This is a genomic window from candidate division KSB1 bacterium, assembly GCA_022566355.1.
In the GTDB taxonomy this organism is placed as follows: domain Bacteria; phylum Zhuqueibacterota; class JdFR-76; order JdFR-76; family DREG01; genus JADFJB01.
Genome location: JADFJB010000018.1, coordinates 1 through 46,418, shown reverse-complemented (window position 1 = coordinate 46,418; position 46,418 = coordinate 1). Strand labels below are relative to the sequence as shown.

Genomic DNA, 46,418 nt, shown 5'->3' with positions numbered 1-46,418 from the left:
CTGCATTCCCAGCAGCCAAGGATTGGCAGAGAAAATAAACTTCTCCCTAGTGATGGGAAGGACGAAGATTACTTTGGCACATCGGTTGCAATTAGTGGAGCTTATGCCATCATTGGCGCACCCCAAGCCATGGGGGTAGGGGCGGCATATATATACAAGCTTGACGGCAGCGATTGGGTCGAAACACAAAAGCTGGTGCCAAGCAATCCCGTTCCTTTTGGAGATTTTGGTTTTTCGGTAGATATTGAAGGAAGCGTAGCTGTTGTCGGGACTTTATCTGGATCGGCCTCCATCTTCGAATTCGATGGCTTTGAATGGACGGAACGACAAAAGCTGCTATCATCGTCTTTCCCTGATGCTGGTGGTTTTGGCAGATCTGTCTCTTTGAGCGGTCGCCATCTGATGATCGGAGCCCCGCACGCTGACGGATCCCAGGGTAGTGCTTACATCTTTGAATACGATGGCAGCGAGTGGATTGACCCACAAATCCTGCTGCCAGAAAATCCCCCTCTGCTGCCACAAGGTGCACTTCTACTTTTCGGTTTGGAAGTATCAATCGACGGCAATTTGGCCATTGTAGGAACACCTGAAGGGGTGGCGTACGCCTTCTCATTTGACGGAAGCAAGTGGGACCAACAAATATTAAAACCCTCTGATAACCCTACAAAACCCAATAGCAGTTTTGGTAGACCGGTATCTATCAGTGGAAACCGGGCGTTCATTGGGAGACAGGAGGATGACATAAACGGGGAGCTCTCCGGCTCCGTTTACTATTTTGAGTATGACGGCGACGAGTGGCATCAAAAACAAAAACTGCTGGCTGAGGATGGTGGGAATTTCGACTCATTTGGTAGAAGCTTACAAATCAATGAGGATTTTCTGGTTGTCGGGGCTCCCGGGAACCTTGTCAATCGGGGAGCGGCCTACATCTTCGAATTCGATGGGGCGGGCTGGTCTCAGAGGTATAAACTAGTCAAGGGAGACCAGGAAGGAATTGATCCCGACCCCGACCCCGACGACGAAATCCAAGGCAGGTTTGGGAATTCAGTGGCTATTGATAAGAGCATCGCCTTAATTGGCTCTTTTGAGGATGAGGAGAATGGCATTCAGTCAGGTTCAGCTTATTTGTACGAGTTTATTGCACAGCCAGGCCAGCTCACAGCCGGGGATGGCGAGTCGGGCAACCTGGTGAGAATTTCCTGGAACAACCGCTCCAATAACGTAGAAGGATTTAAGATATATCGCGATGGCATAGAGATCGGCAGCACGGTCCTCGCGGCTTCCGTCTTTATTGATTTTGGTGCCATTGCTGGGAAGATCTATGCCTATGAAGTATCGGTTTACAATAATTTCTGGGGGGAATCGCCACGAACCATGGCCAACTTTGGCTGGAGGCGTGCAAATGGTCGGATTAGTGGCAAGGTGCAAACGGATCGGGGCTTAGAAATTGCAGAGGTCGAGGTTTCCGTTGCTCCTACTTCGAGTTCTCTGACCACTGCGCTGGACTTTGACGGCAAGGATGATTATGTACAAATTCCACACATCCCGAAAACCAATGAAACGACCATCTCCGCATGGGTTAAAACTTCTTCAGACAGTGATCAGCAAATCCTGGCATGGGGTCATACCGATAGCAACCACACCATAGAGTTTAAGGTGTCGGATGGGAAGCTAGTGTATGCGGAATGGGATGGCAGCTCTCGGAGCCGGTTGCAGAGTGAATCGACCGTGAACAGCAATGATTGGCGACATGTGGCTGTCGTCGTTTACGGCGATAGCGCCCAATTTTTCATCGACGGGATTGCTAAAGAGCAGGCTTCCGATGTTAGGCGTATTACGACAACCAATACCCTTGCCATCGGGGCATATAAGCAGTTTGGAAAAGTGAAGCAGCCGTTTGATGGCGAGATCGACGAAGTGCGTCTCTGGAATATTGCGCGTACTGGCCCGGCTATCAAAACGGATATGTATCGCTTGCTGCAAGGCAATGAGCCGGGATTAGTGGGGTACTGGACCTTTGATGATTCCACCAGGTCCGGTGAGACCCTGGCCGCGGATTATACCCACGGAGGTGGTCATCATGGCAAGATTATCGGGGCCGTCTGGAGCAGCGACACGCCCGATGTCAAGCATCGTGCCGTCACCGATGTCAACGGAGACTATGATATTCGAAATATGTATTATGATGAAGGGCGGGAATTCAGGGTGACGCCAGACAAGGAAAGGCACGGTTTCGATCCGGAATTTACAGACCTGTACTTAGAAACCGCTGGCGGGCGGACCGTCAGTTTTACCGATACCACCACGTTTTCAGTGAAGGGCCAGATACAATTTGCCGGCACCTTGTGTGGGGTCGAGGGCGTGGAGATCTTTCTAAACGGGGAGGCTACCGAGGTTCTTACCGATGCCGAGGGGAAATTTGCACTCGCCATAGAGGAACCCGATCAAGAGTATACCATCACTCCAACATTTGGCGATTCGGGCTATGCTCACTTGTTTCAGCCGCACGATATCAGCCTAACCATTACAGAAGATGTAGATGGCCTGCAATTCTGGGATACCGAAAGCCGCAAACTGTTCGGCAAAGTGAGAGGCGGATGTATCGCAGGACTGGGAACCGCACAAATCCGAATCACAAGCTCTGCCAACCCGGCTTGTCTTGACACCACGATTGTAACCGATTTCAACGGCAATTTTCGTCCCTTATTCCCGGCGCAAGAATATTCGGTTGAGCTAATCCAAATCGACAATGCGGATTCCAGCGCGATTCTGGAATATTTCTCTCCTGTAACGGTCGATTTAAGCCGGGAGGACCAGCGTCAGAATTTCATCTATCATCCTCCGCCGATCATCCAACTTTCCATATTCCCTGAAGAAACAACCTGCGATAGCATACCCATCATGCGGCAGTTTAAAGACTATTTGCTTTTGATCGAAGTATTGGAGGAATACGAAGGTCAAGTCTGCCTTGTAGCTAACGGAACCGTCTCTATCTTCGACGATATCGGTGGTAACCCGGCACAGCCGGTAACGCTGGAACTGAAGAACGGCCGAGCCGAATATACCCTAACCGCTGGCGAACCGAATATCCTGGGCGGCGGCCCGCATCCGTATCAGAAATTGCTGCAGGTGACCGCGGACGTGGATAGTCAGACGGCCTCCCTGGATCAATGGGTACTGGTCACGGGCCACCGACCGCGGACGCCTACTTTTGCGAGCACCACGCCGGAACTGCCTTTGATGATTTTGCGACATCCGCCAGGGGACCAGAGTTACAGCTTCCAGTCTAAGGGCAGCACGATTATCAATCGTTATTCCTTCGCGTTCGAAGAAACTGCCGGCGGTGGAGTATTTGCCGATGTAAGATTGGGGTCCGTAGGTTCCACTCCTAGCACGCCGGCGGGCCTTCCGGTTGCGAACTTTGGCGGATACGTAATTCTGACCGGCAGTGTATCTGCAGGTGGTGGCTTTGGTGGGTCCCGTGTGTTCACCACAACATTAACTACCACCGAAGAATTCCGAACCTCAAAGGGCGATGTCTTTATCGGCGCCTCGATGAACCAATTGTTCTCCCTGACCGATGTGATCGATTATGACAGATCCTCCTGTCAGGTGGTTCGGGACACCTCCCTGGCATTGGAGGTGGTAGGGTTTGAAACGACCTACATCTACACCGAGGATCATATCAGAAACACCGTCATTCCCCAATTACAACTACTGACCATTCTGCAACCAGACTCGGTTGCGTCTAATTTAAAAATTAATGCTGCTATTGCGGTTTGGCAGCAGGCCCTTGCGATGAATGACAAACTTAAGGACGATGCAAAGTTTGAGCGCAACCTCTCTTTTGGCGGCGACACCCAGACCACCTACACCTCTACAATGGCCAAGGACTCGGCTCACACCTTCGAATTTACTACATTCATTGAGGAGGAGGCAGCTGCTGGCCTTGGGGTTGTGATTACCGGCGTTCCATTGGAGATAGGTGTCAAAACGAAATTTCAAATTACCACAAGAATAACGATTCATGATATCACGAATTCCCAGGAAACTACCCTGGGGTTCAGCTTGGGAGACGACGATATCGGAGACTTTTTCAGCGTCGATATAAAAAAGGACGTCAATGGCTATGGTACGCCGGTGTTCGAACTGGTTGCTGGTACCAGCAGTTGCCCGTGGGAGCCCGGCACGCAGCCACGGGACGGCGTGCAATTAGCCATTGACACGTTTATTCAGCAAGACGTTCCGCCCGATGAGCCGGCGACGTTTATTCTATCTTTAGGCAATACCAGCGAAAGCGGCGAAGCCCGGGCATATGATCTGCGGGTCATTCAGCTCAGCAATCCCGATGGTGCCATTATAAGGGTCGGGGGCGTGCCGATGGGTAATGCACTCTCCTATTTCATTCCGGCCGGAGATTCGGCCTACACTGCAACCTTGACCGTGGAACGGGGACCGCTCGCCTTCGACTATGAGAATCTGCAATTGATGTTAGCCCCACCGTGTGAATACGACGAATGGCTGGCCAGAGGAGAGCTGACCATTGCTGATACCGTCACTTTTTCCGCACATTTTAGCAGTTCCTTGAGTAATTTGAATCTCCTTTACCCAAATAGCGGTTGGAGCGTGGGCAGCAGCGACCAGGAATCCGTGCCCATCATTATCAATGATTATGATCCCTATAATGAATACCTTGAAAACATTAAACTTCAATACCGGCAGCCGTTACAAGCGTGGCTAACGGTTTTTGAAATCCCTTATCGTGAACTGCCTGCGGATTATATTGTCGCAGATTGGGATGTTTCTGACCTGCCCGATGGTAAATATGAATTACGCGCGGTTAGCGACGGCGGTAACGAAGGCGTGACTTACAGCAGTACAATTCATGGCCGCATCGATCGCAGGACGCTATTGGTTCTTGGCACTCCGGAACCCTCCGATGGCGTGCTCAACGTCGGCGAAAATCCATCCATCAGACTCAGCGGCGCCCTGGACTGTGCTTCCATCGATGCCGAACGCCAGGTTTCGTTGAGGTTTGCCGATGATGACGCAAGAATCGATGTCACACTGAACTGCAACGGCGAAACGCTCCATATCAGCCCGAGCTTGCCATTTTCGCAACTGGCAAACCGGACATTAATTGCTAAAGTATCGGACATCCGAGCCGTGAATGGTAAGATACTGCGCAAAGCGGTCAGTTGGTCTTTTCGGGTAGATCCAAGCCAGGTTTACTGGACCAGCGCGATGGTTTCTTCCACAGTCTATAAAAACCGTTCCGAATCGATCACCAGCAAGCTGAATAATACCAGCACGGATACCCTGTCATTTAACATCAGCCGTTTCCCTGCCTGGCTCACTCCCAGCCCGCTTAGCGGTGAGATTGCACCAGAGAGCGAAATAGAAATAACCTTCACAATCGATAGACAGCTAGATACCGGACTCCATCAGGATACGGTATTTGTAGAAACCTCTCACGGCCAGCAGCTATTAGAGGTTTCTATCGACGTTCTGCATGAAGCGCCCGCATGGCAGATCAATCCAAGTGTGTATACCTATAGCATGAATGTCACCGCCCAGCTAATACTAGAGACTAGCCTTTCGGACGACGTTTTTGACCTGTTGAGTGTTTATGTAGACAACGAAATCCGCGGTGTTACCCATGTGGAATATGTTCCCGCCATCGGTAGATTTGTTGCCCTTATAACTGTTTACAGCAACGTGCCCAGTGGCGAACCTCTTACTTTCCGTTTGTGGGATGCTTCAACCGGCAAGGAATATGCATACTTCAGGCCAGACTATTTTTTTAGCAGCAATGCCTCCTATGGTAGCCTCACCAATCCGATTCTTATTGAACCTGATGCATCTTTCCAAACATTTTCTATGAATTCAGGTTGGACCTGGTTTTCCAACAATGTCGAGACAATAGAAACATCTCTTGATGAGGCATTGATGAGTCTATCACCCAGGAACGGCGATCTCATTAAGAGCCAGATCGGCTTCAGTCAGTATCTTGAGGGCACCGGCTGGATAGGTAATCTCGAAAGCATTGAAACTGGCAAAAGCTACCACATTAACTTGAGCAGCCCTGACCAACTTCGCTTAGTTGGGGAACCGGTGGACCTATTCAACACGTCCATCCCGGTCGATAGCGGTTGGAATTGGATTGGCTACATGCATGACGAGTTATTAGATGTCAATGATGCACTGTCCTCGTTGAAACCTGCCACCGGCGATCGCATCAAAAGCCAAACCCAATTTGCCGATTATGATGTCTTTAACAGAGCCTGGCTCGGCGATTTGAAGGTTATGACTCCCGGCCAGGGGTATCTGCTAAAAATTAGCAAGCCGGGCGATTTACTCTATCCTGATTTGAGTAAAGAAGTTGTCGACAACCAGAGCACAATTGCGTTTGCAGGTAAACCTGAATGGTCCTTAGACGTGAAGGCTTATGAATACAATATGACCATGACCGGTCTGCTTGAATTCAATGGACAGACATTGAGCAGCAGCGATGACATCATCGGGGCTTTTGTGGGTGAGACCTGCCGAGGCCTGGCCCAGCCCATATATGTCCCCGAACTGGAAGGACATTTCGTGTTTCTGACGATCTATTCAGACACGGCCGAAGGCGATTCCGTTCGTTTTCAGGTGTACGACTCTAAGGCAGATGACACCCGAAAAGTCGAAAACACCGTGCTGTTTAAGAGCGATGACATTGGGGGGCAATTGCTCGAGCCATACGTTTATACGGCATTGGCCAATGGCGACGAGCTGGTACCCTATGAATTTTATCTGAACCAGAACTACCCCAATCCATTTAATCCGGAGACAACAATTGAATATGGAATTCCAACAGACCAACACGTAGAACTGGTCATCTACAACATTCTGGGCCAGAAAGTAACTGTTCTGGTTGATGAGAAACAGTCGGCAGGGCGGTATAAAGTCTCATTCAATGAAACCAGGTTTGGCCTCGCAAGCGGCGTATACTTCTACCTGGTTAAGGCAGGAAAGTTTGCCAAGGCCCACAAACTGCTGCTGTTGAAATGAAATCGTTTGGTTGTCTGATGCTCTAGCTAAGCGAATATTTGGAAGGATGGCTGCGTTCGCGTTTGAGCATTAAGCATGCTGCTTCCTGCATCCAGGACGAAAAAAATCTGAAATATTTTACGTGAGGATAATTTCCTATGAAATATTTTACCTTGGTAGGATTAATTGTTCTGTTTATTTCAATGTGGGCAATCAATTCCAATGCGCACGCACAAATTAAATGGGAAGCAACATTTGACACAACTGCACTGCCATTGGATTGGCTGGTGATTGATAAAGATGGCAGCGGCACAGGGATAGAATACACCCAGGCAGAAACCACCCCAAGTGGAGTGATGATAAAACCTCAGGCAGGCCAAAGTTTTTGGTCAAGCAATGTTCAAAATGCCAATTTGGCGGGTGTCATCGATGAATGGCTGATCAGCCCGCAAATATCAGTCATCTTCGAGGGAGACAGCTTGTATTTTTGGGCGGGGGCCGTGGGTGGACCCTTTGATGATTCCCTGCTGGTGTTGGTCTCCACAACCGATAATCAACTTTCCAGTTTTTCCGATACCCTTGGTTATTTCAAGGTCGACGGCCCGGTAGGCTCCTGGCATAAGTATGGTTTTGATCTTTCGGCATTTGACAACTTGGACATCTATTTTGCGATTAACTACCATATTCAAGATGGCGGTCCGGGAGGACAGCATTCCGATTTCGTCTGGATTGACCATTTCATTATCACGGGAGATCCAGCAACGATTAATAATCGGCCAACGAAGTTTCCTCTGTTAGCTCCGGAGAACGGGGCGGTGTTGAGTTCAAACTCAATCCGGTTCAAGTGGAACGCTTCCACTGACAGTGATTCAATGGACACGCTGCGGTATGAATTAAAGATTCTGGACAAATTTCCAAACATAGTCCTTTCAGGTATATTGGACACCGTGTTGGTTTTCTACTGGCCCAACGATTTGCTTACAGATGAGACGTATCGTTGGACCGTCAATGTCACCGACGGAAAATCTAATGTCGCGAGCCCGGACACGTTTTTATTTAAGACACCAACTACCGTAGGAGTAAATGATCATTTGGATCAGATTCCCCAACATCTGGTATTGGAGCAAAACTACCCCAACCCGTTTAATGCGGAGACTACAATTAAGTTTGCACTTTCTCAACAATCCAAGGTTACACTAAAGCTCTTCGATATCTTAGGGAGAGAGGTCGCGCCATTAGTTGATGAAGAGCTGCATGCTGGTGAACATAACGTGGTTTTTGATGCGCAGCATCTAACAAGTGGTATCTATTTTTACCACATACGCGCAGGTGAGTTTTCCAGAATACGGAAGCTAGCAATATTGAAGTAGGAAGTACATCTACTGCATGGATGCGTGAAACTGGGTAAACAGCCAACTGTTGTTAGCCTCTATTGTTAAATAATCTTTTTAATCAATTCTTGGTGTGCCCACCTATTCCCCAACAAACCTCTTGAAACAAAAATCCTAAATACCTACTTTCTAACCATTAGCCCGTCAATCACAACCTCGTCAACCGAAAGGACCTATCATGAAAAAGCTAATCTTACTATTTTGCGGTTTGTTCCTAATCTCCACCTCACACGCCCAGATCAGCGCCAAGCTCATGCGCTATATGGATGTATCGGATACCCAGATCACCTTTGTGTATGGCGGCGATATCTGGGTCATGCCGAAAAGCGGCGGGACGGCGATCCAGGTTACCCATTCGCCGGGTGAGGAATCCTGGCCGCGCTTTTCACCGGATGGCAAATCCATCGCCTATAACGCCAGCTACAACGGCAACGTGGATATTTATGTCATGCCAACCCTGGGCGGTGTGCCAACCCGGCTGACCTACCAATCCCACAGCGACCGCATGGTCGACTGGCATCCCGATGGCAAGCGCATTTTATTTGCCTCAAACCGGGAAAGCGGCCAGCAGCGTTTCCGGCAGTTTTATTTGGTCAGTAAGGATGGTGGAAATCCAGAAAAGCTAAAGGTGCCGTACGGAGAATTGGCAAGCTATTCACCCGACGGCAATTTCCTCGCCTACATCACCAAGATTACCGAGAACTATCCCTTCAAACGCTATCGCGGCGGTCTGGCCTCGGATATCATCATTTATGATTTGCGCAACAATAGCGCCGAAAACATTACCAACAATCATGCAAACGACGGCAAGCCCGCCTGGGCCGGCGACAAAGTCTACTTCTTATCGGATCAGGCAAAGAACATGCGTCTCAACATCTGGGTCTATGATACCCAAACAAAAACCACTTCCCAAGTTACTCAATTCAACGATTTCGATATTTCCTTTTTGTCAGCCGGACCGAATGATCTGGTCTTCGAGGCCGGTGGCTTGTTATACCTGATGGATCTGAACAGCCAACAGTATAAGCCGGTGTCGGTGAATGTGGTAAGCGACCTGTCGGCAGAAATGGCTCGATCTAAAGATGTCAGCAAAAGCATCAGAAATATGACAGCCGGTCCCGAGGGCAAGCGCATCGTCTTCGAAGCCCGCGGCGAATTGTTTAATGTGCCGGCGTTGGATGGCTATGTCATCAATATGACCCAATCCAGCGGCGCATTCGATCACGATCCGGCCTGGTCGCCGGATGGTAAGCAGATTGCCTATTGGAGCGACCGTTCCGGCGAATATGAGATTTACCTGCAAGCCAGCGATGGCACTTCAGAACCGAAAAAATTGACCAACCGAAAGATGGGTTTTGGCTATGCCCTGTTTTGGTCGCCTAATAGCAAGAAGCTGGCTTTCATCGATGAGACCAATAATATCTCTGTGGTAGATGCGGAAAGCGGAAAAGTAACGACCGCAGGCAATACCCATTGGAATGTTGGGCATGGCGGACGTTTTCGTTACCCGATTTCCTGGTCGCCGGATTCAAAATGGATAGCATTTAACCAGGGCATGGAAAACGCCAATAATGCCATCTTCCTGTACGATGTTGAGAATGGCACATCTCACCAGGCAACCAGCAGTTTTTATGAAGATTCATACCCGGTTTTCAGCGCCGACGGCAAATACCTATTTTACCTGACCAATCGCAGCCTGTCAGCGAACTACTCCGATATGGACGGTACCTGGATATATCCTAACTCTACCCAGATTGCTTCTCTTAGCCTGACCAAGGATACGCCATCGCTCCTGAAACCGAAAAATGATGAATTCAAAAAAGAGGAAAAGAAAGAAAAGGAAGATGATGACGAGAAGGATGAAAAGGGAGATAAGGAAGAAAAGAAATCAGAAGAAGAGACACCCGAGGTCATCATTGATTTTGATAACCTGGAAGCCCGGCTCGTACTCCTGCCGCCAAAAGCTGGAAATATTGCCGCACTGATGCCCTTCAAGGATAAGTTGGTATACTTAAGGCGTCCCAATACCGGTTCGGAAGAGAGCTCGTCATCCTTGATCTTTTACGACTTCGAGAAAAGAGAAGAAGAGACGATCCTTTCTGACGTAAACAGCGCTAAAGTAACAGCGGATGGCAAATCTCTGATAGTCAGCAGCAAAGAGAAATACGGCATCATCAAGCCGGAGGCGAAACAAAAGATCGAGAAACCCATCCCCACCGACGGCCTGGTGATGGAACTGGTGCCGCGGGAGGAGTGGCAGCAAATATTCACGGATACCTGGCGCCGGCACCGGGATTTTTTCTATGATCCCAATATGCACCAGGTCGATTGGAAAAAATTACGGCAGCGTTACGGCGCCTTGATCGAAGATGCCCGCACACGATGGGATGTGAGGTTTATCCAGTCCAATTTGGCTGCGGAACTCAGCGCCGGCCATACCTACACCCGGGGCGGAGATGTTGAAAGCGTCTCCCAACTGGTTACCGGATTCCTGGGCATCGATTGGGAAATGAATAACGACATGTACCGCATCAAACGCATCGTAACGCCGGCAGTGTGGGATACGGAGGTGCGGTCGCCATTCGATATGCCAGGTGTGGATGTGCAGATCGGCGATTATATCCTGTCGGTAAATGGCGTGGCGCTGGATCTTAAAAAAGATCCTTATGCCGCCTTCGAAGGGCTGTCGGGGAAAACGGTTTACCTGGCCGTCAGCCGGACCGGTATAAAAGAGGAAAGTAAAAACCATGTGATCAAATGCCTGACCCAGAGGGAGGAGATGAACCTGAGATATTTGGAATGGATCGAAAACAACCGCAAAATGGTCGATAAACTTTCGGATGGTCAGCTCGGCTATGTCTATATGTCCAATACCGGCAGCCGCGGCCAGCTGGAGCTGGTGCGAATGTATTATGGACAATTAGATAAAAAAGGATTCATCATCGACGAGCGTTTTAACGGCGGCGGGCAGCTAGCCGATCGTTTCCTGGAATTGATGCAGCGCCCGGTTGTTTACAACTTACACTGGCGCCATGGCAGAGATCACACCTGGCCGATAAAGACCAATACCGGACCCATTGGCATGCTGATCAATGGTTGGGCTGGTTCCGGCGGCGATGGCTTGCCCTGGGCGTTTCAGGAGCTGAAAGCAGGTCCTATCGTCGGCGAGCGGACATTGGGCATCCTGGTCGGGCCAGCCACAGGCCACCGCTTGATCGATGGCGGCAGCATCACCGTTCCCGGCGCCAGGCTCTACGATAATGACGGGCACTGGTTCTGGGAAGGAGAGGGTGTGACCCCGGACTTCAAAGTGTGGGACGATCCCAATATCCTGGTGCAAGGTAAAGATCCCCAGATCGAAAAAGTGGTTGAGGAAGTTTTGAAACTGTTGAAAACCAATCCACCTATGATGACACCGGCTCCACCGCTGGAAGATCGTACGGCTAAGGGCTTGAGTGCGAAGAAGTGAATAAATTTCAACGCAGAGATCGCTGAGAAGTGCAGAGATTATGTAATTAAAAATAAAGCCACGGATTTTCACTGATTGACGCGGATAAAATTCGTTAAAAAAATTAAAAATCATTAATAGCAATTTGATATTTGTAGAAATCTTCTAAATCGAAAAAGTGAAATTTATAAACTCCATTTATTAAATCCGTGTTTTATCCGGGCAAATCCGTGGCTATATTATTGTTTTATTTAAAAGACTGTGCGGATTGTTAATCTGTATGAATTATCTTGTCATAACCAAAACTTTGCCAAAAAAACACTATGTTGCCAGCTTGAGTAAGGATTTATAATGACCGGAGCTATTAAAATACTCCCGGCAACAATTTCCATGCTCTTTATTCTATGCACTCCTGCCTTCGCTCAAAAAATGAAAATTATTGAAATTCTCGATTCAAATTTATTTAAGTTAGAAAATGAGCAGATAATAAAATTGGCGAATGTGGAATCACCATCAATAAATGAGCCAGACTCATTATTCAATTATTTGGCAAGACATATCAAGCTTTACGCTGTAATAAAGCTCCTCAACCAGGATTTTATTATTGAGCCTTCGCCAGAAAGTAATAGAGATGCAAAGATCGTTTCAGTACATTTAATTCAAAAATACCCATTTCAAAAAAAATTGTAACCGAAATTTATCTCAAAAAAGGATTTGGGAAATATGTACAAATTGACACCTTATACAAAAGTAAATATATAAAAGCATCACGAATCGCGATTAAGAATAAAAAAGGAATTTGGGATCCGGCAGGTTTTCGAAAAAGAAATAAAAAAAATTTCATAGGTATCGCCGCTATAGGAGTTGGCTATTTTGATAAGGATGACAATGAAACGGTTTCTGACTATAAAGAAGCGCGCTTCTTGTGCTTAAATCTGAAAATTATTTGATGTCTGGTATCTATCTTAAGAGTGGGCTATTAAGCCATAGAGAAGAAGGGTTAAAGTTTTGCGAAGGAGCAATCGCTAATCAATATAAATCAGTAGCAGATATATTTTATTTTTCATTAGGGGGTGATAGGAATTGGAAATATTTTGGATTTAGAATTGGAATCAGTTATGTAAAAAGAGAAAAAGGATATTGTGATGAAGCCCCGTTATCTTTTGTTATCCCAATGGTGGTCATACGATTTGGAGTCATCGGGAAGTTATTTGCATCAATTTCTGCATTGGACGATATCGTCTTTTTACCCATAGCAGTCGGGTTGAATTACCATTTTTCTAATCACAAAACTAGAATTTGGGCCGGTGGTGCAGGTTATAACAAAAACTGGAAATATGGTATTAAAGCTTCTTATAAAATGCGAAAAACCTTATTCATTACTGAAACCATTTATAGACCATCAAAACAAAGCTTTGGACTTAGAATAGGAATTGGAAGAGTTTTTTAATGGCAAATGCCTGGTACAAAGTGGTTAACAATAAAATGGCATGATTCATAATATGATTACATTTGGCTCAACACCTCCGATTTCCTGCATATATATCCAAGTAACTTATTTTACTATACATCTTAGGGACTTGAATATGTGAAAGCATATTGCGAAGAATGATAGTATCAATGTCTTTCGACTCTTTAAGGAGGCTGGTTTTTGGTCACACTGGCTTGTAAAGGCAGGAGAATCGGTTGAACTCACTAATGTAGATCCTTCTTCCGCAAGGGCATGTGGTAGGTTCCTTTGGGCAAAATTAAACGGTAAAGGAATAAATGTATATTTTTTTTGAAATCCCATAAAATTTTTGCTCTACTCAAATTTCCTTTACATATTATATCAAATTCAAATTTCTTTCATAAAGAAAAAGAAAGGAGGGAAAAAATAATGGTAATCACTTCTCTATTTTTTGCAACAAACAGGAAACATAGGGGGAATAACCAATGGTCACCTTCCGGTTACGGTAAAAACTTTAGTAAAGATGGAATGCAGAATTTACGGTTCGGTGAACTTAAATTGCAAGTAAACGAACGGGTAGTACAAAATTTTCTGACAATAGAAGCTGACGGAAGGCAAGGTGACGGTGAACAGTTAGCCAAGTATTTGACAGGGTTAGTAAAGAAAGCCAAAATCACAGCGTATAAAGAAGAAACCGCTGATGCAGATGAGGAAATTCCTTCTGAAAATAATCCTTCTACAAAACTTTTTAAAACTTTGAAAAAGCTTATGGAAAATGCTGCTGATGTAGTGGTGTATATTCACGGATATAATGTGTCATGGGAAGAAGCAGTTGGTGCGGCCATGGCATTACAATACATGTTTAATAAAAACCGAGATAGTCACCAAAAAGATGTAGTTGTTGTTCTCTTTAGTTGGCCGTCCGATGGAAGCTTATTGCCCTTTGCCGCTTATAAATCAGATCGATCTGATGCGGAAGGATCAGGGCATGCGGTAGGTAGAGCAATATTAAAACTTCGTGATTTTTTAGTGAAACTTCGACAAAATTCGCTTAAACAAGATGAGAAATTATGTAATCAAGAAATCCATTTACTTTGTCACTCTATGGGCAATTATGTACTGCAGAATGCACTTGGTAAAATGATTGAACATGCAGAAGGGCCATCCTTGCCGAGAATATTTGACCATTTATTCTTATGTTCTGCGGATGTTAATGATGATGTGTTGGAAACGGACCAACCCATGAGTAGATTGCATGAGCTTGGCAGAAACATAACAATTTACTTCAACAAGGGTGACATAGCATTAAGAATTTCAGATTCTACCAAGGGCAACCCTGAACGGTTAGGTCATTCCGGAAATGCACACCCTTACTTAGTGCATAACAAAGTTCATCAGGCTGACTGTAGTCAGATTGTGGGTGGCCTGGTAGAGCATAGTTATTATTTATGGGCAACAGTAAATGAAGATATTCGGTTAAGTATTGAAGGAATAGAATTCGACGACAACAATTTGCGTAGGCGTCAACGAAGAGGACATTCCAATGAATGGGTTCTGAAGTAGTTTTCTTTTATAGCTAATGTGAGTTTCGACATATTTGAATTCACGGTTCGAGTTCAGTTCCTATGGCTTAAATTCAGCAGCCTGAGCGGAGTCGAAGGCTAATAATGGTGCACTTTTCTCTAAGATAATTATGTCAACTCACGTTTAGTTAGCATCCCACTCAACTCCTAAAACGAATCTTTAACAAAAGCTAATTCGAATTTATTATTGAAATATAAGATATCCACTTATCTTTCTCATATACCTGCGCGTTTTGCCAACTCAGGTAATTTTTTCCTTTTAAATTTGAAATGCATTAATATGACTTCCTAAAATTCACTAAAAAATCGAATTACACTAAAACCCATCCATAAACATAAAAAAAGTGCGATGCTAATTTTGGTCATAAAAGGCTTTATTTTTATTCGAATCTCTCTTCTTGTTACAACTTCAAAAAGATATTTCAGAAACAAAATCACCAACCCCAAATAAAGTATGGGGCCCATTAAATGAAATCCAAAGGATTCCAATAGATTCAAATGAGACATGGCATAAAAGGAACGGCTTAATCCGCAACTGGGGCAGCTATAGCCTGTGTTCTCGCGGAAGATACAAGTTACCAGGCTAAATTTTTCCGGATTCAAAAACAGGGATGCTAGCAATATAAAAAGCAAAGCAGATGCAACAAGTGACTTAGCTAATATTCTATTTGCAGGAAATTGCGTTTCAGAATATATCTTGATCATGATTTATTCTTTGGTGATCCTGTCCATCCAATCCAAAAATAGGTTGCCTTGTCTCTTCTTTTTTACTCAGCCGCTCAACTAGCCTTAGAATCATCAGCTTGTGGGAATATAACAAATTCAGGGCCGAACTGCTCCAGGAACTCCACACTGAATGACCTGAAGGTATACAAAATGGGCAATAAAATAACAGAACTGACATATGGGATAATCAACAGCAAAAAGCCAAGGCAGCAGGTAACTATACCGGCAATAATAACACAGGCTACAACACCCATGTACAATACAAAAATGAACAATCCGTAAAGAATGAATGACAGCCAGTGATGTGTTAAAATTGAAAGAAACTGATTCCATGCCTGGGTTGTAGTTGTATTGTTCTTATACATGATTGGGACAACAAAGTCATTCAGGAATAACGAGATATATGCAGTAACCACAAACAACGCCAGCGCCAGCAATGCCATTCCTATTATGCGCAAAAGATGTTCGTCTACAAAGAAACCATCGTAATAAATATCAACTACAATATGGTAGCATTGAACCATGACCAGGCTGAAGACAACCACGCATATGAGGCCATATAAGATACGCCATACAAACAGGGGTTCCCTTCCATTCTGTATTGATGCCACGGTTTTGCAACTACAGCGCTGTTATGTACCACATTTTCCAGAAACATAAACTTACCCCTGGAACTCAGCCAGGTTAAGAGGATAATAATTGCCAACACAGCAACAAGACTGAAAATGATTAGTGTGAACCAGCCGGGATTGTCTGTCAACCATTCCCTGACAACATCCGGAAAGCTGACGAAATCGTCCATGTTTGTGTGCCACTTTCCTTCATTATCAGAACCGCCAGGAGGCCAATCCATCAATTGTGCCAGAAAAGCAGTAAATCCCACCACAAACCATTTACCAATATCGAATGGCTTAAAAAGGGCAGTGGTCATTCGGTTCCAAGCCCGAGTTAACGGATCAAAATAACCTACGTTCATAATCCCTCCCGAGATTTAAGAAAGACGGTTTTAGGTCTTGATACCAAGCTATAAGAATAAAATTCAAAGCAAAGGCACAAAGGCACAAAGGCACTTACAGTAGCAATATTGTTAAAGTCAAAAAAAATCATCCCCTTAATGTTTTAAAGATAATTTAGAGACCTGTGAGGTGCCTATTCAAGAATAGGACTTATTCCAACGTATTTATATTTCAGGTGATATTTTTAAAAATAACCTATCATTGGTAGGAGCCATTTTCATAAGCTTAAGCATGCCGAGCATTGCTTCCTTTGGCTCAGTTTGCGCAAGTTGGCGCCGCAGCATGTTCAGCCATTTCATTTCATGCGCATCGTAAAGCAGCTCTTCTTTGCGAGTGCTGCTGGCCATCAGGTTAATAGCTGGAAAAATTCTAAATTCTGAGAGTGAGCGATCCAGGACAATCTCACTATTGCCAGTACCTTTAAACTCTTCGAAGATAAAATCATCCATGCGAGAACCGGTTTGGATCATCGCAGTTGCGATTACTGTTACTGAACCGCCATTTTCAATATTGCGTGCCACCCCAAAAAATTTCCTGGGAATCACAAGGGCATTAGCATCCAATCCGCCGGTTAATGTACGCTTTGTGCCTGGGGTGTGCAGGTTAAAGGCACGGCTCATCCGGGTAAGGCTGTCGATCAGGACCACAATATCACGGCCACATTCTAATTCGCAACGAATGTGAGACAGTGTCAGCTCTGCGAGATTAACATGTGCTTCAACATCTTGATCGTTAGAACTAGCCAGCACCTGAGCTGGAACATTGCGGCGAAAATGGGTAACTTCCTCCGGTCGTTCATCGATAAGCAAAACAATAATTCGGGTATCCGGTTCGCCGGAGTAAATTGCATTGGCTATTTCTTCCAGAAGCTGGGTTTTACCGGTTTTGGGAGGCGCTACGATCATGCCGCGAGTTCCCTTGCCGATGGGAGCGATTAATTCTATAATACGCATCGAGGTGTTGCCACCATCTCCGAGCCGAATTCGCTCTGTTGGGCTGATAGCGATCAGCTCTTTAAACTGTGGCCGGGCCTTGAACTGCTTTGGCGTTAAACCGCAAATTGTATCAACGGTTTCCAGGTGCCAACCCTTCTCATTACTGCTTGCGGTTCCGCTAACTTCTGCACCATCTACTAGCCCATATTCTTTGATCAGCTGAGCTGACACCTTAGCATCATTAGGATCGGGATCAAATGACCGTTTGGGATCACGTAAAAAGCCAATACCCCGTTGATATTTCATAACACCCTTAGTTGGTTCTGACATTTTGAATTCTTTCTGGTTGAGTTTATTCTACGCCCCAAAACCGGGGCAAAACACTTACAAATAACCGTATGCTTTTTAATTTAGATTAATGTTATAATAGATGCCTATTCTTTTTGGCCCATTCATCAGAAAAGTTTAATTTTGCTTGCATTTTACCAAAACCCGTGAATAGTTGATCCATTAAACAAACCGAAGAACATTGAAGAGTACCTATTAAATTAAAATCAAAAAAACGAAAAAGGTAAATAAAGCATCATCACAAATAGGCATACTTTTTTAACAGATAATGTGTTTGATTTTGAAAAAATTTCGGAAAGTAATTTTAGTTGACTAATGTATGGGATTTTATCACTATTAAATCTTTACATTAATTTTTGTGACAATTTCTATCCTATTAGGGTTGTATATTTGTAGCAATTTCATTTTTCTATATTGCTAAAGTCCTGTAAGGAAGAGATATTTCCTATTTCGTCCTTTCGGGAATTTCCTGTCTTTGTGCAAAATCGCTTTTATAAACTTATTTTTTCTTCTCAAAAAATTTTTAATCCAATTAAGCTGATCAAAAGCCAACAGAACTCAATCGGGAGATTGAATTTAAATAAGAGGGAAATATGGATAAGAATGGCACCCAATCCATTCAGAATAGAATAGAAAATTGTTCGCTGCTTATTTTTTTTGTTTGCAACAAATAATATATCGATATAATTAGGGCATCGCCAATAAATCCTACAATGTCAAAGAAATTGATAATTTTATTTTCCTATAGTTCTGGACACCTTTCTTTATTTAGCCTGCATTATTCATAAATTCTGCCTCCAAGACTCTAAGACACTAAGATTATATAACTTAGAAGAACTACGATTAAAAGCTGAGCTTCTTTCGATTTATTTTATAAAACTTATTTTCTTCTTTTTTTTCAATACTTTGTGCCTTCGAGCTTTTGTGGCTATGAATTGTTCAGGTTAGTAATCGTGTCCAATTTGTCTCAATATTTTGAAAGGTTAAGAAAGCAATATTCGAATGAACTACAAATAAATGATAAATGCATCAAAATGATTTTAAACGCCGTGACATGAATGTCGTACCTACAGTTTTCCCCTGGTGATGAATCGCAATGCGTCTAACCTGAGCCTGGCCGAAAGTATGGCTTCCCGAAGCGCATCTATTTCTTTTTCACAAATGGAAATCTCTTCTTGCTTGATGTTCTTATTCACCTTTCTTAGTTCCACCAGACGGGCCACTTCTTTCGCGAGTGAAGCGTCCATCAAGTGCAAACCGTCCTTGATAATTCCAGGGACATTTTTTTCCGCCAGCTTTTTACACTGGTTGAGCATTTTTGGAATGAGCTCCTGCCTGACTTCCGGGTTATCCAGTACCCTCATCTCCTTGCTTTTCTGTAGATGTTTTGCTAATACCTCTACCGGATGGGTTTCACGGCAATCCTGAAGTAAATGGTTTACCACTACACGAACCGGGGTAGGTGGTAAAAAGCGATCGACATACAAACTTTTCGGGGCCACACATTCCAGGACAAAAATGGCCTCCAGCAATATTTCCTGGGTTTCCTCATCCGGCCAAACGGCAACCGTACAATTGCCCTTTTCCGAACCTAGTATTAAATCCATGACACCAATAACCATGGGATGGTCCCAGGTTAGGAATTCGATATACTCATGGCTAAGCGCTGTGGTGCGATCAAAGGTTACGGTTAAATCATCATGCTTCAATACCGGTAGGGGAAACTCCGGGTTGGATAACAGGGAAAGTTTTAATTTGTAAGTTCGATCAAAAATTGCATCATGGCGAATTCCATAGAGGGAAAAAACATCCAGCATAAATTTTTCCAGGGCCCTTTTCCGATCGACTGTTTTTATTTCCCGGATCAGATTTTCTGCTATTTTGGGTCGGAAAGAGTTCAGTTCCAAAAGACGGTCTCTTCCCTTTTTCAATTTTTGTGCAATTCCGGATTTTTGTTTTCTTGTTTCTTGTAAAAATTTTTCAAATCGAGAGGATTGCTTATTGACTATTAATTCTTTTAATTCACCACTCACATTTTGAAATATTTGGTACACCCCCGGAACATTTTCTTCGAATGCATTTAATCCTTCATGGTACCAACGCGCCAGGATTTCATACTCACGGCCAGTAAAATATGGAACATAAATAAAAATAGTCTCTTTCTGGCCGATGCGGTCAAGACGGCCAATACGCTGCTCCAAAAGCTCGGGATCTAATGGCAAGTCAAATAAAACAAGGTGATGGGAAAATTGAAAATTTCGTCCCTCGCTGCCAATCTCAGAGCAAACCAGGATTTGTGCGCCATTCTTTTCAGCGAACCAGCTTGCATTACGATCCCTTCGAATGAGGGTCAACTCTTCATGGAATATTGCAATGTTGACATTGACTTGACTTCGCAAAGCCTCTTCAATCGCTTTTACTTTCTCTATCGAGTGACAGATCAGCAATACTTTTTTGTATTTTTGCTTTTTTAAAAATTGAACAAGCCAGTTGATCCTGGGATCATTACTATAATTGTACTTAATTTTTTTTTGATTAAAATCCTGGTCAGCTTCAAATTCGTTCCTTTGATATTCCGGAGATTCGTCATTGGCTTGTAAAGGAATTAATAAAGCTTCACGTTTCGGGAAACCGGTCATGGTCGCTCGTGTGTTGCGATATACTGCACGTCCGGTGCCATGACGATCCAGCAGATCTTCAATTACCTGGTTTCGGAAATCCGCTTTTTTCTGCAAATCAACGGCAAAGGATTCACCAGCTTTAGCGAAATACTGAGGAGAAAGTATTGTCAGCTTTTGATATTCAGATTTATTCAGTTTGCCGGATTCCACAAGTTTATTCGCGATGATGGTAACTTCCTGGTATAAATTTTCTTCCCGCTCAAAAAGATTAAAATCAGGATACCTGGCCGGATCAAGCAAATGAAGGCGGGCAAAATGACTGCGATGACCCAATTGCTCCGGGGTTGCGGTGAGTAGCATCAAACCCTTGGAGACGGCGCTTAACTTTTTGGCCAAATCATACTCCGGGCTTTTTTCCGTAAGATGATGGGCTTCGTCTATGACCAGCATATCCCATCCGGCGGCAATGGCCTGTTTTGTCCGTTTAGGGTGTGTTGTTAAAAAATCGATATTGCAAAGTCCCAATTGATCATCGAGAAAAGGGTTCGTAGCCGGATTTGATGATTCGAATGATTCACAGTATTCTTCATCAAAAATTCGAAAAATAAGATTAAAACGCCGCAAAAGTTCTACAAACCATTGATGAACAAGAGAATGGGGCACCAGGATCAAAACCCGGTTGATCCTGCCATTAATCAGCAAGCGGTGCAGTACCAGACACACTTCGATGGTTTTTCCCAGACCGGTTTCATCAGACAGTAGAACCCGGGGAATGGGCAGGGAGGCAACCTCATGCACAACATACAATTGATGCGGAATCAAGTCGATGCGACCGCCAATGAAACCGCGAATGGCCGATTTACGGGTCTGATATTGATTGATTAACGAGCGGTAGCGCAGATTGAAATCACGGTTTTTATCGATAAAACCGTTCATCAGGCGATCGAGCGGTGTTGTGAAACTTAGAAAATCATTGAGTTCACTTTCCGGCAATTCAACATTCTCACCCTGGTAAATGATGATGCCGTCTTCGTCTGAGGTTGATTTGATCGTAAAACTTTTCCCATCCCTGGATTTGACCGTATCGCCGGCTCTGAACTCTACTCGTTTTAGCGGGGCGGAAGCAATTGCATATTTATACTCACATTCGCTGGCAGGAAAATGAATTTCGACAAATCGATTATCGATCTGTTTAACAATACCGAGTCCCAGCTCCGGCTCCATCTCACTGATCCAGCGCTGGCCAATTTTGAAATTGTTCACAAATAAGGATCTTATATTATGATTCAACCACGCAATTCATACTTATTTATCAAAAAAAATAAGACAGGATCAACAGGATTTACAAGATTTAGCAAAAAATATAGAAATTTATCGTGGATTACAAACGGGAAACAAATGTCTGTCATTCTCAGACTGAAAAAGTGGTCTTAATTCCCCTGGATCTCTTTTTGAATTTCCTGGACTGGCCCAATAATTTATCAGCAAATTCGGATTATTATTTTTTCAAAAAGTTAATTAGGATTTGTACTTTGTACAAGTTCATCTTATCTGAATTAATCGTATATTTTTGCCAACAAGCAAAAATAATCGCTACTATTTTTGCTTATGAGCAAATATTTCTTGTTTAATTAATAATTATTTATTATTATGCTGACGTAAAGTGATAACAAAATTATAGCTCAAGGCATGCTAATAAATAGAACTATCACAAAAAATATTCAACTTGATCTTTCTGAAAAAATGGTTTTCATTGGTGGCGCAAGACAAATAGGTAAAACCACGCTGGCAACGAAATTAATAGCGCCACTTTTCCGTGAATTTTCCTACTATAACTGGGATGCCAGAAATGATCGAAGGAAAATACTTCATTCGGAATTTCCCGGGTCGGCCGAGCTTCTTATATTTGATGAAATCCATAAATATCCAAAATGGAAAAACTGGCTTAAGGGCGAATATGATATTCATAAAGATCGCTACAAGTTTTTAGTCACCGGCAGTGCGCGTCTGAACATTTATCGAAAGGGAGGGGATTCATTACTGGGTAGATACCATTATTATACCCTGCATCCTTTAAGTTTAGCGGAGATATTAAACATAAAAAACGAGTTAAAAACGTTCGAAGAATTACCGATTTCCAGCTCAAATCATGTTAATGATCTTGAATTATTAGAGCGCTTTGGTGGTTTCCCGGAAATTTTTTTAAAACAAAATGATCGGGCTCTGCGCAGATGGCACAATGAAAAAATAGAACGATTATTTCGTGAAGACATTCGGGACCTGGAATCTGTCAGGGATATCGGAAATATGCAATTGTTAAGTGATATTCTGCCTTCTAAGGTAAGTTCCTTACTATCTGTAAACGCGATTCGGGAAGATTTGGAAGTAAGTCATCGGGCAGTTACGAACTGGCTTTCAATTCTTGATCAATTTTACTATCACTTTCGAATCTATCCTTACCATAAAAAAAGTATAAGGTCATTAAAAAAAGACTCCAAGTTGTACATGTTCGACTGGTCTGAAGTTCCGGATGATGCCGCACGATTTGAAAACTTAATCGCTTCACATCTGTTAAAATTCACACAATATTTGAAAGAATATGAAGGGTATGGTGCCGCACTCTATTATCTCAGAAATGTTGATAAAAAAGAAGTCGATTTTATCGTCACTATCGATGATACTCCTTGGTTTTGTGTTGAGGTAAAGTTAAATGATACCAAACCCTCCCCCTCTTTGTTTTATTTTAAGGAAAGATTGAATATCCCGTTTGCTTACCAGGTCATCAAAAAATCCAATATTGATGTTTTTAAACAGGACATCAGAGTTATCTCGGCTGATCGCTTTTTGATAAGCCTCATATAAGTCCGATAAAATATGTGCATGAGAAAGGCAACCCATTATCTTTGTTTCTTTCTATTCCTGGCTAGGTGCCAATCAATGTATTTAACTTTTTTAAAGTTTCTAAAAGTGTATTCTTAGGTAGTTTACCTATAAATGAGAGTTGTCTTACTTTCCAATCCATATTTTTTACTTGATCAGAAAGAATAACGCCTGTGATATCAAAACCTGACGGAATACTTACTTCAAAAGGATAACCTTTAATTTTACTTGTTACCGGACAGAGAATGGCTAATCCAACTTTTTTATTGTAAGGTTTTGGGGAAATGACTACTGCAGGCCGTCTACCAGCTTGTTCATGTCCAGCTTGAGGATTAAAATCAATCCAGACTAAATCGCCTCTATCTGGAATATAATTTATTTCTGTCACCAAATTTCCTTTCCAACAGCATCTCCCGAATCAATTTCTTCATGGATATTTTCATTTGTTATTTCATCTAATAATTGAGCAAGAGAATATTTTTCTTGGGATAATGGTGTTACTATTAGTTTACCATCGGATATTGATAAGTCAACAACCGAACCTTTATCGATATTGGTCTCTTTGGCAAAGGATTTTGGTATTCGAATCGCTAAACTGTTTCCCCATTTTTGAACTTGAATTTGCATAATAACCTCAATTGTTTATACAATGAAGATACAATACTAAAATTTAATTGCAAGATATTTTTCATCTTGGTCAACTATCTCAATTGTATAGAATCGCATTCATACAACCGTAAATATTTGCCTATAAGCAAATATTATCGCTACTATTTTTGCTTATAAGTAAAAATTCATCGAAATGGATTATCATATATACATTGTTCTCACTAATTTTCTTTTGTATATCCATTCCAATTGCCATCGATGGTGAAATTCCATTCTTCCGGTGGCGTTTCTAATTTGAAAAACTCAATGTTTTCTGTTTTAAAGAGTGGTTCAATATTCTTGGGTCTGGGGATATTTCTAAGCATAAACAGGTAGTTGTTTGATTCGCTTCTTTTCGCTTATATGCGCCCAGAATTTTTCTTATTTTTAGTAGCGAAACGGCTTAACTCAGAAAACGATAAGACCCGATTATCTCCAGCTCCACAGCAACAGGCGGCTCCTCGCATCGATCTTTTATGCCTGCCTGAAATTCCTTGAACGCCGCTGTCTGGGCGAGTGGGTTTTGACCATCGGCTGTTTCGATGGAGGCAATGTGTACGAAGCTCACACCATCCTGCAAATGAAAGGATGCGTATCTCAGCCCATCCGGACTATTTTGCTCAAGCTCAACAAATACCCTTTTTATATATTCTGTGTTCTCCTCCGCCTTATCAGCTTTTACTTTGTATCGAACCATTACTTGTTTCATGGTTTGCTTCCTCCACATTTATTGATTAATTAATTTAGATAATTCATAAATTTTCACCGCGAAGACGCAAAGGTCGCTAAGAAATAATTACTGTAATTAAAATTTTTCGGTCTAGTCATGTACCGATAAACTTTATAAATTGTATCTTGCAACTTTGCGATCTTAGCGCCTTTGCGGTTTATAATTATCCAGATAAAATACCTTAGCCCAATCTTGTTCCATTTGGTACTTGCTCCTCCGGAATTGCCAGAACCGGTCTAATGCCATCAGGGTAGCCAATATCAAACAACATGCCTTCCGAAACTTCACCCATCATTTTCCTCGGGACTAGATTCACGATAAACAATGCCTGCTTACCTTCGATCTCGCGCGGATCATCTCTTTCCTGTTTCATACCGGCTAAGATGCTTCTTTTGTGATCGCCAAAATCAACGATGAGCTTTACAAGTTTATCCGAGCCTTTCACATCTTCAACTTCTTCAATGGTTCCAACGCGAACATCCATTTTATTAAGATCGTCAATGGAGATTAACGGCTTTATGGGCGCCACTTCGATTGTTTTCATTATTCATTTCCCTGTTTTTATTGCAACCACATTTGACAGGCTTAACAGGATTTGAGTTCAGTTAGACAATTTGTTGAATTTTCAATCGAGAGATACCCAGTTATTTAGCTGGGATAGGTGGTAAACTTTACATGTTGATTTGATAATTTGGAAATATTGTTTTTATTTACATATAATGTGTCACCGACACAAGCCCTTAATTGTAATTAAGTCTTTTCATTGATACAATTAAAAAGCAGATACGATGACCCTTTATTTTAAATCTATTTCAATTATTGTTACAATACTCACTCTATTCCTTTATCCATTTAAGACTTCCGCCCAGGAATCTTCATTTTTTAAAGCCACAGATCAGTTCCTTAAAAAATATGTGTATAATGGTTTGGTGAATTACCAGGCGATAAAAAAGCAGCCACAAGAAATTCAACAATTAGTCAACAGTCTACAAAATTTCGATCTCGAATCACTTCCCCCTGGAAATACTCAGAAAGCCTTTTGGATTAATGTATATAACCTGCTGGTAATCCAAGGTGTTGTTTCCAATTACCCGATCCATTCACCACAGGATGTAGACGGATTTTTTGATCGCCAAAGATTTCTTGTAGCTGGTGAAAACCTGACTTTGAATGACATCGAGAATAACAAAATTCGAGCCGTTTACCAGGATGCCAGAATACATTTTGTTTTGGTGTGTGCTGCAATCGGATGTCCCTCAATCATAAGTAACGCCTATTTGCCAAATATACTTGATTCCCAATTAGAAGAACGATCGCGGGTAACTCTCAATTCGGACTTGCATGTTCGAGTTGACCACTCTAATGGTTTGGTTAATCTTTCAGAATTATTCAAGTGGTATGAAGAGGATTTTAAAAGTGACGGCAAAAAAACAACCCAATTTATCAACCCGTTTAAAGAGGGGAAAATCCCTGAAAATTATGAGATCAGATATATACCCTATGATTGGCGATTAAACGATTTTATAAATGTGGATTCTGCTACTGCGTCTTCAAAGCAAGATAATCTGCAATCTTTTACACCCTCGACATTATTGCGGCCAGGAAATTTTGAGATCAAAGTTTTTAATAATCTTTACACACAAACCGCATTTTTCAATAACGATGGAGATAAAATTGATGCAGGTTTACGCTCTACTTTTTTTACTGGAATTACCACTTTTTATTATGGTTTGAAACCTAACGTGAACCTTGGTTTTGATATTTTCTTCAAATCCGTAGAAAATGACAAACCAAACAGTTCACCATTCTCTGTGTTTAAATTTAGATCAGGTCCCAATACCAGGACAACCATTGCTTCAATCGCACCCAAAATAAAGATTTCGCCTTTTAAGCAATTTAGAAATCTAGCTATACAGACGACAATTGTAATTCCAATAGCATCTGACCTGGAAGGAAGTAATAATAGCAGTCCTTATGTGGATTATGATGACCTGCAATGGTGGACACAATTGTTTTATGATGTAAACTTAAATGAAAATTTTCTCCTTTATTTTGAAAGCGGGGCTTTTCTGCGATTTGACAAAGACAATATTTCCTTACAATCTCCGGTGAAAGCCTTTCTGAACTACTATCCATCAAGTAAAACAACAATCTATTTTCTTACTGAATATGGGCCTAGTTGGAGTGGTGGTTCAATTTCCAGCTATTATTCTCAAACTGGTATTGGAGCAAAATATCAACTGAGATCAAACTTTGAAGTGGAGGGATTATATACCTTATTTCCGTTCGGAAAAAATGGAGGAGCAGGGCAAACATATAATATTGGTTTTCTATGGATTCGCTGAGAAACCCTGCAATGATTATCGCTGCTAAATCAATTGTGTAAAATCATGCTTAAATATCTTTTGTATTGTTTGATAACCGTAATTCCGGCTTTTGCCCAGGATAACGTTGTTTCTATAGATATTATCGGATTGAAAAAGACGAAGGCATCTTTTGTCCGGTCTTTTATCGATACCCGGGAAGGAACAAAGCTAGATTCAGCCCAGGTTAAACAAGATGCTCAAAACCTCCGGAATCTGCAGTTGTTTTCTGATGTCGACTATCGAATAATCCGGCAAGAAAGTGGTGTCCGACTCCAATTCCACTGTAAGGAGATTACATCTATCATACCCATTAGTAATTTTGGCAGCATCGAAAGCAGCTTCTGGTTTCAACTCGGTGCGGTTGATTACAACTGGCTGGGTCGGGGTAATACCCTGGGAGGTTACTATCGTTATTATGACCGCAACTCTTTTGAAACTTATTTGAAAAGCCCGTACCTGTTCGGTCCAAAATGGGGACTTTCGGCCTACTTCAACCTGCTGGCAACTACAGAACCAGCCTATTTCTCAAGTGGAACAACTTATTATAATACTGATCGCTGGACAGCCATAATTCTTGGCCGCCATTCTTTTTCTCGCAAATTTGTTTTACAAGCAGGGGGTGGTTACCTGGTTGAAAAGTACATCAAAAACACTCAGCGTAATGAGCCAAGTTCACCCGGACCAGTACGAGCAGAATTCAAAAAATATTTAGCGAAGATAGCCTTTTCCATCAATCACATTAATTATTATTATCATTATCTTTCAGGATTCCTCAGCGAGTTCAATGTAGAGACCATCAAAACCCACGGTGAATCCAAGTTATTTTGGAAAGTAGAAAATATTCTACGTTATTACAATCGAGTCGGATCAAAAGGTAATGCCGCAATTCGTCTGAGGACAGGCATAGCAGAAAACACGGAGACCCCTTTTGTACCATTTGTCCTGGACAGTTACCAGACGGTTCGAGGTGCTGGTAACCGAGTAGCTCGCGGCACAGCGGAAATCACTCTCAATTTTGAATACCGCCATACCTTTCTGGAACAAAATTGGGGCGCTGTTCAGGGCGTGGGTTTTTCAGATTTATCAGCCTGGCGCAAGGGAGGTGAGTCTCTATCGAGCTTGTTCAAAAAGAGCAGTACGGTTTCCTTTGTTGGGTTTGGAGCGAGGCTTTACATTAAGAGATTTAATCATTTGATCCTGCGGGCTGATTTTGGCATAAGCGTTACGGAATCTAACCAGAATGGAGTGGTTATTGGGCTGGGACAGTATTTTTAGAAGATAACGATAATGAATAAATCTCTAACCTTTTGTAGGCAGCTCCGCAAAGGTTACTCAGCCAGGGTGGAATTTTCGCTTCTATCCGGATTTATTAAAGCTCTTCGCCCATAAAGCCGCTAATGAGCACAAAATAAAATATCGGCTCTTCGATGAAATATCGATCATTAACTTTAAGGGCAAACAGCATTTTGTAACTTAAACCTAAGTGCTGGCTTGTTCTTTTAATTTCTTTTGTGTATCTGCAAATTGTTTGCCGAGCTTATATACGGTTTTTGTGCCTCCACCTATTATGAGTCCGGTCAGCAACATGTCAACTATCGCTGCATCTGCAACGGCATTTCCGGTCGGGTTTATAAAATCCTTGCCCAAGCCGCTCTCAATCGCTTTCATCTCAAAGCCAAAAGCCAGAAAAATACCAACAGCGGTGGAGATCCAGGGTCGTAACTCGAAACGCTCAAACAGATGGCTACCTTTACCATCCAAACCCTTTCCTAAATATTTCTGATACAATTTCGTATCAAATATTTGCTCCAGCGCCACTGTCAAAACTGCAGCCACAAAAGCCAATATAATTATGATTAACGAACCAAGATTTACTTTTATTATGACTTTTAATTGTGTTAGCGACTAGCCATGTATATTATTAATAAACACAAAGAAAAATAATAATGGTCAATTCGAACACAATACAAAATAGTCTTGGAAAAGTCCTTTTATTCGGTCATGTTTATTTTGGACCAAACCGAATAGGAGCTTTTGGTAAAGGGAGGTGCCATGTTATTCAGTACCCCTTTTTTTATGAGCAAATGTTAGAATACAATCATTGACAATTTGAACTTCAATGGTTATACTGGAAATGATTTAGGTATTGTGCAATCCCAATAAAGATCGATACATTATTTTCCATGCGAAGTAAAATTACAATACGACAGTTAGAGGACCACCGGGAGTTTCTGGCATGTGAGACCCTTGAGAAGGATACATGGGGCCAAAGTTTTGCGGAATGTGTTCCTCCTTCAATTTTAATGGTCAGTCAGAAAATTGGCGGTGTGACTGCCGGTGCATTTAACGAAAAAGGTGAATTGATCGGGTTTGTTTACGGCTTGACCGGACTGATGGATGGAAAACCGGTTCATTGGTCACATATGTTGGCTGTTCAACCGGAATATCGGGATGAAAATTTGGGAGCTCGTCTAAAAAGATACCAGGCAGATACCGTTAAAAAACTCGGTATTGAGACAATGTATTGGACCTTCGACCCGCTTGTTAGTAAAAATGCACATCTAAATTTGAATAAACTAGGAGTGGAAATTGACAAATATGTTCCGGATATGTACATCGATGGCAATGAAAGCGATCTCCATCGTGGAATTGGTATGGACCGGTTTATTGTACGATGGGATCTCAACAAGAGACGGGATACAGAACAATCTTCTAAATCCATTGAACCTGAAGGTAATAAATCCATTGTTGTGAACACAAAAATTAATGAAGAAACAAAACTCATTCTTGTTGAACCCATTTTTGTGGAGGAGGAATTTGTCCGTATCGAAATCCCTTTGGATATCAATGAGATACAAAAACAATCTTTAGAACTGGCCGGACAATGGCGGAGCAATACCAGGCAATCATTTCTCCATTATCTTGATAAAAATTATGAACTTACTGGTTTTTATAGAGATAAAACAGATCGTTGTTATTACATATTAAATAAACTTTATTAAAGGGCGCAAAATGCTGCAAATAAACAAAATTATTTTTCGTGAAATTCAATTGCCTTTGAAAGAGCCGTTTCAGATATCTTCCGGAACGATGTCTATTCGGCGATTTCTTCTTCTTGAATTGATTGATCAAAACGGGATCACGGGCTGGAGTGAATGCGTCGCTGATGAACTACCCAACTACACTCCTGAAACCATCGATACTTGCTGGTTGGCCATCAAAGAATGGATAGCCCCACGTATACTGGGAAAAAACTTCAATCATCCAAACGAAATCCACAAAGTGGTCGATGCGGATATTCGCGGTCATGATATGGCAAAAGCGGGAATCGAGATGGGCGCTTGGGAACTCACTGCGCAAATCCAGGGAGTTCCATTATCCAAATTAATCGGTGGTACACGGGATCGAATTGCCACCGGAATTTCATTGGGAATTCAGGATAGCCCAAAAATATTGGCAGACAAAACACAAAGTTGTTTGGCTGAAGGGTATAATAAAATCAAAATAAAAATTAAACCAGGCAAAGATATTAAGTTTTTATCAGCTGTGCGGGAAGCCCTGGGAATGGCGGCAAAAATTATGGCAGATGCCAACAACGCTTATACACTGGCTGACATAGACATTTTGAAACAACTAGACCAATTCGGTTTAATGATGATCGAGCAACCCCTGGCATGGGATGATATCATTAGACATGCAACATTACAGCAGCAACTCAAAACACCGATTTGCCTGGATGAATCCATCACCAATCTTGAAAAGGCCGAAGACATGGTTGCACTCGGCAGCGGCAAAATCATCAATATCAAACCGGGTAGAGTTGGAGGTTTTACATCCTCTATCGCAATCCATGATTTCTGCCAGGAAAACAATATCCCCGTATGGTGCGGTGGCATGCTCGAAAGTGGAATCGGGCGGGCACATAATGTAGCACTGGCATCTTTACCGAATTTTGTTTTACCTGGGGACGTTTCGCCAAGCAGTCGTTACTGGCAACAAGATATTGTTAAACCGGAATGGACTATGGATGAGAACGGAATGGTAACTGTGCCGCTGGATAAACCTGGCATGGGGGTTGAGGTAAATATGGATCGCGTTGATAACCTGACTGTTCGCAGTGAGACGTTGCATGTGAGCTGAAATTATTGTAATTCGTTTTATAATAGAAAATTTGTCAAATTAGAAATTGATTTTTATTTTGCAAAAATTTATCGCACAAAAACCAATATGGGGGTAAAGAATCAGTCCTATGTCCTTGCTAAAGTCCAAGGCGTATTGGGATGGGATAGCTGAAAAATCTAATCAAGCTGAAAAATACCTTGCTAATAGTATGACATATAAGTAAAATACGTCTTGATCTTAATATATTAGCCAAAATATTGTTATGAAATAAGGATTCTGATAAATGACAAATAACTCCAACCGAATCGAATTTCGTGGCGGACCGATTTTAAGTATTGTCCCTTTAGTTATATTCATCGTTTTTACGGTAACCCTGGTCATTTATGGCTCTCCCGCAGTTGAAGGAATGATCATCGCTTGTATGGTCGGCATTTCTGCCGGGATGTTATTGGCGAAAGATGTGGCCCATTACAGCGAGCGTATTTTTTCGCTTATGGCGAACAGAGTAGCGACAGTTGCCGTTGTGTGCTGGTTGTGGGCTGGCGCATTTTCCGGCATTCTCGCAGATTCCGGGTTGGTCGAAGCGATGGTGTGGATTGGCTGGAAGCTACATTTAACCGGTTCTTTTTTTACACTCGCTGTTTTTATATCTGCTTCTTTGTTTGCTACTTCGGTTGGTACAGGTTTGGGAACGATCGTTGGATTTACCGCCGTCCTGTATCCCGCCGGTATAGTTTTGGGGGGAAATCCTGCTGCATTGATGGGCGCTATCTTTAGTGGCGCTGCGCTGGGGGATAACCTGGCGCCGATCTCAGATACAACCATCATATCTGCAGCCACACAGGAAACTGATGTGGGTGGTGTGGTTCGATCGAGGCTTAAATATGTGTTGATCGCCGCCGGCATTTCATCGCTGCTTTTCCTGGTATTTGGCGGCGGTCAGTCGAATATTGCTGCTGCTGAAGCAGAGAAACTACTTGCGGAAACTGCCGATCCTACCGGTCTGCCCATGTTGATTCCAGCTGTTATTGTTTTTGTTGTTGCGGTCAGTGGTCGTCATTTCTTGGCTGCGTTAACCGCCGGTATTGTAGCAGCAATTGTAGTAGGACCTATTACCGGTGTATTTCCAATCGATCGTGTTTTCCATCTTACCGGTGAGGGCTCGATTGCTGGCACTGCAGTTAGCGGCGCTATGTCTTTGCTACCTACTGCAATTCTGACATTATTATTGGTGACCATTATCGGAATTATGGAAGCGGGTGGTTTTTTAGAAATTCTTTTAAATTGGCTTAAACGAGAGATTGCTAAAACAATACGCGGTACGGAATTAGCCATTGTTGCATTGATTTCTTTTATGAATATTTGTGTTTCGGTTAATACAGTTGCAATGATAACTGCTGGTCCTTTAGCGAACTCCTTAAGAAAATTGCATAACATCCATCCCCATCGTAGCGCAAATCTTTTGGACACCATTTCCTGTTCCTTTCCATATGTGTTGCCTTATTCGGCTACTATCGTTGCTGCTGCAGCAATCCAGCGTGAAATTTCCGACCGGTATGCCTTCGTTGAAGTATTGGATTGGACCCAGGAGGCTATTTTCTTTTTCTATGGTTTGGTTTTATTTCCCTTAATGATTATTGCTGCAATAACTGGATTTGGTAGGAAATCCGGGTAATCATTTGTTGGAATAAAAACTGTTATTCCTTTTTTAATAATTAACTCACCGCTTAATCGAATTATTTGCGGAATATCTTCTATCGAAACTACGCCTCAAACCGACTAGACTTTTTTTTTGAAGAGTATGTGATTCATTCAGTAAAAAGCTATGACACCAATCAATGCCCGATTATTTCGTCCAGCTTATTTCGCTTTGAATCCAGAGAATCAAGAAGATATCCCGAATCCATTACTGAAAGCATTCAAAAAAGTAGATAAGCAAATTGAGAGCGGTGTTAATGGTATAAAATGTCTCTTAATCATACGAAAATGGAATAGAACTTAAAGGATCGAGTAAACGTCTCATTCATATGTATTTTTGATTATTTTTGAATAAAAAAGGATCACTAGTTTTTCAACTTGTATTCTTTAAATTTTATTATTAAATTAAAAAATAAGATACCGATTAAAGAAAAATGAAAGCACAAGGACACAATCTCTCCACAATTACCGAACATGCAAAGAACCTGACTCAAATCCGAAAGGTGGATTTAAAATATGGAGACTGGTTATTTGTAAAAACCAAAAATTCAACTTACTCAATACAGGTGGACGTTGACGGACACTATTTGGTCAGCGGGGGTTGGTTCGATCGCAATGGATTGTCTCCGCTTAGAACTACAATAAACGGATGCACCTGGGGCGGAAGCATCATAAAGCTAGATATCGTAGCAGCGCGCGGATTGTGTCTGGAATTTGGTAATCATGTCGTTACCACCCCGATTAAAAAAGTTTGGATAATTCCCCGAGTGTGCAATAATTAACCAACTTCAATAATACCTAAGGTGGCATTTCACTGCTACCTTTTTTAAAAACCATTAATTTTAATTCTTCTTGCAATTTTCTTGATTTGTCGCTATTTTGCGTCAGTGTCTTTTTCAAAACTGCCCTATTCTGCAATAGAAAAAATCATCTGATAATCATGGTTTTGAATTATCCAGGTTAATAGAATTTTGGGAGTACTGAAAATGTCTAATTTTAATCGAAGGAACTTTTTTCAATTATCAGGCGCCGCTGCTGCCGGTTTAGCAGTTTCGGGATACGAAGCCGTAGCCTCTATTCCTACAAACCAGCCAAAAAATCCAACCGATCCCTGGCTGGAAATCGATTTAAAAAACATGGGCTGGAATTTAAATCAAATCAGGAAGAAGGTAAACAATCGACCAGTGATGGCGGTTATCAAAGCGAATGCCTATGGTCATGGTTTGGTGAAAGTAGGAAAATACCTGGAAAGCCAAAGCGTTGCTTTTTTGGCAGTCGGCAAATTTCAAGAAGCTTTGTCACTGCGAGAGAACGAAGTTAAAACACCTATATTAAATTTTGGTTCTTTTTCAAATCATGAAGCTGAAGAGATGGTTCGAAACAACATTTCACAATCCATTTATACGGATGATTTTAAATTACTTTCCGCGGCTGCTAGAAAGCAGAATAAAACCGCAAAAGTACACATCAAGATGGATACAGGGTTAGGTCGAATCGGCGTTCCGTATTACAAAGCTTTACACTTTATTGAGAAAGTCGCAGTTTCGGATGGCATCAAGATCGAAGGAATTTTTACGCCTCTCACCGAGGATGAAGAATTTGATAAAGCCCAATTACAACGATTTTTGGAAGTGTGCGAATCCGCAAAAAAGAAGGGGATTCCCCTCGGTCTGCGTCACATGGCCAGCAGCGCCGGGGTAATCTCTTCACCCGAAACTTATCTCGATATGGTCCGCCCGGGCATCGCCATCTATGGCCAGTATCCCTCAACACGAGAGTATAAAGCACGTAATATCGACCTTCGCCCTGTTATGACTTTAAAAACCAGGGTCATGTATGTCAAAACACTTCGACCCGGAGATTCCGTTTCATACCATAAAGCCTTTCTTGCAATAGAAGATACACCGGTAGCCACTCTTTCGATTGGTTATTCCGATGGTTATCCAAACCAGGCAGCTGGTAAGGCAGAAGTGTTGCTCCATGGAAAACGTTGGCCATCTGTGGCATTGGTTACTTCAAATCACATGACCATCAACATCTCGGGTTCAAAGGATATTAAAATTGGGGATGAGGTTGTTCTATTTGGCAAACAAGGTGACAATAAAATTGCTGCCGAAGAACTGGCGGCCTGGGCGGGAACCTCTGTTTACAAAATTTTAATTTGGATGAATCCATTATTGCCGAGGGAATTCCTTTAGGTTGCCATTTTGTGACACTGGTAATGCCGAATGATTGTTGTTTAATTGATAACGCGTCCACTAAACAAATGAGATCACTAAACCTTTAAAGGAAGGAGGGCAAAACCATGTTTATGCGTATCCTTCAAGTAAGAGTAAATCTCAGTACTTTGGCTCAGTTTCGTGATTTTTATCATGACACGATTATACCTGAACTACAAAAGCTGCCCGGTTGTCTCTTTGCAGGTCTAAATCAAAGTGGACGAAATCCGGAGGAATTTATTTCATTGACATTTTGGGAATCTCAGAAATATTCTGAAAACTATGAAAAAAGCGGAGTGTATGAAGACCTGGTTGAAATAGTCAGACCCTATTTAGCAGAAGCTGTCGAGTGGAAAATTCATCTGTCCGAAAACCTGGAACTGGAATACAAACCCGTTCCGGAAGAACCCATTGTAAAGCAATTTAATGTGACCACTCAAACAGAAGCGGTTCCCCCGTTGAAAGAGGATAATGCCCGCATGTATGTTCGAATCGTATCGCTACAAATTGAAAGCGGGAAAACTAACGAATTCAAAATCCTGTATAACGAAGAAATTCTCCCTGTTTTAAAATTAACCCATGGATGTCTATATGCCTATTTAACGGAAAACCTTCAGAGTAAGAGAGAATACATATCGGTTACTGTGTGGGATAGTAAGGAAGATGCGGACAGATATGAGCAAAGCGGTCGCTTTCAGGAATTGGTGGATCGTGTTAAACACACGTTTTCCAAATTATATCAATGGAAAATGGTGCTGGAAACAGATTTTAGCAAAAGTGTACAGACCAACGATGATTTGACTGTAAAACATTTTAATATGATTGCAGGAAAAAATTTTATAAAGTGAGAATTAACCTACAGAGGGAGTATGATTTCATATAGAAAAACCTATGGATTTATCAATCATCATTCCTGCATTTAATGAAAACAAAAAAATTACTAACGACATCCAAGCTGTAGAAAAATTCTTGATAGAAAACCGTATTTCCGGAGAAATTATCATCGTGGATGATGGAAGTACTGATGAAACATCCCAAACGGCACGAAAGGTTACTACCTCTGAGGTGGTGGTTACAAAAGTCATTCGCAATGAGAATCATAGGGGTAAAGGCTTTGCAGTGCGAAGTGGTATAGTCTCATCGAGTGGCAATTACGTCATGTTCGCCGATAGTGGTAACTGCATACCTTTTGAGTTTGCATTGACCGGGTTGCAATGGCTCAAAGATGACATTTGTGATATTGCACATGGATCGAGAAAACTTCCTGAAAGCAGGGTTGCAAAACCATGGGTTTGGTACAGGAAAATCTATTCAATTGTTTTTCGAAGGATTTTAATCCTTTTCCTTAAAATTCCCCAATGGTTATCAGATACGCAATGTGGTTTTAAACTGTATCGTGGAGATGTGGCGAGACAGTTGTTTAAAGAATGCAAAAGTAATGGTTTTATGTTTGATGTAGAAATAATTTTACGGGCAATCCAATCAGAATTCCGAATCAAAGAATTTAATGTTCAATGGACCAGCGATGCGGATAGTCGATTGTCTTTACTGAAAAATGCTTTTCCCATTTTGTTAGAGCTACTTTCTATTAAGCGCATGGCAAGCAGGGGGTTTAAGCAGGATGGTGAAGGAAAATCATACTAAAATGATAATTCCAAATAGGCGGCGGAGTTCAACCAGGCGTTGCACATCGACCCTACGCTTAATCGTTAGACACCATTATTGATAAAATTGACATACTACTAGGACGAAATACCACCAACCTATAAAACATACTATCGTTATTATTAACAATACACGTGGCTTCGAAAGGACAAACAAGTTAGTTTGTTTATTTTTGTGTTTTGTTAATAATGTAGCCCGGCGATATATGGATGCGATAAACGCTGCGATTATCAAAGGATGAAGAATAAGCAAATCGATTCTTATTGGAACGGTTGCGAGCACTTCGGGTCGCAAATAATAAGATTCATACCCTATGTATATGGGTAATGATATGAATGGGATAAATAATTCCCATCGGATTTTGCTTTTAAAAATTCGCGAGGGAATTAAGGTTGCAATTTGAAGACCTATGAGCACAAAAAATGTTATTGCAACGACTGATTCCATATTTTATCCTTTATTTTTTTGTCTAACTTATCATTCACTCGCCTTACTTACTCTGTTGATATCTCATCCACAAATCGTTCACTACGTATCCACGCAATTCTATTTGCGGCCGCAATTCCATGGTTGAATCAAAAAGAGGAACGTAAAGGTTACGTTGACCTGGAGGGGGGAGCAGGTAAAGTTTTTCCAGGAGTTTTTCCTCAACAACTGGCGAAGCCAAAATAATGGGAGCAGAAGGGAATTGTTCATCGATTTCATTCCACCAACCCACATTAGATAAAGATCTTAAATACCAGGGTAAAGGCCAATAATCATCATTCGGAGCGATAACCTGAATGGTTGTTTCTAATCCATCAGGGTATAAATTTGCAATTTCAATAACTCTGTCGGAAATTGCCAAAATATCTTTGGTAGGATGAGCATACACGTAAGGATTTGTTGGCTCGGCATAATATTTAAAATTTGCCAGGTAACTTTGCCAGGCTAAGTGAGCACAACAGACAATTAGAATTGAGTAAACAATCCATTTTTGAGTCTTAGTCACTACTTTCAAAATTTCAGCTGTTCCTATTGCCGCTAACAAAATCATACCTTGGTAGAATCCCAATAGATTCCAAGGCGTTTTATAAGGGATAATAGAATAAAAACCTGTTAAGATGATTGTGTAAAAAGCCAGGAAGCGCAACAGGTTATTGTTTGGTATTTTCTTCCCTTTAACAAAAATTGTTATCAATCCCCAAATTGCTAAAATCAAAACGAATGCTTCTGACCATACCGGTCCATTCCCATATTTTGAGAATAGCAGCATTTTGAGATAATAGTACCAGGGATGAAAATGGATGCCGCTTTCTGCCCCGCGAGCAACATAAGATTTATAAGTCAACATTGAATCAAGAATACCAGTCGGATTTGTGAAAAAGGAAGAGTAAAAAAGTCCCGAAGTAAATACAAAAATCAACGATAATGTTAAAACATGCCATGGATGGATTTTTTTTAATGTTTTCAAATTCAATCTATGATCATTTAAAAGCATGAGTAAAATGGCTAACAACATGGCGCCTAATTGAAGTACGAATGTCTCTTTGGTTGCATGCATAAGCCCAAGAAAAACACCCAGAAAAATTGCCCAAATAAGTCTTTTACTTTTCCAATATCGAAATCCACAAGCGATCGCTCCGAAGGTGAAGCAAACCAGCAACATTTCCTGGATGTAATACCGGCTGTAAAAACTCATGGCAGGAGAAATTGCAGAGAAGAGCGCTGCGAACAGGATTACAGGGCGGCTGAATCCATCTAAAAAAAACAGCAGCATAACAATTAGACAGACTCCGAAGAATACTGCTACAATTCGAAGAGTAGTTTCAGAGACATCAGTTAAAGTTTGCTGTGAAAGAAACCAGGCCGGAATTAAGGTGAAATAGTTGAGCGTCGGCCCATGGTATTCTAAAGGATCATAATTATAAACGCCCTTTTCAAGAAGTTCGCCAAATTTGATCGCATGAACCGCTTCGTCGCCATGCATGGGTCGAATGTGTAATTGCGGCAAACGAAAACAAAGTGCAATACCAATTATTATCAGGAAAAGAAGCTTAAAATTTAGGATAGATTTCATTTGGCAGGCATGCCATAAACTTCCACTTCAATGTAGTGATTCATGTCATTTGCATTGCTGCCATTACTATATAACCGGACATATCGTGCCTGGTTGCCTTTCGCATCTACCAACCTGCCTTCGGAAGTTTCGACATAATTTTTATCCTTACCCAGACCCATGCCGGAAGAATTATCATGATCATTGTTGTATAAGGTCGTTACGTTGGCGATAAAATCCGGATCATTGGAAACCTGGACGATGATATCATAATATACCCGAGGCTGTTTGTGGTAATGCCAAAACAAGATCGCATAAATATCATGTACTACTTCAAGATCGATAGTGATGTACTGCAAAAAGGGTCCAAACTCGACAAAGCTCCCATCTGTTGCCTCTCGATCACCATCATTGATCATCTCCGCTTCACCAATAATGGGCTCAGGATCGCTGCTCTGAATAATCTTCCCCATCGCAACATTTTGAGTGCCCTGGGGTGCGTAAAATGGCGGCCTGGGTTTTCCCAATGGCTTTTCAAGGTTTGGCACCCGTAGGTTTTGCGGTGTTCCTATGAACATGGGTCTGGGAAGTTTGATAGCTAATGCGATCAGTTTTGTGCTGTCTTTTGCAGCGTCTTTCTTTTGGATTCCTATTTCTTGTTTTTGGCTATTGGTTTGTGTATAGCCTGGAATGGACAGACTGATAGAAAGAATGAAGATGAGAAACGCCGAATTCATTAGTTTCAGTTTAACTGAGTATATTCTCTTTAAAAAACACATGCCTGACCTCTAATTAAAAATTAACAAATTCTTATTAATTGAAGGTAGATTTTAACAATGTAAAATATAAAAACAGAATGGCAGCGATAACCAGAAATAAAGAACTAACACGATGAACATTAGAAAGAAAATATTGGGCTTCAGTGCCAAAAAATGGCTGCATACTCAAAACGATTGACAAGACAACAGGAAGAGCCAGGACTGCTAAGGCCCAAAACAGAATTTTAAGAAAAATTGTATTATCCTTGCTTTCAACAAACTGGAAAACATGCGCCCATTGAAAAACCAATATTGCTAAACCTATTGCAAAAATCGGGGCAAAACTTAAATGGATTAGAAGCCCCAAACCCGTGAGATGTTGACCTGAAAATATCACCGCATTGGCTCCGGTAATCATTAAAACAATCATACTCAAAATCGTAATTTTGAATATCCATTTTTGTCTAATGCAGAATTGAACCGACATCGTAAATTTGCTCAAGTTTGATTTCTTTCTGACAAAACCAAAATGGAAAAGTAAAATCAACACTGTAAAGGAAAGTCCAACTATCCACAATATCTGTATCATCTGCAATTCACTTTACTTAAAGAAACGATCCAACACTCTAAACCCATAAACGAATAAAACAACAGCAAAAATGACGCAGGTTGCGATCAGGAGTACTTTCAACCATAGCCGGAATTTAAACGAAAAATTAAACAGGCGAATCATTGCAATATCTTTATTTTGAAAATCGGCCATCCTTTTTACAGCAGCGAAATCTGAGGCTGCAACGGCTGCAAAGTAAAATGGTGATTCTGAAGAATGACAATCACCGCAACCTCTTACACCTAAAGATAAACCCGCTGGTCTAACATCATGGGCAAACGGCCAGGAGTACGGTTGCGCAGCTTCGTGTTCTTCTGCAGTTACCGTATCTTCGATCACTTCATATAGAACACCTTCGGTGATATAAACCGCCTTTTCTTCCTCGTTTAAACTGGTTTGAATTCTCTCCAGCGCCTGCTGAATTTGGCTTGTTGTGATTGATTTCCAACCGCCCGGGTATTTCCTGGCTTCGGTATTGGGTACTTTCAAAATTCTTGATACTAACCTTTGTGCCTGGTCAAGTGGTAATGGACTGACCACGCCATCCTTCTTTATGCCCCAAAACGCCGGCCAGAACATCCGGTGCGGCATTATGACGCCGTCATCCTGTTCCACAAATATAGGTTCGACTATTCTTGGCGGATCGTCCAAGCTACGATGATCGTCAGCGAGGCCGAGACTGTGAGCCATAGCGGTTTGAATACGGCCTGCCTGTTCTTTCGGCCAGGAACCGCTATGGCAAGCAGTGCAGGATAATTTCTCGAAGTGGATAGTCGGCATTCCCTTATGTTGGGCAACAGGTGCGCCGAGACGGCCACCAAAAAGTTGAGAGTGTTCCAGCTCCTTATTTCCGATATGACAAGAGCGGCAGGTTAGTGTTTCCAAAACTGGATTACCACTGTGTTTACTTTCGCCTTCGTATCCCCTCGTGACCCTATGGTCTAAACCATGTCGATGACAATCACTGCAATTCATACCGGCACGCAAGTGGATATCATCGTCTCTCTGGAACTGCGTCTGTGATTGTTCATCCGACTGGTTGATAGTGTGGCAGAAATAACATCGCTGGTCAAGCGGATAACGGGTGATATCAAAAAATGCCTGGCTTTCGCCTTCAAATTTTGTGGCATTGTAGCGAGTGGTTGGCGGCTCTGCATCCAGGCTGAATTCCGGAAATTCGGGATCGAAATCTTTGGGCAGGCTTTTGGTGTCGCCCAGGATCGTCGCAAGTCCGGCTGCAGCGGAAGGCGCCCAATTGAAGTTCTCCTTCTCAATTTGTTTGGACCATTCATAGGCATTGTAGCTAGGATCGGCGCTGTGGCAAATCAGGCAGTCGATTTCAAGCTTACCGGTAATATGCCACCGTTGATTATTTCTTATACTTTCGTCTGTGGTTACTGGAATTTTTGGAATTCCACCCGGTAAATGCCTGCCAAATTTTTTAGTGAATTGCCACGCATCGATTCCCACATCCTCTGGTCGATAAGTCCCGGGCCAAATTCGATAGGATAGCGGCAGTTGGGTACGAAGGTTTGCATCCATCCAGATCCAGGGTTCGCCTTTTCGGCCGGGATTCGTTTCCGGGTCGAGCGCATTAAAATGCCAGCCCTTGCTTATTTCATCGATGTTATGGCATTTACCGCATGTGACCGCCGGGGAATACGGCCGCGCATAAAACTGGTCCGTTTGATCGATACGATCACCGAATTTATCGTAAAGTGTGATCTTATGAACATAGAGTGTACGGCTGTCGGTTCGGAGTTCCTGGGAGATGGCAGGGATTGTTTGTACCAATAAAACGAAACAAAGCCATAAATAGATAAGAGCCTTTTTCATAAACCATAATATACAGATCATTTGGAAACTTGGCAATAGCGCTGGTGAGTTAAAGGAATGTTTTAATTATTAACCTATTTACACTTTCTCAGGATCAAACAATTCAAAATGTAAATTCCATTAAAGCTTTAAAGCAAAAAGTCAATATTTGAATATAAATATGTTCATTTAAGGGGTGTACATGTTCTGAGTACCTAATATTTTGGGGGTCGTTTTCTGTGGGGTGTGTGGGATTTACTTTTCAAGTAGTATCAATTTTTTTAACTAACATTTATGCAAGGTGGCGAATAGAATTAGATTTATTTAACAAAGGAGTAGTCTAATTATTTTGCTGGTAGATCGAGAATCTTTTATTTATTGCAAGCAGAAACCGCTCTTTTTAAAAAATCTTGTTACTTTTTCTACGTTAGTTACGGCTTAATAATTTGAAGTGCTGAAATCACAGCGGTCGACAACTTTTATTTAAACAACAGTTGTTATCACAAACCACCACTTTAAATATAACATTTATGATCATTTAGATAAGGAGAAACCTATGAACCGTTTAACATTCATTTGTAAACTGGTAGCCGGTTTTGTTTTTTGCCTGTTCACTGCTAATTTCGCCCAGGAAATAGCACCAGATAATCACTCCAAAATTGGCGGGCTGAAACTGAGTGAACAAAGCTATGGTTACTTCGGTACTTCGCGCCATGTGAATAAAGACTCAAAATTCACCACTTATGTCAATTATGACGCTCGCTTTGCGCTCTGGATTGGCGCGGTTACCCCTTTCGGGAGAAATCCGTGTCACCAGCGGCGACGGCAATGAAATGACCCACCGGCCGGAATGGACCCGGCAACGAAACTCATTTACAATACAAGAGCAAACCTCTTTTCCGGCGGTGAATAAAATAACTTCAACATCCTTCGGAGACGGGACTGCCTTCGATAAACACACACCATTAGGATTTCGGGTGGTGCAAAATGTATACGAATTCAAGAATTCCCGCTTCGGATTGCTGCATTATGAAATCTCCCTGGCGGAAAATGCCGAGCCCCTGGAAGGCGTCTATGTCGGATTTTGGGCGGACATCGATGCGCCGGATTATCCGGACCGCAGCTCACCGGCTAACGACAAGGTCGGCAAAGTTTTCAACGATAAAGCCGCTTTTATTTTTGATGGCGAAACAGAAGCCACAGAGATCCCTTTACTGGGCGCCATGATTTTAGGGATCGAAGCGCCTATGGTTTCTTATTGGAAAGCCGGCGACGATCCCAATGATGACGAGCAGCGTTATGCCTACCTGCAGGGCAACACGCCCGGCACAACCGGAACAGGCGATTACCGCATCCTGTTGAGTTACGGACCGTTCCCGCTTGTTGCCGGCGAAACGATCCAGCTGTCCGTGGTTATTGTGCAGGCGCCGGAACTGGCGGATTTTGAAGACAATCTTTCCGATGCGGCGGAATTCCACGGCGAAGAATTGGGATTCGCAGCGCTTAAAAAACGAGCCGCATCTCTTTTCCCGACCCGAACTTCGGACAACGTTTTACCCCGGGATTTTGCACTTCATGCCAATTTCCCGAATCCGTTTAACCCCAACACGCAAATTCAGTTTGATCTTAAAGAAGCGGTCGATGTCAACCTGGCGATTTATAACGGCAATGGCCAATTGGTGCGAACCCTGGTGAATGGTTTTTTTGCAGCCGGCGCTTATACCACAACATGGGAAGGGCTGGATAACCATGGCCGGCAGCTTCCCAGTGGCGTCTACTTTTATAAAATGTCGGCGGGCGTCTTTCAAGCACAGCGTAAGCTTTTGCTGTTGAAGTAAGAAAAGCAAGTGCGAAAGATGATGAAAACAGAAACACAAATTGACTTCTAATTTCCAAGAGGAGAAACCCATGAAAAGAATTTTAATTGCCTTAAGCCTGATATTAATTATTATTGTACCCATAGAACAAGATGCACAAGAACCCGGCGGCGGCATGACCTACAGCGCTTATTTCGATGTAGAGGATCAAGCAGGCGCTGGTGTAGGCGGCGTGCAGTTGAAACTGGAAGTGACCACCTGGTATGGCGATGAATTGGATCCCGACTATTATTATGACGAAATTACCGGCACAACCGACGCCAATGGTTATGCCTACCTGGAAATTTATATCCCCGCCGAGTTTCTTGAAGGCTTGGATTATATGCATGCAACAGAGATCGATCCGGATTATTCCGTACTCTCCATAGAAAACACTTGGACCCATTCCTGGCAGACCATTTGGCCGGAGTTTGAGGTTCTTTATTATTTGGATGATTTGGATAACGATTTAGTAGATGATGATTTGGAATTGCAACTAGCTGAAAAGTTTAAACCGATATTGCATAAACATTCTTATGATCTTCAAGCTGGCTTACAAAATTTCGATAATCTTTTAGCTGATGGTTCTTTTACATTAAAAGTATATAATGACATTGGCCAGGAACTTCATTCAGAACAGATTATTGGAGGTCAAAACTCTCTACATAAATGGAGTTTATGGCATTGGGATACATATGGTGCTGGCAGCCAATCAAATGAAGTTTATAACCTAGATTTAATAGACAGTAAAAGATACTCTAGCGCACCGACTGGACAAAAACCTGTTTATTATCATGTTTATAAAGATGCAACCTACCACTATGTTCAGTATTGGTACTATATGGGAATGAATGATATTACTGAACAAGCAACTGGTTGGCATGAAAGCGATTGGGAACACGTCTCGATTAGATTAACACAAAATGGAGGTGTTTTCGCAGCGGATAAGGTTAATTTCTATCGCCATGAGGGGGGAAATACTGTATCAGCTTCTTCGTGCTGGTGGAGCGGAAGTAATACCTTAACTTATTCCGGCATACAACAAGGATACGATGAAAACCATACCAATCTTCATATTTGGATCGCAGCTAATGGGCATGCTTCCTATAATCGCTACAGTACACTGTATAAATCAGAATTTTCAATAAATCCACTCGGACCGTTACAAACATATAAAGACCGGCTAGATTATGATCCTTCCGGTTATGATTTATATTTCCCATACGATATTTTGATAAAACTCGGTGAAGTAAGTAAACAAAGTTTGGTTGAATGCCCTGACTCGGGTTATTCTTTAGAATTTCATAGTTATCCTCTGGGTTCCGGTAGCAAGCACTGGCTCGCATATAGAGGTCGAACAGGGTGGTTTAGTCATACCGGATCACCCTTTATGCCAGCGAAAGAATCCGCTAATCCGTCACACGAATGGACATTTTTCACTGATTCACCAAATTTTGGAAACATATTCTTTTTATTTGAGGTGGTTATATTTTGGATACTCGATGACGCAGTCGGTGATTAAATATTCCTTTGATGGAAAGTGTAAGCTGAAATATAAAAATAACTACACTTTTTTCTGGCAATTTTTAAAAAGAAATTAAGGGCCAATTGAGGTAATTTCAGATTAGAATAATAATAATTATTGATCAATACACCTATTTGAAAGACGCGCAGGATTTGAGCATATTGTGAATAACATCATTTTTTTTATTCTAAATTCTTGTTTGGAATCATGACTATAAAATCAAAAGTAATTGACTGTACTAGCCTGAAATACATTTATACAATACTTATTTTTTGTATTATCATAACCTCTAACGTTAATTGTTCATACATCAAATTTATAGATTCTATTGCCACCCCGAAAATTCCAGAATTAACAAAAGGTGATTCTATCACTATTTTATTTGTAGATCAAACTAGATTGGATTGCTTCTTTTTTAGCAGAGATGACAAAGTAATTTTAGTAAGTTATTCAGAAAATAATGTGTCCATTCAAAAATCGGTTAATCTTGAATCAATCTTAAAAATTAAAAAGTTAAAAAAACGTCCTAACATGATTATGACAATTGCAGTGGGCCTAGCTGCCTTATCTCTTTTTGTCTGGGCAGGCTATAATTGGGGTCTTGGCAACCTTTGAGCAAAGTAAAATTCCGAATCTAATCCATAGGTAACATTCTATAATTATTCGTAGTCGAAATACTGGATGACCACCTGGTATGGCGATGAATTGGATCCCGACTATTACTATGACGAAATTACCGGCACAACCGACGCCAATGGTTATGCCTACCTGGAATTTTATATCCCCGCCGAGTTTCTTGAAGGCTTGGAATATATGTATGCAAGAATGATCGACCCAGATTATTCCGTACTCTCCATAGAAAACACTTGGACACATTCCTGGCAGACCATTTGGACGGAGTTTGTGGTTGTAACCGATTTGGACGGAAATGGCGTATATGA

36 protein-coding genes are annotated in these 46,418 nt (G+C 42.0%); 21 read left to right on the top strand and 15 right to left on the bottom strand.

Annotated elements, in window-relative coordinates:
* The 6 genes from IIC38_05335 to IIC38_05310 form a co-directional block, all read left to right on the top strand.
* Positions 1-7,050, top strand: a 7,050-nt coding sequence (locus IIC38_05335) for a T9SS type A sorting domain-containing protein (protein ID MCH8125368.1), incomplete at its 5' end; no start/stop codon positions are given.
* Between the two features lie 137 nt (positions 7,051-7,187).
* Entirely contained in the window at positions 7,188-8,399 is a 1,212-nt protein-coding gene (locus IIC38_05330; GenBank protein ID MCH8125367.1) for a T9SS type A sorting domain-containing protein, read from the top strand.
* Between the two features lie 199 nt (positions 8,400-8,598).
* Positions 8,599-11,889, top strand: a complete 3,291-nt coding sequence (locus IIC38_05325; protein ID MCH8125366.1) for a PD40 domain-containing protein — start codon at positions 8,599-8,601, stop codon at positions 11,887-11,889.
* Positions 11,890-12,219: 330 nt separating this feature from the next.
* Positions 12,220-12,558 (top strand): hypothetical protein, encoded by a 339-nt coding sequence (locus IIC38_05320; protein MCH8125365.1) that lies wholly within the window; start codon positions 12,220-12,222, stop codon positions 12,556-12,558.
* A gap of 259 nt (positions 12,559-12,817) precedes the next feature.
* Positions 12,818-13,318 carry a hypothetical protein gene (locus IIC38_05315; GenBank protein ID MCH8125364.1) on the top strand — a complete coding sequence of 167 codons (501 nt, stop codon included), beginning with the start codon at positions 12,818-12,820 and terminating at the stop codon, positions 13,316-13,318.
* A 429-nt stretch (positions 13,319-13,747) separates the two neighbouring features.
* Positions 13,748-14,881: an alpha/beta hydrolase gene (locus IIC38_05310; GenBank protein MCH8125363.1), complete on the top strand. Its 1,134-nt coding sequence runs from the start codon at positions 13,748-13,750 to the stop codon at positions 14,879-14,881.
* 308 nt (positions 14,882-15,189) lie between these two features.
* Here IIC38_05310 and IIC38_05305 read toward each other — a convergent pair whose 3' ends face one another.
* The 5 genes from IIC38_05305 to rapA form a co-directional block, all read right to left on the bottom strand.
* Positions 15,190-15,606, bottom strand: coding sequence for a DUF2752 domain-containing protein (locus IIC38_05305; GenBank protein ID MCH8125362.1), 417 nt, complete (start codon positions 15,604-15,606; stop codon positions 15,190-15,192).
* Positions 15,607-15,680: 74 nt separating this feature from the next.
* A complete protein-coding gene (locus IIC38_05300) occupies positions 15,681-16,151 on the bottom strand; it encodes a hypothetical protein (protein MCH8125361.1) in 471 nt (156 codons plus the stop codon).
* Positions 16,127-16,603: a hypothetical protein gene (locus IIC38_05295; protein ID MCH8125360.1), complete on the bottom strand. Its 477-nt coding sequence runs from the start codon at positions 16,601-16,603 to the stop codon at positions 16,127-16,129. The genes IIC38_05300 and IIC38_05295 overlap by 25 nt, the downstream gene beginning before the upstream one ends.
* A gap of 204 nt (positions 16,604-16,807) precedes the next feature.
* Positions 16,808-17,908, bottom strand: coding sequence for a transcription termination factor Rho (rho, locus tag IIC38_05290; GenBank protein MCH8125359.1), 1,101 nt, complete (start codon positions 17,906-17,908; stop codon positions 16,808-16,810).
* A 1,085-nt stretch (positions 17,909-18,993) separates the two neighbouring features.
* Entirely contained in the window at positions 18,994-21,810 is a 2,817-nt protein-coding gene (gene rapA, locus IIC38_05285) for an RNA polymerase-associated protein RapA (protein ID MCH8125358.1), read from the bottom strand.
* Between the two features lie 426 nt (positions 21,811-22,236).
* Between rapA and IIC38_05280 the strand changes: the two genes are divergently transcribed.
* Entirely contained in the window at positions 22,237-23,409 is a 1,173-nt protein-coding gene (locus IIC38_05280; GenBank protein MCH8125357.1) for an ATP-binding protein, read from the top strand.
* A gap of 61 nt (positions 23,410-23,470) precedes the next feature.
* Here IIC38_05280 and mazF read toward each other — a convergent pair whose 3' ends face one another.
* The 5 genes from mazF to IIC38_05255 all read right to left on the bottom strand — a co-directional run bounded on the left by mazF (position 23,471) and on the right by IIC38_05255 (position 25,349).
* A complete protein-coding gene (mazF, locus tag IIC38_05275) occupies positions 23,471-23,818 on the bottom strand; it encodes an endoribonuclease MazF (GenBank protein MCH8125356.1) in 348 nt (115 codons plus the stop codon).
* Positions 23,812-24,054 (bottom strand): AbrB/MazE/SpoVT family DNA-binding domain-containing protein, encoded by a 243-nt coding sequence (locus IIC38_05270; protein ID MCH8125355.1) that lies wholly within the window; start codon positions 24,052-24,054, stop codon positions 23,812-23,814. Before IIC38_05270 ends, mazF begins: the two co-directional genes overlap by 7 nt.
* 203 nt (positions 24,055-24,257) lie before the next feature.
* Entirely contained in the window at positions 24,258-24,401 is a 144-nt protein-coding gene (locus IIC38_05265) for a hypothetical protein (protein ID MCH8125354.1), read from the bottom strand.
* Between the two features lie 77 nt (positions 24,402-24,478).
* Positions 24,479-24,784 carry a hypothetical protein gene (locus IIC38_05260; protein ID MCH8125353.1) on the bottom strand — a complete coding sequence of 102 codons (306 nt, stop codon included), beginning with the start codon at positions 24,782-24,784 and terminating at the stop codon, positions 24,479-24,481.
* A 202-nt stretch (positions 24,785-24,986) separates the two neighbouring features.
* Entirely contained in the window at positions 24,987-25,349 is a 363-nt protein-coding gene (locus IIC38_05255; GenBank protein ID MCH8125352.1) for a tRNA-binding protein, read from the bottom strand.
* Between the two features lie 244 nt (positions 25,350-25,593).
* Here IIC38_05255 and IIC38_05250 point away from each other — a divergent pair, with 244 nt between their 5' ends.
* Both IIC38_05250 and IIC38_05245 read left to right on the top strand, forming a co-directional pair.
* A complete protein-coding gene (locus tag IIC38_05250) occupies positions 25,594-27,150 on the top strand; it encodes a DUF547 domain-containing protein (GenBank protein ID MCH8125351.1) in 1,557 nt (518 codons plus the stop codon).
* 45 nt (positions 27,151-27,195) lie between these two features.
* On the top strand, positions 27,196-28,446 hold the full coding sequence (locus tag IIC38_05245) for a hypothetical protein (GenBank protein MCH8125350.1): 1,251 nt from the start codon (positions 27,196-27,198) through the stop codon (positions 28,444-28,446).
* 204 nt (positions 28,447-28,650) lie between these two features.
* On the opposite strand, the gene IIC38_05240 is transcribed toward IIC38_05245, so the two are convergent.
* A complete protein-coding gene (locus IIC38_05240) occupies positions 28,651-29,007 on the bottom strand; it encodes a hypothetical protein (GenBank protein MCH8125349.1) in 357 nt (118 codons plus the stop codon).
* Between the two features lie 347 nt (positions 29,008-29,354).
* On the opposite strand from IIC38_05240, the gene IIC38_05235 reads away from it, so the two are divergent.
* From IIC38_05235 to IIC38_05205, 7 genes are all read left to right on the top strand, one after another.
* Positions 29,355-30,173 (top strand): GNAT family N-acetyltransferase, encoded by an 819-nt coding sequence (locus IIC38_05235; protein ID MCH8125348.1) that lies wholly within the window; start codon positions 29,355-29,357, stop codon positions 30,171-30,173.
* A gap of 10 nt (positions 30,174-30,183) precedes the next feature.
* Positions 30,184-31,311, top strand: a complete 1,128-nt coding sequence (menC, locus tag IIC38_05230) for an o-succinylbenzoate synthase (GenBank protein ID MCH8125347.1) — start codon at positions 30,184-30,186, stop codon at positions 31,309-31,311.
* Between the two features lie 265 nt (positions 31,312-31,576).
* The gene (locus IIC38_05225; GenBank protein ID MCH8125346.1) at positions 31,577-32,968 is read left to right on the top strand and encodes a Na+/H+ antiporter NhaC family protein; all 1,392 of its coding nucleotides are present in this window, start codon (positions 31,577-31,579) and stop codon (positions 32,966-32,968) included.
* A 457-nt stretch (positions 32,969-33,425) separates the two neighbouring features.
* Positions 33,426-33,773: a hypothetical protein gene (locus tag IIC38_05220; protein MCH8125345.1), complete on the top strand. Its 348-nt coding sequence runs from the start codon at positions 33,426-33,428 to the stop codon at positions 33,771-33,773.
* Between the two features lie 204 nt (positions 33,774-33,977).
* Positions 33,978-35,189, top strand: coding sequence for an alanine racemase (alr, locus tag IIC38_05215; GenBank protein MCH8125344.1), 1,212 nt, complete (start codon positions 33,978-33,980; stop codon positions 35,187-35,189).
* 107 nt (positions 35,190-35,296) lie between these two features.
* Entirely contained in the window at positions 35,297-36,058 is a 762-nt protein-coding gene (locus tag IIC38_05210) for an antibiotic biosynthesis monooxygenase (protein MCH8125343.1), read from the top strand.
* Between the two features lie 43 nt (positions 36,059-36,101).
* Positions 36,102-36,854 carry a glycosyltransferase gene (locus IIC38_05205; protein MCH8125342.1) on the top strand — a complete coding sequence of 251 codons (753 nt, stop codon included), beginning with the start codon at positions 36,102-36,104 and terminating at the stop codon, positions 36,852-36,854.
* Between the two features lie 511 nt (positions 36,855-37,365).
* Here IIC38_05205 and IIC38_05200 read toward each other — a convergent pair.
* From IIC38_05200 to IIC38_05185, 4 genes are all read right to left on the bottom strand, one after another.
* Complete coding sequence (locus IIC38_05200) at positions 37,366-38,934, bottom strand: TIGR03663 family protein (GenBank protein MCH8125341.1); 1,569 nt, start codon at positions 38,932-38,934, stop codon at positions 37,366-37,368.
* On the bottom strand, positions 38,931-39,491 hold the full coding sequence (locus IIC38_05195; protein MCH8125340.1) for a hypothetical protein: 561 nt from the start codon (positions 39,489-39,491) through the stop codon (positions 38,931-38,933). The genes IIC38_05200 and IIC38_05195 overlap by 4 nt, the downstream gene beginning before the upstream one ends.
* Positions 39,492-39,726: 235 nt before the next feature.
* Positions 39,727-40,101 carry a hypothetical protein gene (locus IIC38_05190; protein ID MCH8125339.1) on the bottom strand — a complete coding sequence of 125 codons (375 nt, stop codon included), beginning with the start codon at positions 40,099-40,101 and terminating at the stop codon, positions 39,727-39,729.
* A 171-nt stretch (positions 40,102-40,272) separates the two neighbouring features.
* On the bottom strand, positions 40,273-42,075 hold the full coding sequence (locus IIC38_05185; GenBank protein MCH8125338.1) for a hypothetical protein: 1,803 nt from the start codon (positions 42,073-42,075) through the stop codon (positions 40,273-40,275).
* A gap of 577 nt (positions 42,076-42,652) precedes the next feature.
* Here IIC38_05185 and IIC38_05180 point away from each other — a divergent pair.
* The 5 genes from IIC38_05180 to IIC38_05160 form a co-directional block, all read left to right on the top strand.
* Positions 42,653-42,928, top strand: a complete 276-nt coding sequence (locus tag IIC38_05180) for a hypothetical protein (protein ID MCH8125337.1) — start codon at positions 42,653-42,655, stop codon at positions 42,926-42,928.
* A 1-nt stretch (position 42,929) separates the two neighbouring features.
* A complete protein-coding gene (locus IIC38_05175) occupies positions 42,930-43,934 on the top strand; it encodes a T9SS type A sorting domain-containing protein (GenBank protein ID MCH8125336.1) in 1,005 nt (334 codons plus the stop codon).
* A gap of 70 nt (positions 43,935-44,004) precedes the next feature.
* A complete protein-coding gene (locus tag IIC38_05170; protein ID MCH8125335.1) occupies positions 44,005-45,474 on the top strand; it encodes a hypothetical protein in 1,470 nt (489 codons plus the stop codon).
* A gap of 210 nt (positions 45,475-45,684) precedes the next feature.
* Positions 45,685-46,092: a hypothetical protein gene (locus tag IIC38_05165; GenBank protein MCH8125334.1), complete on the top strand. Its 408-nt coding sequence runs from the start codon at positions 45,685-45,687 to the stop codon at positions 46,090-46,092.
* A gap of 66 nt (positions 46,093-46,158) precedes the next feature.
* On the top strand, positions 46,159-46,418 hold a 260-nt coding region (locus IIC38_05160), incomplete at its 3' end, for a hypothetical protein (protein ID MCH8125333.1).

Excerpts from the sequence above, each read along its gene's own strand:
- IIC38_05330 (MCH8125367.1), top strand. The coding sequence starts at position 7,188 with ATGAAATATTTTACCTTGGTAGGATTAATTGTTCTGTTTATTTCAATG.
- IIC38_05325 (MCH8125366.1), top strand. The coding sequence starts at position 8,599 with ATGAAAAAGCTAATCTTACTATTTTGCGGTTTGTTCCTAATCTCCACC.
- IIC38_05320 (MCH8125365.1), top strand. The coding sequence starts at position 12,220 with ATGACCGGAGCTATTAAAATACTCCCGGCAACAATTTCCATGCTCTTT.
- IIC38_05315 (MCH8125364.1), top strand. The coding sequence starts at position 12,818 with ATGTCTGGTATCTATCTTAAGAGTGGGCTATTAAGCCATAGAGAAGAA.
- IIC38_05310 (MCH8125363.1), top strand. The coding sequence starts at position 13,748 with ATGGTAATCACTTCTCTATTTTTTGCAACAAACAGGAAACATAGGGGG.
- IIC38_05305 (MCH8125362.1), bottom strand. The coding sequence starts at position 15,606 with ATGATCAAGATATATTCTGAAACGCAATTTCCTGCAAATAGAATATTA.
- IIC38_05300 (MCH8125361.1), bottom strand. The coding sequence starts at position 16,151 with ATGGTTCAATGCTACCATATTGTAGTTGATATTTATTACGATGGTTTC.
- IIC38_05295 (MCH8125360.1), bottom strand. The coding sequence starts at position 16,603 with ATGAACGTAGGTTATTTTGATCCGTTAACTCGGGCTTGGAACCGAATG.
- rho (MCH8125359.1), bottom strand. The coding sequence starts at position 17,908 with ATGTCAGAACCAACTAAGGGTGTTATGAAATATCAACGGGGTATTGGC.
- IIC38_05280 (MCH8125357.1), top strand. The coding sequence starts at position 22,237 with ATGCTAATAAATAGAACTATCACAAAAAATATTCAACTTGATCTTTCT.
- IIC38_05270 (MCH8125355.1), bottom strand. The coding sequence starts at position 24,054 with ATGCAAATTCAAGTTCAAAAATGGGGAAACAGTTTAGCGATTCGAATA.
- IIC38_05265 (MCH8125354.1), bottom strand. The coding sequence starts at position 24,401 with ATGCTTAGAAATATCCCCAGACCCAAGAATATTGAACCACTCTTTAAA.
- IIC38_05260 (MCH8125353.1), bottom strand. The coding sequence starts at position 24,784 with ATGAAACAAGTAATGGTTCGATACAAAGTAAAAGCTGATAAGGCGGAG.
- IIC38_05255 (MCH8125352.1), bottom strand. The coding sequence starts at position 25,349 with ATGAAAACAATCGAAGTGGCGCCCATAAAGCCGTTAATCTCCATTGAC.
- IIC38_05250 (MCH8125351.1), top strand. The coding sequence starts at position 25,594 with ATGACCCTTTATTTTAAATCTATTTCAATTATTGTTACAATACTCACT.
- IIC38_05245 (MCH8125350.1), top strand. The coding sequence starts at position 27,196 with ATGCTTAAATATCTTTTGTATTGTTTGATAACCGTAATTCCGGCTTTT.
- IIC38_05235 (MCH8125348.1), top strand. The coding sequence starts at position 29,355 with ATGCGAAGTAAAATTACAATACGACAGTTAGAGGACCACCGGGAGTTT.
- menC (MCH8125347.1), top strand. The coding sequence starts at position 30,184 with ATGCTGCAAATAAACAAAATTATTTTTCGTGAAATTCAATTGCCTTTG.
- IIC38_05225 (MCH8125346.1), top strand. The coding sequence starts at position 31,577 with ATGACAAATAACTCCAACCGAATCGAATTTCGTGGCGGACCGATTTTA.
- IIC38_05220 (MCH8125345.1), top strand. The coding sequence starts at position 33,426 with ATGAAAGCACAAGGACACAATCTCTCCACAATTACCGAACATGCAAAG.
- alr (MCH8125344.1), top strand. The coding sequence starts at position 33,978 with ATGTCTAATTTTAATCGAAGGAACTTTTTTCAATTATCAGGCGCCGCT.
- IIC38_05210 (MCH8125343.1), top strand. The coding sequence starts at position 35,297 with ATGTTTATGCGTATCCTTCAAGTAAGAGTAAATCTCAGTACTTTGGCT.
- IIC38_05205 (MCH8125342.1), top strand. The coding sequence starts at position 36,102 with ATGGATTTATCAATCATCATTCCTGCATTTAATGAAAACAAAAAAATT.
- IIC38_05200 (MCH8125341.1), bottom strand. The coding sequence starts at position 38,934 with ATGAAATCTATCCTAAATTTTAAGCTTCTTTTCCTGATAATAATTGGT.
- IIC38_05195 (MCH8125340.1), bottom strand. The coding sequence starts at position 39,491 with ATGTTCATAGGAACACCGCAAAACCTACGGGTGCCAAACCTTGAAAAG.
- IIC38_05190 (MCH8125339.1), bottom strand. The coding sequence starts at position 40,101 with ATGATTGTTTTAATGATTACCGGAGCCAATGCGGTGATATTTTCAGGT.
- IIC38_05180 (MCH8125337.1), top strand. The coding sequence starts at position 42,653 with ATGAACCGTTTAACATTCATTTGTAAACTGGTAGCCGGTTTTGTTTTT.
- IIC38_05175 (MCH8125336.1), top strand. The coding sequence starts at position 42,930 with ATGACCCACCGGCCGGAATGGACCCGGCAACGAAACTCATTTACAATA.
- IIC38_05170 (MCH8125335.1), top strand. The coding sequence starts at position 44,005 with ATGAAAAGAATTTTAATTGCCTTAAGCCTGATATTAATTATTATTGTA.
- IIC38_05165 (MCH8125334.1), top strand. The coding sequence starts at position 45,685 with ATGACTATAAAATCAAAAGTAATTGACTGTACTAGCCTGAAATACATT.